Origin of the sequence: Amycolatopsis sp. NBC_01480, assembly GCF_036227205.1 — a bacterium.
GTDB lineage: Bacteria > Actinomycetota > Actinomycetes > Mycobacteriales > Pseudonocardiaceae > Amycolatopsis.
Genome location: NZ_CP109442.1, coordinates 1983343 through 2039399 on the forward strand (window position 1 = coordinate 1983343; position 56057 = coordinate 2039399).

Consider the following 56057-nt stretch of genomic DNA (forward strand, 5'->3'; position numbering starts at 1 on the left):
CCCCAGCGTCAGCGAGCCCAGCCCGGGCCCGACTTCGAGGACGACGTCCCCCGCGCCGACCCCGGCCAGCTCGACGATGCGGCGAACCGTGTTGGGGTCGTGCACGAAGTTCTGCCCGAGCTTCTTCGTCGGGCGGACGTCGAGCTCGGCCGCCATCGCGCGGATCTCGGCAGGCCCCAGCAGTTCAACCACCGGCAGAGCCTACCGAGCCCTCGGTACGGGAGCGGAACTCAGGCCTTGCTGCCGCAGACCGGCCAGGCGCTGTAGCCGCCACGGGCGTCGCGGACCTTCTCCGCGACCGCGATCTGCTGGGCGCGGCTGGCCTGGTACGGGTAGGCCGCGTACTGGTCGCCGCCGTAGGCGTCCCAGGTGCTCTTGTTGAACTGGAGCCCGCCGTAGTAGCCGTTGCCGGTGTTGGCGGCCCAGTTGCCGGTCGCCTCGCACTGCGCGATGCGGTCCCAGGCGGAGCCGTCGCCGATCGCCGGGTCGGCGGGCTTCATGGTGCCCACCTTGATGATCTTCGGCTTGGCCTGCACCAGGACCTGCTCGGAGACCTGCTCGCGCGAGACCTCTTCGCCGTTCTTCTTGGTGACCTTGTAGGTGACCATCTTCTGGCCCGGGGTGCCCGGGTCCACGACAGTGGTCTTGCCCTTCGCCAAGGTCGGGTCGTCGCTCTGCTGCACGTCCGGGTCGATGGTCTCCTGCTGGTTGACCATCGAGACGCCCATGCGGCTGACGTGGACCTCGGCGCCGTCCTTGAGCGAGACGTCCAGACCACCCTCGACGGCGTCGTCCGGGCCGAGGTTCATCTTGAGGTCGGAGACGAACTCCTTGGTGGTCACCGCGTTGCTGGTGACCTTCCTCGGGGCGTTCGTGCCGTCGAAGAGCGTGATGTGCTTGAGGGTCTTGACCTGGACGGTGGAGCCCTCGAGCGGCAGCTGGCCACTGGCCGGCATCGAGGTCCAGGCGCCCTTGGCGACCAGGTCGGCCATGCCCAGCTGGGTCATCGCGTCGCCGAGGCTGCTCGCGCGGACCCAAGAGGGGCGCGAGACGCCGTCCACGACCAGGTTCAGCTGGCGGCCGCGCTCGAGCTTGATGACGCCGCCGTCGCCGACCGCGGCCTGCGGGGAGGGCGAGAGGGAGTCGTGCGCGCCGACCGAAAGGCCGGCGTCCTCGAGGACCTCGCCCACGGTGTCGCCGTAGCTGTGCACGGTGCGCTGCTGGCCGTCGACGTCGACCGTGACGCTCTTGTTCATCGCCAGCGCGGCGGCGCCGCCGCCACCGCCGACGGTGATCAGCACGGCCAGCACGGCGCCCTTGAGGAACCGGCGCTTCCAGGTGCGGGTGGCCTCGATGAGGCCTTCCTCGACGGCGACCTTCTGGGTCTGCGGCGTCGCGGTGCGGTCCTCGGCGACCTCGTCCGGCAGGACGAGCGGCGGCAGCATCGTGGTCTCGGCGTTGATCAGCCGGATCAGCTCGTCGACGTCGACGTCGATCTCGGCCATCAGCGTGTCGGCGTCGGGGCCGAGCGCGGCGAGCACGTCCTGCTGCGTCACGTACAGCTCGTCAGAGAAGTCCAGGTGCCCGTACGCGGTGTCTTCGAGCTCGCGGTCGAGCACGGCCACCGAACCAGCGGAAGTGAAGAAGGTGTCCTCGGCCCTATGGCGCGAGCCACCCTGCCTACTACCAGTCACTTGGGTCGTTCCCTTTCCCAGGACGGGCGCGTTTCCGCAGCCATCCTTCGTCGCGACGCGCCATGCGGCGCGCCTCTCAAGTCCGACACCCCCAGTCAGCGCCATCGTCACGGGTCCGAGTCGTACCAACCTCGGTCCCGCTTCCCCGACGTGCACTGACGTGACTGTGGGCGTATCAGCCGGTTCCGCTTCGACGGCACCGACCGGCACGATCACGGGACAGTAACGGAGGTCGGCGGGTTGCGCAAACACCCCCCGGAGTGTCGTGACCCGCGTCACTCATCAGGTGGACGAACCGGAGAACCCGAACGTCGCAATGTGTTGAACCCGTTGTCACGCTGGGAAACCGCCGGGGAGCCGGAAGACCCGCTCGGCCGTGGTCCGGACCGCTTCGGCGACTTCGTGGACGCCTTCGCCCCTCAGCGCCGCGAGGTGCCGGACGGTGTAAGCCGCGCAGTACGGCTCGTTCGGCCGCCCACGGAACGGGTGGGGCGTCAGGAACGGCGCGTCCGTCTCGGCCAGGTACTGGCCCGCCGGGCAGATCCGCGCCGCCTCGTGCAGACCGCGCGCGTTCTTGAACGTGACCGTGCCGGCGAAGGACAACACGTAGCCGGCGTCGATGCAGCGGCGCGCGATGTGCTCGTCGCCGGAGAAGCAGTGGAAGACGACGTCGTCCGGCGCGCCCTCTTCGTCCAGGATGCGCAGGACGTCCTCGTGCGCGTCGCGGTCGTGGATCATCAGCGGCTTGCCCACGCGCTTGGCGAGGTCGATGTGCCAGCGGAACGCGTCCTGCTGGGCGTCGTGCGGCGAGTAGTCCCAGTAGTAGTCGAGGCCGGTCTCGCCGACCGCGACCACTCGCTCGGCCTTCGCGAGACGCTCCACTTCGGACCGTTCCGCCTCGCCGAAGTCCTTGGTGCGCGTGGGATGCACGGCGACGGCGGCGAACACCCGGGCATCCCAGGTGGACGCGTCGACGGCCCACCGGGCGGACGCGAGGTCGTCGGCGACGGTGACCACGCGCGCGACGCCGGCCCGCTCGGCCCGGTCGACCATGGCCGTCACGTCGGCCGCCGTGACCGCGCCGCACGCGTCGAGGTGGGTGTGGGCGTCCACGACCGAGGCGGGCAGGCGGTCCGGGATCGGCGGCAGTTCACGCTTCTCGTCACCCATGGCGCCGAAGATACTCGTGAGTGTTTATGCCGGTTCTAACCGGCACAAACACTCACGAGCACTACTTGACGATCGGGGCCCACTCCGGGCCGGTCTCGCCGAGTTCCGGGTCCAGCTTGGTGAACAGCGGCGTCGGCTTCGACAGCGGACGGCCGACCTCGATCGGCGTCGACTCCCACTTGGCCTGCTCGCCCGCGTAGTCGCCGGTGAGGATCGGGTTGACGCGGCCCGGGATGTCGAGGTCTTCGACCTCCTGCAGCTCCGGCTGCGCGGCCCAGACGCCGGCGCCGCCGAGCGCCTCGTGCACCTTCTGCGCCGAATGCGGCAGGAACGGCGTCAGCAGCGTGTTCGCGTCGCTGACCACCTGCAACGCGGTGTGCAGCACGCTGTCGCGCCGTGCGGGATCGTCCTTGAGCTTCCACGGCTCCTGGTCCGACAGGTACCGGTTGGCGGCCGTGACCACGCGCATCGCCTCGCTTGACGCGGCCTTGAACCGCGAGCGCTGCAGGTGCGCGCCGGCGGTCTCGAACGCCTTGCGCGACAACGCCTTCAACTCCTCGTCGGCGGCCGTCGGCGCGTCCGGGCGCGGGATGGCGCCGACGTTCTTGTGCGCCATCGAGATCGACCGGTTGACCAGGTTGCCCCACTCGTTGGCCAGCTCGAAGTTGGTACGCCGGACGAACTCGTCCCAGGTGAAGTCGGTGTCCTGGGTCTCCGGGCCGGCCACCGAGATGAAGTAGCGCAGCGCGTCCGGGCCGAACTCGCGCAGGAAGTCGTGCACGTAGATGACCGTGCCGCGCGAGGTGGAGAACTTCGAGCCGCTCATGGTGAGGAACTCGCTGGAGACGATCTCGTCCGGCAGCCGCAGCTTGCCGTACTTGCCGGGATCGCCGCCGTGGTCGCCCTCGCCGTTGTGGCCGAGCAGCAGCGCGGGCCAGATCTGGGCGTGGAAGGTGATGTTGTCCTTGCCCATGAAGTAGTACGCGCGGGCGTCCGGGTTGGTCCACCACTGCTGCCACGCCTCGGGGTCGCCCGAGCGCCGGGCCCACTCGACGCTGGCGGAGAAGTAGCCGATCACCGCGTCGAACCAGACGTAGAACCGCTTCATCGGCTGATCGCTCCAGCCGTCCAGCGGGATCTTGACGCCCCAGTCGAGGTCACGCGTGATCGGGCGCGGGCGCATGTCGTCGATCAGGTTGCGGGTGAAGTTGAGGACGTTCGGGCGCCACTCGGTCTTGGTCGACAGCCAGTCGCCGAGGACCTTGGTGAACGCGGGCAGGTCGAGGAAGTAGTGCTCGGTCTCGACGAACTTCGGCGTCTCGCCGTTGATCCGCGACTTCGGGTTGATCAGCTCCGCGGCGTCCAGCTGGTTGCCGCAGTTGTCGCACTGGTCGCCGCGCGCGCCGTCGTAACCGCAGATCGGGCAGGTGCCCTCGACGTAGCGGTCCGGCAGCGTCCGGCCGGTGGACGGGCTGATCGCGCCGCGCGTGGTCTTCGGGATCACGTAGCCGTTGCGGTTGAGCGCCAGGAAGATCTGCTGGGTCACCTCGGCGTGGTTGCCGGTCGAGGTGCGGGTGAACAGGTCGTAGGACAGCCCGAGCCCGCGCAGGTCCTCGTCGATCTGCCGGGTGTACTTGTCCGCGGTCTGCTGCGGGGTCAGGCCCTCCTTGTCGGCCTGGACGGTGATCGGGGTGCCGTGCTCGTCGGTCCCGGACACCATGAGCACCCGGTTGCCGGCCATTCGCTGGTAGCGGGAGAAGACGTCGGACGGGACGCCGAATCCGGATACGTGGCCGATGTGGCGGGGCCCGTTGGCGTAGGGCCAGGCCACCGCTGTCAACACAGGGGTGCTCATACCTGTTTAGGTTACGGATGTGGTCCACGGCGTTTCGTGGCCGGTCCGTGAAGGGAGAACGAGTGTCGGCGACGCGTCTGCTCGTGCTCGGAGTCGTGCGGATGTACGGCCGGGCGCACGGCTATCAGGTGCGGCGCGAGCTGCTGTCCTGGTCCGCGGACAAGTGGGCGAACGTGCAGCCCGGCTCGATTTACCACGCGCTGAAGAAGATGTCCTCGGAGCACTTGCTGGAGCAGGTCGAGGTGGAGCCGGGCGACGGCGGCCCGGACCGGGTGGCCTACCGGCTCACCGCGGACGGCGACCACGAGTTCCGGGTGCTGCTGGCGCGGGCGCTGGCCGACGCGCCGATGAGCCGCCCGGAGATGGGCGCCGCGGTCAGCCTGATGCCGGCGTTGTCCCGCAAGCACGCCCTCAGCCTGCTCCGGAAACGGCTGGTGGACTTCGATGCCGAGGCCCGCCAGGCCCGGCTGCTCATCGACAACGGGCAGGACTGGGGCAAGGCGGCGCACGTGAGCGAGCTGTTCCGGCTGTGGTCCGGGATCGCCGAGACCAGCCACGAGTGGCTCATCGGCCTGATCGCCCGGCTGGAAGCGGGCGAGTACGTGATGGCCGACGACCCGGGCTCCGCGTTCGGCGACCCGCCGGAAACCGAGTAATCAAATTTGACTAGTGCGGCCTTCCTCGGGCACAGTGTGGTCCTCGGTTAGTCAAACTTGACTAGTTGATCACTGGGTGGAGAGGGGTTCACATGATCACGGCACGCGGTCTGGAGCGGCGGTTCCGCCGCAAGGGCCGCAGCGGTGGTGAGGTGCATGCGGTCAAGGGGGTCGACCTCGACGTCGAGGCCGGCGAGCTGGTCGGGTTCCTCGGCCCGAACGGGGCCGGCAAGACCACCACGCTGCGCATGCTCACCACGCTGCTGAAGCCGTCCGCGGGGACGGCGACCGTCGGCGGGCACGATCTGCTGACCGACCCGCTGGGGGTCCGGCGCAACATCGGCTACGTGGCGCAGGGCGGCGGCTCGGCGCCGGAGAGCCGGGTCGACGAGGAAATCGAGCTGCAGGGCCGGTTGTACGGCATGAGCAAGGCCGACGTGCACGCGCGCGGCGCCCTGCTGTCCGAGCAGCTCGACCTGGCCGGCCTCGGCGGGCGGCTGACCAAAACGCTGTCCGGGGGCCAGCGCCGGCGGCTCGACATCGCGCTCGGGCTGGTGCACAGCCCCGGGCTGGTCTTCCTCGACGAGCCGTCCACCGGGCTCGACCCGCAGAGCCGGGCGAACCTGTGGGACCACATCCGGCGGCTGCGCGCGGAGCACGGGGTGACGATCTTCCTGACCACGCACTACCTCGACGAGGCCGACGCGCTGGCCGACCGGCTGATCGTGATCGACGACGGCCGCATCGTCGCCGAGGGCACGCCGGACTCGCTCAAGGCGCGCGTTTCCGGTGACGGCGTGGTGGTCGGCGTCGAGCCCGAGGTGACGTCCGCGGCCGCGGACACCGCCCGGCAGCTGACCGGCGCGCACGACTTCGACGTCGAGGACGGGCTGGTCCGGTTCCGCGTGCCGCGCGGCGACACGGCCATGCCGGAGCTGCTGCGCGCGCTCGACGCGAAGGGCATCGTGATGTCGTCGATCCAGGTCACCCGCCCGACGCTCGACGACGTGTTCCTCACGCTCACCGGGCGCTCGCTGCGTGACGCCGAGCAGGGCGCGGCCCAGCCGGAGGTGACCCATGTTGCGTGACACCTGGCTGATCTTCCGGCGGGACATGGTCGGCGCGTTGCGCAACCCGGCCTGGCTGCTGATCGGCATCATGCAGCCGCTGCTGTACCTGTTCTTCTTCGGGCCGCTGCTGGTGAAGACGCTCAACGCGCAGGGACTGTCCGACGTGGACGGCTGGATGGTGCTGACCCCGGCGCTGATCGCGCAGCTGGCGCTGTTCGGCAGCTCGTTCGTCGGGTTCTCGCTGCTGGCCGACTACCGCTCCGGCGTGGTCGAGCGGCTGCGCGTGACGCCGGTCAGCCGCGCGGCCCTGCTGCTGGGGAAGGTGCTGGCCAACGCGTTGCAGGCGGTGGTGCAGTCGATCCTCATCATCGTGCTCGCCTACCTGGTGTTCGACCTGAACGCCCCGGTCGGCGGCGTGCTGCTGAGCCTGCTCATCGTGTTCCTGCTGGCGGTGACACTGGCTTCGTGCTCGTACGCGCTGGCGCTCACGTTGAAGAGCGAGCAGTCGTTCCCCGCGTTGCTGAACGCGGTGCTGATGCCGCTGCTCCTGCTGTCCGGGATCCTCATCCCGATCACGGCCGGGCTGGCGCCGAAGTGGCTGTACACGATCTCGCAGATCAACCCGTTCCGGCACGTGGTCGACGTGGAGCGCAACAGCTTCCGCGGCGACTTCTCCATGGACGCGTTGTTCACCGGGAGCGTGGTCGTGCTCGTGATGGCCGTGCTGGCGATCTGGTGGGGCACCCGCACGTTCCAGCGCGAGAACGCCTGACCAGCCGGGACACGCCGGGGTGGAGGTCACCGTGCGCTCTTGACAGGGACGTAGGGTGGCCTTTCACCCGACGTGGGGCTGGTAGGGGCGCAGCGTGACCGAACCGGAGATCGAGCGAGGGCTCACCCTCTCCCATCGTGAGCAGGTACTCGACTGGGCAGTCGTCCGCGACGCCGAGATCCGGTTCGCCTCGGTGACCGTCAGCGAGAACGTGAACTGGAGCGACGCGGGCGCCGAGCGCACGCTGGCCGGCGCGCAGCGGGCCGGGCTCCACACCGGCGCGCGGCACTACGCGCGACCCGGCGCCGTGCACGACCAGGCCGAGCACTTCGTCCGGACGGCCAGCAAGCTGGGCGCGTTCGCCCCCGGCTCGCTGGCCCCCGCGCTGGAGGTGGACGCGCAGAGCGTCGACGACCGGTTCGTGAAGGCGTGGATCAAGCACGTGCGGCACGCGGCGCGGATCGAGCGGGTGCTCGTCTACGCCGGCCACGACTGCTGGGCGCACCGGCTCAACCCGGACCGCTGGGCCGACCCCGAGGTGGTGCTCTGGCTGGTGCGGCACAACGGCATCGCGGGTCGGGCCGGCTGGTTCCACTCCCGGCTGGGGCTGCATCAGTACGCCTGCGCCGACGACGTGCCCGGCATCAGCGGGCCGGTCGCGCAGGACGCGGTGGTGTACCCGTTCAAGCTGTCCGACGTGCTGCTCTGATCACGTTTCCGCTGGCCAGCCGGTTTTCCGGGCACAATGTCCGGATGCGGTTCCAGCGGCAGCGCCTGTCCACGCCCGTGACCCCGTCACGGGCTGTCGAGCTGCTGTCCGCGTACGCGCTCGCGCACGGCCTGCCGCAGCCCGCGGCGCTGTGCGGCTCGTGGTTCGGCTCGACGGCGATCGTCGCGCCGTTCCCCGAGATCACCGCCGCGCCCTTTCCCACGGTGCTGCCGGAGGTCGAGGACGGCGTGCCCGGCTGCGTCGGCGGCGGCTGGTTCGGCTATCTGTCCTACGACGGGACGGACCCGTCCGGGCGCCGCGGCACGCTGCCCGCCGCGGCGTGGGGGTGGGCGGATCACGTGCTGCGCTGGGATTCCGACGGGGTGTGCTGGTTCGAATCGCTCGCCTCCGATCCCGGGCCACGTCTGTCCACTGTGGAGCGTGCACTGGCCACTCCCGCGAAGCTGTCCTGGTCGGCTTCACAGTTGCGCCGCCCCTTGGCCGCTACGCACCAGCAGGCCGTGAAGGCGTGTGTGCACGAGATCGAGGCCGGCGAGCTGTTCCAGGCCAACGTCTGCTGCCGGTTCACCGGTGACTTCGCCGGGGAGCCGGCCGCGCTGTTCGCCGAAGGGGTGCGGCGGCTGGCGCCGCAGCGGGCCGCGTACCTGTCCGGCCCGTGGGGTTCGGTCGTGTCGCTGTCACCGGAGCTGTTCCTGGAACGCCACGGCCGGCGCGTGCGGTCGAGGCCGATCAAGGGCACGCTCCCCCGCCGCGGTCCCGAGGACGACGGGAACGCGGCGCGGCTGCGGGATTCCGCCAAGGACGTCGCCGAGAACGTGATGATCACCGACCTGGTGCGCAACGATCTCGGCCGGGTCTGCGCGGTCGGCAGCGTGGTGGTGCCGGAACTGCTCACGGTCCACCCGGCGCCGGGCGTCTGGCATCTGGCGTCCACTGTGGAGGGCCGGCTCGCGGACGGCGTGGACGACGCGGCGCTGCTGGCCGCGACGTTCCCGCCGGGCTCGGTGACCGGCGCGCCCAAGATCCGCGCGCTCGACCTGATCGCCGCGCTGGAGCCGGCCGCCCGCGGGGTCTACACCGGGGCCGTCGGGCTGGTTTCGCCGCTGGCCGGGCTGGAGCTGAACGTCGCGATCCGGACGTTCGAGATCCACGACGGCACCATCGAGCTGGGCGTGGGCGGCGGCATCACGGCCGATTCGGACAGCGCGGCGGAATGGCAGGAGTGCCTGCACAAGGCCGCTCCGCTGGAACGGCTGCTGGCCACCCCGGGCTCGTGAGTGTTTATGCCGGTTAGAACCGGCATAAACACTCACGAGTCAGATGGTGGGGTCGAGCAGGAGCTTGCCGATGGTGCCGCGCGAGCGGAGGGCTTCGTGCGCGCCGCGGGCGTCGGCCAGCGCGTACTCGCCGCCGGGGATCGCGCGGATGGCGCCACTGCCGGCCAGGTCGAACAGCTCGGTGAGCGCGGTGCCGAAGACGTTGCCGGGCAGGCGGAAGACGTGCGGCAGCCACATGCCGGCGACCGTGGTGCTGTGGCCCAGCAGGTTGCGCAGCTCGACCGGCTTGGGCTGCTTGCGCCCGGCCATGCCGTAGAAGGCGAGGCGGCCGAACGGCGCGAGGGCCGCCAGGCTCTGGTCTGTGCTGGTCCCGCCGACCATGTCGAGCACCACGTCGACCCGCTTGCCGCCGTTGGCCTCCAGCAGGGTCTCGGTCATGTTCTCCGCGCGGGAGTCGACGGCCACGTCGGCGCCGAGTTCGAGGGCCAGCGCGCGCTTCTCGTCGCTGCTGGCGGTCGCGATCACGCGGCCCGCACCCCACGCCTTGGCCAGCTGCACCGCGATCGTGCCGACCCCACCGGCCGCGGCGTGCACGACCACGGACTCACCGGGGTCGAGGTGGGCGTTCTTGCGCAGCAGGATCCACGCGGTGGCGCCCTGGACCAGCATGGACAACGCGGTGAGGTCGTCGATGCCCTCGGGCAGCGGGAAGGCCATGGCTTCGGCGGACACCGCGCGCTCCGCGTACCCGCCGCCGCCGTTCAGCAGCGCGACGACGCGGCGGCCGTCCGCCGTGCGCCCGACCACCTCGCCGCCGGGGACCAGCGGCAGCCGGCTGGGCGCGAGGTAGGAGTTCTCCGCCTGGTGCGTGTCGGCGTAGTTCACGCCGATCCGCTCGACGTCGATGAGTACCTCACCGGGCCCGGCGACGGGGTCCGGCAGCTCGACGAGCTTGAGGACCTCGGGACCACCGAACTCGGTCACCTGGACTGCGCGCATCTTCGTCTTCCTCCTCGGCCACGGCTGATGAGACACTCTGACAGATGTCTCACTGATGCGACAGTACGTGATAACGTCTCAGGCCATCGACACCCCACTCTCACGCTCGCTCGCCGCCCCGCGGCCCGACGCCGTGGCCGCCTTCCGCCTGGCGCGGACCTGGTTTCTGGCCGGGCGCCGGGTGGACATGCGCGAGCTGGCCGCTTCGCTGGGCGTCAGCCGCGCGACGCTGCACCGCTGGGTCGGCGGCCGCGATCAGCTGCTGGCGGAGATCCTCTGGGCGGAAACGGCTTCGGTGCTGGACAACGTCTCGTTCACCGGCCGCGGCGCGGCGGGCATCGCGGACGCCATCGGCGCGTTCGTGCGCACGGTGAACGCCTCCGTGCCGTTCCGCTCGTTCCTCCAGCGGGAGCCGGAGCGGGCCCTGCGCCTGCTGACCACGAAGGCGAGCCTGGTGCAGTCGCGGACCATCGGGAAACTCGCGGACCTGCTGGCCACTGAGGTCTCGGCGGGCCGCCTGACGACGCCGCTGCCGGTCGCGGACCTGGCCTACCTGCTGGTCCGCATCGGCGAGTCGTTCATCTACACCGACGTGATCACCGGCGAGGAGCCGGACGCGTCGAAGGCCCACGCCGCTGTGACCGCGCTGCTCTCGTAAGCCGGCTTACCTGCGCGAGGCGAGCACCGCGTCGTAAAGCTCCTTTTTGGACACTCCCGCCGCCTCGGCGACCTCGGCCGCCGCGGACTTCAGGCGTTCGCCGGCGGAGACGCGGGACGAGACTTCGCCGACGAGGTCGGCAACGCTCACCGCGCGGGGCGGCGCGCCCTCCAGCACCACGGTGATCTCGCCGCGAACGCCGTCGGCGGCCCATTCGGCCAGCGAAGCCAGCGTGCCCCGCTTGACCTCTTCGTACGTCTTGGTCAGCTCGCGGCAGACGGCGGCCCGGCGCGTGCCGCCGAGCGCGGCGGCGGCGTCGGCCAGCGTCGAAGCCACGCGGTGGGGCGACTCGAAGAACACGGCCGTGCGCGGCTCGGAAGCCAGCGAGGCCAGCCACTTCCCGCGTTCACCCGGCTTGCGCGGCGCGAACCCCTCGAAGCAGAACCGGTCGCACGGCAGGCCGGAAAGCGCCAGCGCCGTGGTCACCGCCGACGGGCCGGGCAGGCAGGTCACCGGCAAGTCCTCGGCGACGCAGGCGGCCACCAGCCGGAAGCCCGGGTCGGACACGCTGGGCATTCCGGCATCGGTCACCAAAAGCACCGTTTCGCCCGCCCGCAAGGATTCCAGCAACTTCGGCAGGCGCGCGGTCTCGACGTCCTCGTAGAAGCTCACCACGCGGCCGGACGGCGTCACGTTCAGCGCCGAGGCCAGCGTCCGCAGCCGGCGCGTGTCCTCGGCCGCGATGACATCCGCGGTGGCCAGCGCCGTGACCAGGCGCGGCGACGCGTCGCCGGTGTCGCCCAGCGGGGTCGCGGCGAGGACGAGCCGTCCGGGCGAAGTGGTCATGGCGGCCAGCGTAACGACAACAGCGCCACGCCCGTCACAAGCGAGCCACTAGTATCGGGCCCCGTGACCGCACTGCTGACCCGTCCCGACGACGAGAGCGTGCGGCCGGACCCGGTCGACGCGCTCCGGCCGCCGACCGATCGCGAGGCCACCCTGCTCGGCCGCGGCATGCCGGCCGACCGGCTGCGCGGCTGGGTCGTCACGCTGGTGCTGACGCTGATCGGCGGGTTCGTCCGGCTGCAGAACCTCGGCGTCCCCACGGACCACGGCACCCCGGTCTTCGACGAAAAGCACTACGTGCCCCAGGCCGCGCAGATGCTGCGCAACGGCGGCTACGAGGACAACGCCGGCTACGAGCTGATCGTGCACCCGCCGCTGGCGAAGGACTTCATCGCGATCGGCGAATGGCTGTTCGGCTACAACGGCTGGGGCTGGCGGATCATGCCGGCGCTGGCCGGGACGCTGATCATCCTGCTCACCATCCGCATCGCGCGGCGGCTCACCCGCTCGACGCTGCTCGGCGGCATCGCGGGTGTGCTGGTGATCAGCGACGGCGTGCTGCACCTGCAATCGCGCATGGGCATGCTCGACATCTTCATCGCGCTGTTCGTGCTCGCCGCGTTCGCCTGCCTGCTCTGCGACCGCGACCAGGTCCGTCAGCGGCTCGCGGTCGCCGTGCGCGAGGGCTGGGCGACCGAGTCCCAGTGGGGCCCGAAGCTCGGCTTCCGCTGGTGGCGGTTCGCGACCGGCCTGATGATCGGCCTGACCTTCGGCGTCAAGTGGTCGGCGCTCTACTACATCGCCGCGTTCGGCCTGCTGACCGTGTTCTTCGACGTCGCGGCGAGGCGCGCGGCGGGGGTCGAGCGGCCGTGGGTCGGCACGATCCGGCGTGACGTCGCCCCGGCGCTCTGGGCGATCGTGGCCATCCCGGTGCTGATGTACCTGGCCGCGTTCTGGGCCTGGTTCGCCAGCGAGACGGCCACCGACCGGCACTACACCGAGATCAAGGACATCGCGCCCGGCCTGTTCGCCTGGGTGCCGCCCGCGCTGCGCTCGCTCGGCGACTACACGCTGAACGTGCTGCACTTCCACGAAACCCTGCTCACGCCCAAGGACAACCCGCACCCGTGGGAGTCCAAGCCGTGGACGTGGCCGATGGGCCTGCGCCCGATGCTCTACTACTACGACGGCAACGTCACCGGCTGCGGCGAGTCGCGGTGCGTCGGCGCGACCATGCTGATCGGCACCCCGGCGATGTGGTGGGTCTCGCTGCCGATGCTCGGCTGGGGCCTGTGGCGCTCGATCTTCCGCGCCGACTGGCGGTACGCGGCGGTGCTCGTGGGCTACTTCGCCGGACTGCTGCCCTGGTTCACCAACATCGACCGGCAGATGTACTTCTTCTACGCGACGCCGATGGCGCCGTTCCTGGTGCTCGGGCTCGTGCTCGTGCTGGGGCAGATCCTCGGCAGCGCGAAGCTCGGGTTCGAACGGCGGGGCACCGGTCTGCTCGTCGTCGCCCTGTACACCGGGCTGGTGGTGGCCAACTTCGCCTGGCTGTGGCCGATCCTGAACGGCGTGCCGATCACGAACGCCCAGTGGCAGGCCGAAATGTGGCTGCCGTCCTGGCGTTGAGTCAGCTCGCGCCGCCCGGGTCTTGCGTCCTGGCGGCACTTATCGCGCCTGCTGCTGCACCTCGGCGACACGCGGCCATTCAGGACTCGTGAGTGTTTAAGACGGTTCTAACCGTCTTAAACACTCACGAGTCCTTCAGGTCCTGGCTCAGCGATGCGGCTGACGCGGCACGATCTGCGTCACCGGCCCATCCGCCGACTTACCCGCCCGGCTCAGCCAGCCCTCGACCTCACGCCGGACCGCCGCGAGAGTCGGGCGGCGGCGCGGTTCCGGATCCAGGGACGCGCCGAGGATGCGGGCGTGCGCGGAACGGCGCGGCAGGTGCGTGACGGGGTCGGCGCGGGCGGCGGACATCAGGGCCGCCATCGGCGTCTCGCGGGTGCCGCGCGGGGGCTGGCCGGACAGGGCGTAGCTGACCGTGGCGGCGAGCTGCCAGGCGTCCGAGGCCGGGCTGGCCGGGGCGCCCATCGCCTGCTCCGGCGCGACGAAGTCGGGCGTGCCGATCATCATGCCGGTGGCCGTCATCTTGGAATCGCCCTGGCTGCGGGCGATGCCGAAGTCGATCAGGTGGGCCAGGCCGGCCGGGTCGAGGATCACGTTGGACGGCTTGATGTCGCGGTGCAGCACGCCCTTCTCGTGGGCGGCGACGAGCGCGCCGGCCATGGTGGCCCACAGCCGTCCGGCGGCGACGTCGTCGAGCGGGCCCTGGCCGTCGACCACCTCGGCGAGCGGGCGGCCCTCCAGGTACTCCATCACCAGCGCGAGCCCGTCCGGCTCCTCGGCCAGGTCGTACACCTTCACGCAGTTCGGGTGGTTCACCACGGCGAGCGCGCGGGCCTCGCGCTGCATGCGCTCCTCGGTGTCGCGGTCCGGCGCGTGCGCGATCTTCAGCGCGACGGTGCGGTTCAGCTGGGTGTCGACGGCCTCCCAGACGGTGCCGAAACCACCGTGGCCGAGCCGCCGCACCCGCCGGTAACGGCTGCCGCCGGCGCCGCGCGAACCGGGCGGCGGCGGGATCGGGCCCGGCACCGCCGCCAGTCCCATCGGGTCGGGCGCCGAAGCGAGCGCCGTTGCCGGGTACGGCCGGTTCACCGGCGGCGGGGGCTTCGGGGGCAACTGCTGGGGCGGGGGCGGCTGCTGCGCGACGGGCGGGCGCTCGGGCTCGCGCCGCGGCTCCGGCCGGTTGATCACCGACCACGGCGGCGGGCCGACCAAGCCCACCGGGATCAGGCCGAGCACGCTGAACGGCAGGAACCCGAGCCAGAAGTGCACGGCCGTGTTCGCCGACATCCCGACGCTCGCCAGCGCCATCACGACGAACGGGATCCAGAAGAACCGCGAAGGCCACTTCGGCCCGCGCCGGAACGCGGTGCGCGCCTGCAGCATCACGAACAGCAGCGAGCCGACGGGCAGCACGGTGAACGCGAGCACGTACAGGCCGTACGAAAGCTTGAGGCCCTTCGAGTAGAAGAGCGTCTCGAACACGTTGCTGCCCGCGCCGAGGTATTTCCCCTGCGAGCCGCCGATGAAGCAGAACGACTTGCTCATCGTGGAGACCTCGGCGGGCGAAAGGCCGCCGCTGCCGCCCGCGCTGATCGAGCGGAAGGTCTCGGAGATGCCGTTCGACAGCAGCCACGGCAGCAGCAGCACGGTGACAAAGCCGATCAGGCCGAAAACCGTCAGCGTGGTCGCGTCGTAGCGGTTGCCGGTGCCCTTGCGGATGATGGCCACCACCAGCGCGCCGAGCGCGGGGAACAGCGCGACGAGCGCACCGGCTGTAGTCGTCGCCCAGACCCAGTCGCCCGGGCAGAAACCCGGGCCGAACAGGGTGTGCGCGAGCGAGAGCAGCGCGCTCGCGAATCCGTTCACCGCCTGGTTCCCCTCACTGTCGGTGTAACCGTGGTACCGCTGCGCGGTGTGTTCCCCGCCGTCCAGCTTAGGACGCGCACGGGTTCCCCGGGGTTGCCGGGTCGGTTCGCCGGGGCCGCCGGCGAAACCTGCGTCACGCTGCCGGCGGGGCCATGATTGGAGCAGATCCGTCGACGAGGAGACACCGAGCATGGGCGCTTACTCCGAGACTTACCGGCGCAGCCTGGCCGACCCCGAGGGTTTCTGGCTCGACGCGGCGCGGGCGATCGACTGGGCGAAGCCGCCGACGCGGGCGCTGGACGCCTCCGGCGAGCCGTTCTACCGGTGGTTTCCCGACGGCGAGCTGAACACCGCGTACAACGCGCTCGACCGGCACGCGGACGGCGGCCGCGGCGCGCAGCCCGCGCTGATCTGGGATTCGCCGGTCACCGGGCAGAAGCGCCGCTACACCTACAGCGAGTTGCGCGACGAGGTGGCGGTGTTCGCCGGCGCGCTCACCTCGCTCGGCGTGACGCGCGGCGACCGCGTGATCCTCTACCTGCCGATGATCCCGGAGGCGGTGATCGCGATGCTCGCCTGCGCGCGCATCGGCGCCGTGCACTCCGTCGTCTTCGGGGGCTTCGCGCCGAAGGAGCTGGCCGCGCGGATCGAGGACGCGAAGCCGAAGCTCGTGATCGCCGCTTCGTGCGGCATCGAGCCGACGCGCGTCGTCGAGTACAAGCCGATCATCGACGCCGCGCTCGCGATGACCGAGCACCAGCCCGAGCACGTGGTGGTGCTGCAGCGCGAGCAGGCGGGGGCCGAGCTGTCCGGCACCGACCTGGACTGGGACGACCTGGTCGAGAGCGCGCAGCCGGTGGACCCGGTGCCGGTGAAGGCGACGGACCCGCTGTACATCCTCTACACGTCCGGCACCACGGGGAAGCCGAAGGGCGTGGTGCGTGACGCGGGCGGTCACGCCGTCGCGCTGGCCTGGTCGATGGGCGCGATCTACGACGTCCACGCCGGCGACGTGTGGTGGACCGCTTCGGACGTCGGCTGGGTCGTCGGGCACTCGTACATCGTGTACGCGCCGCTGCTGGTCGGCGCTACAACCGTGCTGTACGAAGGAAAACCGGTCGGCACGCCGGACGCGGGCGCGTTCTGGCGGGTGATCTCCGAGCACGGGGTGCAGGCGCTGTTCACCGCGCCCACGGCGTTGCGCGCGGTGAAGAAGGTCGACCCGGACGCGGCGGAGCTGGAGAAGTACGACCTGACGGAGTTCCGCGCGCTGTTCCTCGCCGGCGAGCGGCTGGACCCGGAGACCTACCACTGGGCCAAGGACAAGCTCGGCACGCCGGTGATCGATCACTGGTGGCAGACCGAAACCGGCTGGCCGATCGCCGCGAACCCGCGCGGCCTGGAGCCGATGCCGGTGAAGCCCGGCTCGGCGACGAAGCCCGTGCCCGGCTGGGATGTGCGCGTCCTCGACCAGAACGGCGAGGAGCTGCCCGCCGGCCAAGAAGGCGCCATCACGCTGAAACTGCCGCTGCCGCCGGGTTCCCTGACCACCCTGTGGGGCGCGGACGACCGTTACCGCGAGGCCTACCTGTCCCGCTACCCCGGCCACTACCTGACCGGCGACTCCGGTTACCTGGACGAGGACGGCTACCTCTTTGTCATGGGCCGGACGGACGACGTGATCAACGTGGCCGGCCACCGCCTGTCAACGGGTTCGATGGAGGCGGTGCTGGCTTCGCACCCGGCCGTCGCGGAATGCGCGGTGATCGGTGTCGCCGATCAGCTGAAGGGCCAGGTGCCACGCGGTTTCGTGGTGCTGAAGGCGGGCGCGGACGTCGCGGAGGAACAGCTGCGGGAAGAGCTGGTTGCCTTGGTGCGCCGGGACATCGGCCCGGTGGCGGCGTTCCGCGAGGTGTCGGTGGTGGAGGCGTTGCCGAAGACGCGCTCGGGCAAGATCCTGCGCAAGACGATGCGCGGGATAGCGGACGGCCGGGACGAGCCGGTGCCTTCGACCATCGAGGACGTCGCGGTGCTGGACGCACTGCGGGCGGTGCTGCGCGGCTGATTTTCGGCTCGGGGACGGGAAATCGCCTCGGTCAGCACAGCTCGGTGGCCGCCCGCACCTCGCTGAGGACTTTCCGGGCGACTGCACCGAAATCGTCGCCGCCGACCGCGGCGGTCCAGCGGTCGTAGGCGAGCTCGAAGGCCAGTGCGCCCAGTTCCGCGGCCGCGCGCGCGGTCAGCTCCGGCACGCCACGGTGTTTCAGCGAGTCGCTGATTGCCGCGGTGAGGCGTAGGCCTTTCAGGGCCTCGCGTTCGCGCAGTTCCGGGTTGGCGGCGATGACCGCGCGCCGCCGGGCGGTGAATTCGCGGCGGTCGGGGGTGAAGACCTCGCGGCCGATCGTGTCCATGGCCAAGGCCAGCGCTTCGAGCGGGGTGGCGTCGGCCGGGGCGTCGACGATCTCGTCGATCAGCTGCCCGGACAGGGCGGTCCCGCCGAAGAGCACCTCGCGCTTGTCCGGGAAGTGCCGGAAGAACGTGCTTTTCGTCAGGCCCGCCCGCTCGGCGATCTGGATCACCGTGGTCGCCTCGTAGCCCCGCTCCTCGAACAGGTCGAGGGCGGCGACGGCGAGTCGCCCCGGTGCGTCGGGTTCCCAGCGGGCCATGTCAGCCAGTGTACGGGACTTGGTCCCGTCCTTGGGTGTACGGTGACAGGACCAAGTCTCATCACTGTCCGTGGAGGTCCACACATGAGCCGCGCTGTCATCTACCAGAAGTTCGGTGGCCCTGAAGTGCTTGAGTTGCAAGACGTTCCGGAGCCGCACGCCGGCCCCGGCGAGATCCGGGTCCGGGTGACCGCCGCCGCGTTGAACCCGATGGACTGGATCCTGGTCGCCCAGCCCGAGGCGGCGGCGCGCTTCGGGGTCACCCTGCCGTCCGGTTTCGGCTACGACCTGGCCGGCGTGGTGGACGAGGCCGGCGAAGGCGCCACCGGGTTCGCCGTGGGCGACCGGGTCTTCGGCGGCGCGCTGAGCCGCGCCGTCGCCGATTTCGTGGTGCTCAAGACCCCCGCCGAAGCGCTCTGGCCGACGCCGGAGGGCATCAGCGACGAGGTCGCGGCCACGCTTCCCGTCGCCGGTCTGACCGCCTCGGCCGCGCTGTCGGCGATCGGCCTGAAGTCCGGCGACACCGTCCTGATCGGCGGCGCCGCGGGCGGGGTGGGCGTGTTCGCCGTGCAACTCGCGAAACTGGCCGGCGCCCGGGTGATCGGCACCGCGTCGGCGAGCACGTTCGACTTCCTGCGTCAGCTCGGCGCCGAGCCCGTGACCTACGGCGCCGGGCTGGCGGACCGCGTCCGGGCCCTGGCTTCCGACGGCGTGACCGCGGCGACCGACCTGTTCGGCACCGAAACCGCCGAGGCCGCGCTCGAACTCGGCGTCCCGGCCGACCGGATCTCCACCATCGCCGCCGGCCCCAACCCGCCGGCCGGCGTGCGTGCGACCGGCGGTTTCGACGCGAGCCCGGGCTCGGCGAAACAGCTCGTCGACGCCATCCTCGCCGGCCGCGTCACCGTGCCGATCGCCGCGACCTTCCCGCTCGAGAAATTCCGCGACGCCGTCGAGCTCCAGGCCGATCGCCACGTCCACGGCAAGATCGTGATCACGCTGTGAGCCACCGCGTCGGGAAGCACGTCCCGGTCCCGATGCGGGACGGCGTGCGGCCGGCCACCGACCTGTGGATCCCCGACGGCGGCCCGTCCCGGTTGGTCCTGCCGGTCATCACGCGCTGACCTGCCGCCAGCCGTTCGGCCGTTGCCCCGGGGATCGGGGTGGTCTATACCTCTTGGTGTCTGTCTTCTCCCCAACGGAGGTAGCCGTGAGGAAGACCCTGTCCAGGGCCGTGCTCGGTGTGACCGTTCTGGGCCTGGCGGCGCTCGGGCTGCCCGGGTCCGCGGCCGCGGCGCCCGCTCCGCGGGACGTCGAGCGCACCGTCACCGACATCGTGCCGGTGCCGGTGCAGGCCAAGGCCGACCCGAAGGCGAACTTCACGCTGACGCCACTCACCGTCATCCGCGCCGGCCAGGGCGCGGATGACGTCGCGGCGTACCTGCGGGGGCTGCTGCGGACCGCGACCGGTTACCCGCTGCCCGTGGTGCCGCGCTCGGCCGGGCTGCCCGCCATCTCGCTGGAGGTCGGGCACGCCGACCCGCGCGTCGGCACCGAGGGCTACCAGCTGAACGTCGCCAAGTCCGGCGTCACGCTCAAGGCCAACACCTCCGCCGGGCTGTTCGAAGGCGTGCAGTCGCTGCGGCAGCTGCTGCCCTCGACGATCGACGCGAAGTCCGCGCAGTTCCGTGCGAGCTGGACGGTCGCGGGCGGCAGCGTCCTGGACTACCCGCGCTTCGGCTACCGGGGCGCGATGCTCGACGTCGCGCGGCATTTCTTCACGCCTTCGCAGGTGAAGCTGTACATCGACCAGATCGCGCAGTACAAGATCAACACCCTGCACCTGCACCTGGCCGACGACCAGGGCTGGCGGATCGAGATCAAGAGCTGGCCGCGGCTGGCGACCGAGGGCGGCAAGGGCGCGGTCAACGGCGATCCGGGCGGCTACTACACGCAGGCGGAGTACAAGGACATCGTCGCGTACGCCGCCTCGCGCCACATCACGATCGTCCCGGAGATCGACATGCCGGGGCACACCAACGCGGCGCAGGCCACGTACGCGGAGCTGAACTGCGACGGCATCGCGGTGCCGCCGCGCACTGACACCGAGGTCGGCTACAGCTCGCTGTGCATCAGCTCGCCGACGACCTACAAGTTCGTCGAGGACGTCATCCGCGAGCTGGCCGCCATCACCCCGGGCAAGTACATCGGCATCGGCGGCGACGAAGCGCACTCCACCTCGGACGCCGACTACAAGACCTTCTACCAGAAGGTGAGCCCGCTGGTCGCCAAGTACGGCAAGCTGATCACCGGCTGGCACGAGATCTCGAAGACCCAGCCGCCGGCCTCGGCCATCCCGCAGTACTGGGACCAGGGCGGGGCGAACGCCGACGTCGCGGCCGCCGCCGCACGCGGCAACAAGATCCTGATGTCGCCGTCGAACCACGCGTACCTGGACATGAAGTACAACGCGCAGACCCCGCTCGGCCAGGACTGGGCCGGGCTGGTCGAGGTCAAGGACGCCTACAACTGGGATCCCGCCACGCTGGTGGACGGCGTCGGGGAAAACTCCGTCGCCGGGGTTGAGGCTCCACTGTGGACGGAGACCCTCCGTACCAGCGACAACCTCGAGTACATGGCGTTCCCGCGGCTGCCGGGCATCGCGGAGATCGGCTGGTCGCCGCAGGCCTCCCACAACTGGGACAGCTACCGCGAGCGGCTGGCGAAGCAGGCCCCGCGCTGGCGGGCGCAGGGCATCGACTTCTACGCGTCCCCGCAGGTCGACTGGAAGTGACCAAGGCGAAGGGCCCCTTGCCGCTGAACCGCGGTAAGGGGCCCTTCGCGTTGTCGTGGGTGCAAAACTGACGTCAGCGCTGCCCTGACTCGCCTCATTTATGTCGCACCGCTTGACAATAAGCAGGCGGCCGATGCAGCATCTGCGCACATGACCCGACTGTCCCGGCGCCGATTGCTCCGACTCTCCACAATGGCCGGTGCGGCCGCGCTGGGCGCGACGGCCTGCGGCTCGCCGGTCTCGGGACAGGCGCCGGTCAGCTCGCAGCAGAGCCCGTCGCGGGTGACCGCACCCCCGCCGGACGGTGTTCTGGGCGCGAACTTCAACGGCGACCCGCACGTCATGACCTTCGACGAGCTCACGACCGCGGGCGCGACCTGGCTGCGCGGGTTCCTGCCCACGCCGAAGGCAGACGACGGCGACCCGGCCGCCGACCCGACGATCAGCACCCTCTTGCAGGCGAGCGGCCAAGGCTACGGAACGGTGCTGTCGCTGAAGTTCCCGTACGCCCCGAAGCCGTTGCCGAGGCCGGGCAGCGCGGCGATGAACGCCGAACTCGCCCGGCTGGACAAGGTGCTGCCGCTGGTACTGGACAAGGTCGACATCCTGGTGATCGGCAACGAACCGTTCATCGAGTCCACTCGCGACGATTGGCACAACGGCGCACTCAACGCCTTTTACGAGGCCGTCGCCGACCACGTGATCAAGAACCGCTCCGCCCACAGCAAAACCAGTATCTACATGGGCGCGCTGAACCACCTGGACAATCCCGCGTGGCGCGTCGCGGCCACCGAGCGCTGGCTGACGCACGTGCGCACCACCCCGGAGATCGCCGGCACGGACATCCACCCGCACCTCGCGGACCCCAACGGCGGCTCCGACTACCTCGACTACATCCTGCCCAAACTGGGGCCGGACAAGAAGTTCCTCGCCACCGAGTTCTCGCTGGTCCTGTTCTGGCAGAAGCACCTGACCGCCCGGGTTTCCGCCGAGTACGCGAACACCTACCACGTCGCGCCCGGCACGCAGGTGTGGCAGGTCATCAAGGACGCGCTCGCGAAGCCGTTCCCGCAGCAGCAGTGGGACGACTTCCTGCGCACCAGCCCGTGGTTCGAGCACAACAAGAACTTCCTGACCGAGCAGACGCGGAAGTTCCGCGCGACCGGCAAGCTCGCGTTCGCCGGCTACGGGGTCGGCCAGGACACCGCGATGTCGAGCGGCTTCGGGCCGGACAAAACACCGTGGCTGCTGAACAGCCTGTTCGCCACGCACACCGTGCAGCCGCTCCCGAACGGGACCGCCGCGCCGAACTACGCCTGGCTGCCAGAATTCCAGGCCCTGCAACAGAAGTGAAAGGTCTCTCCATGCGCTCGACGACAAGGCTCCCCTGGTCCCACCGGCTCGCCGTGCCGACGCTGGTCGCGCTGCTGGCCGGCACGGCGGCCTGCACCGGCTCGGCGGCGACGAGCGGAATCGGCGGCAGTCCGGTGCCCGCGCCACCCAGCACCACGCCGTCCGGGACCAGCAGCACCTCGCCCAGCGGGACCGACGCGAAGGGCGCGGCAACGCCCGAAGCCCTGATGACCACCTTCGTCACGGACGTCCTCCAGCAGCACTACCGCAAGGCGTGCCTGCTCAACGCCGCTCCCCCGAACTCGAACCTCGATCCCGCCAAGGTGTGCGCGTCACCGGAGGCCACCAAAACCCTGACCAGCCTGCGCAGCGGGTGGGCCAAGCCGGGCATCGCGTTGCCCCCGAAGGGAAAGGTGACCGTCGACAAGGTCACGCCGACCGGCGACACGGCGACCGTGGCCGACACCGGGATCAGCCTGGACGGTCACACGCTGAACGCCCTGATGCTCATCGGCTCGCACAACGCCGAGGGCTTCGGCGTGAAGTGGACGCTGCAGCGCAAGCAGGAAAGGTGGTTCATCGGCGAGATGAACCTCGGCAACTGAACCGGTCAGGCCGGCCGCCGCGGCTCGGGTGAATGGAGCGATTCGAGGCTCTGCCGGGTGGTCTCGGGCAGCAGCTTCGCGACAAAAACCGCCGCGGCCAAGCCGAACAGGCCGAAGAACACGAAAATGCCGGTGGCGCCGTGCGCGATGAGGTCGGGGAAGAACAGCGTCAGCGCCACCGTGACGAGGATCTGGGCGCTGGTGGCCACCGAGACGCCGGCCGAGCGCGCTCGCAGCGGGAACAGCTCCGGCAGCATGATCCACACGACCGGCCCCCAGGTCAGCGAGTAACCCGCCTTGAAGATCGAGAGCATGGCCAGCGCGGTGCTCTGCCCGGTGAAGGTGCCGAGCAGGTGGAAGCCGAACACCGCGGCCACGCCGAGCATCGCCAGGCCCAGCACGATGCCGCCGGCGATCAGCAGCGGACGACGCCCGGTCCGGTCGACCACATACCCGCACAGGAGCGTCATCACCACCGAGAGCACACCGAAGCCGATGGTGTTGATCAAAGCCGCCTGGGTGCCGAAGCCCACCTGGGCGAGGATCGTCGGGGCGTAGTAGACGATCGAGTTGATGCCGAGAAGTTGTTGTGCCATCGAGAAAATCGTCGCGATGACCACTATTCGACGCAGTGCGCGCGAGCGCAGCAACGAGCGCCAGTTCAGGGACGCGCCGGTGTTGCTGTCGACGTCGGCCCGGCGAGCGGTGTCCAGCTCGATGAACGTTCGCTGGGCCTGTTCGGCGGGCAGGAGCGAGTCGAGGACCCGGCGCGCGTCGTCGACCCGGCCTTTGAGCATCAGCCAGCGGGGCGTCTCGGACTGCCGGAGCAGGGCGAGCCCGATCAGCGCGGCCGGCACCGCGGCGAGGCCGAGCGACCAGCGCCACGAGAGATCGCGGGCGAAGAAGTAGTTGACCACCGCCGAAATCAGGATGCCCGTCGCGATCATCAGCTGGTTGCCGGTGCTCTGCCGGCCGCGGCTGTCCGCGGGGGCGAGCTCCGCCAGGTACGTCGGCACCGTGCTCTGGGTGCTGCCCACGGCCACACCCGCGAGCGCCCGGCCGACGAGCAGCCAGCCGTAGCCGGGGGCAGCGGCCATCAGCACGCTGGACACGACGTACACCAGGCAGGTGATCAGCAGCGTGGTCCGCCGGCCGATCGCCTGGGCCACCGAGCCGGCCACCGCCGCGCCGAGCACCGCCCCGGCCAGCAGCGTCGTGACGACAAAACCGCTCTCCAGCGGCGAAAGCCGGAACTCCGGCTTGATGAACAGCAGCGCGCCGGAGATGACGCCCATGTCGTAGCCGACGAGCACGGCGGCCATCGCGGCCACCGCGACCGCGCCGCGTTGCCGCCGTCGCCGTGCGCCGTCCTCCCGCGAGGTCACCCCGAGTGCGGCGGTCGCTCGCTTCATGACGGGCCTCCGGTGCTCACCGAGCCTGGGCGGGAACGTGCCGGAGAGTGTTCACTCACCCGTCCATTAACGTCAAGTACTACAACAAAAATAAGAAGATTCCGTCCAGGCACCATCTTGTTTCTGTCGGTCATTGGACATAATCTTCCGACGACGGACGGCAGCCGGGGGAAGGGGCGCGAGATCGCCGGGACAACGAGTGGTGACGCGCGGCGGGCGGGCTCGGACGCCTCACGGGCCGCGATCATCGCGGCCCTGCGCCAGTACGGGCCGATGACCCGCCAGCGCCTCGTCGCCGAGACCGGGCTGTCCCGGGCGACGGTGTCCAGCTGCCTCGGGGTGCTGGCCGGCGAGGGCCGGATCCGGGAGTCCGCGCACGGCCCGGACGGCGGCCGGGGCCGGCCGTCCATGCTGGTCAGCATCAACGCGTCCCGGGCCGAGCTGGTGGGCATCGAGATCGGGCGCGCGCACCTGGCCGTCGCCGTCGCGGACGGCGCGGACAACGTCATCGCCGTCGCGGACCAGGACATCGGCGCGGGCACCGAGGCCCGCGCGCGGGTGGCCGCGGCCGTGGCGCTGCTGGCCGGCCTCGCCGCCGAACAGGACCTCGACCTGGCCACTGTGCACGGCGTCGCGGCCGGGACCCCGGGCCCGAAGTTCACCGGCGAGGGCCGTCGCTCCCAGGACCTGGCGCTCGCCCGGTTCACCCGCGACCGGGCCGAAGTGGCCGCCTACCTGGCCGAGCGCTTCGGCGTTCCGGTGCGCGTGGAGAACAACACCCGCTACACCGCGCTCGGCGAGACCGCGGCGGACGGCACCCGGAACGTGGTCTACCTGCGGGTGGACGAAGGCGTCGGCGGTGGCGTGGTGGTCGACGGCTCGCTGGTTTCGGGCAGCTGGGGCACGGCGGGCGAACTGGGCCACGTGTGCGTTGACCCGAATGGGCCGCGGTGTGCCTGCGGCGGGCGTGGCTGCGTTGAGCTGACGGCGAGCCTGCCCGCATTGCTGGCCGCGACGGGCAGTACGGATCTCGCCGCGCTGACCGAACTCTTGCAGGCAGGCGACCCCGATGCGGTGGCGGCGCTCGACCAGGCCGCCGGCGCGGCCGGGCAGGCGCTGGCAGGGGTGCTGGCCGTGCTCGACGTGTCCCTGGTGGTCGTCGGCGGCCGGGTCGCCGGGCTGCCGGGTTTCCTCGACCGGCTGGAGCACGTGGTGCGCGACGTGGCGCCCAGCTGGTGCCTGGCCGAGCTGACGGTCCGGCCGGCCCACGACGACCGGACGGCCGGCGCGCGGGGGGCGCTGGTGGACGCCCGCCTGGCCGCGGACCGGACCGGAATCCCCGCGCGGACAACGGGATGAAGACATGACCCGCAACCTCGTCTTCCTGATGACCGATCAGCATTCGATCTCCACGCTGGGCTGCTACGGCAATCCCGTCGTCCGGACCCCGGCGCTGGACCGGCTGGCCGCGAGCGGGACCCGCTTCACCCACGCGTTCACCCCGACCGCGATCTGCACCCCGGCGCGGGCGAGCCTGCTGACCGGGGTGGCGCCGTTCCGCCACCGGCTGCTGGCCAACTACGAGCGCAACGTCGGCTATCTGGAAGACCTGGCCGACGACCAGTTCACCTTCGCCGAGGCGTTGCGTGACGCGGATTGGCAGCTCGGGCTGGTCGGCAAATGGCACGGGGGCGTGCGCCGGACCGCGGCCGATTACGGCTTCGAGGGGCCGACCCTGCCCGGCTGGCACAACCCCGTCGATCATCCCGACTACCTGGCCTACCTGGACGAGCGCGGCCTGCCGCCGTACCGGATCAGCGACCCCGTGCGGGGCGTCGCGCCCAACGGCGGGCCGGGCAATCTGATGGCGGCGCGGCTGCACCAGCCCGTCGAGGCCACGTTCGAGCACTACCTGGCCGACCGCACCATCGAGATGCTCGAACGGTTCGCCGCCGATCCCGGTGACCGGCGGTTCTTCCTGGCGACCCACTTCTTCGGCCCGCACCTGCCGTACATCCTGCCCAGCGAGTACCTCGATCTCTATGACCCGGATGGGATCGAGCTGCCGCCGTCCGTGCACGAGACCTTCGACGGCAAGCCCCCGGTGCAGCGCAACTACAGCGCGCACTGGGCGTTCGACACCCTGGACGAGGCCGTCAGCCGCAAGCTAGTCGCGGCCTACTGGGGTTACGTCACGCTCGTCGATCACGAGATCGGGCGCATCCTCGACGCGGTCGAGCGCCTCGGCCTGGCCGAGGACACCGCGGTGCTGATGACCGCCGACCACGGCGAGTTCACCGGCGCGCACCGCCTGCACGACAAGGGCCCGGCGATGTACGACGAGATCTACCGGATTCCCGCGCTGGTAAGGATTCCTGGCGAACTGGAGGGTCAGGTCCGCGAAGAGTTCGTGACGCTGACCGACCTCACCGCGACCATTCTGGACCTCGCCGGACTGCCTGCCGAGCCGGCCGCCGACGGCCGGAGCCTGCGGCCGCTGGTCGCCGGCGAGCACCCGGACTGGCGCGAGTCCGTGCTCGCCGAGTTCCACGGGCACCACTTCCCGTACCCGCAGCGGATGCTCCGGACGAAAACGCACAAGCTCGTGGTGAACCCGGAGTCGGTCAACGAGCTGTACGACCTGCGCGAGGACCCGCACGAGCTGGTGAACCGGATCGACGACCCGCTGCTGGCCGACCTCGGCCGCGAGCTGATCACCGAGCTGTACCGGCAGCTGCGCGAGCGCGGCGACAACTTCTACCACTGGATGACGTCGATGTTCGCCGTCGGCGGTGCCGACTACGACGTCACCCTCAGCTCGTTCGAACTCCAGCCCAAGGACTCGTGAGTGTTCCGGACGGTTATAATAGAACCGTCATAAACACTCACGAGTCAGCCGACGTTGGCGTGCCGCAACCGCCACCGGTCGACGGCCGAGCGGATCCCGCCGCCGTAGGAGGGCGCGAGCGCCGGGGTGGCCAGCACCCGCTCGGCGAGCCGGACGCCGGCCTCGGCCTGCGGCCGTTCCAGCTGCGCGAAATTGGCGAACGCGACCAGGTGGACCTCGCCGACCGTCGGGGCGTCCGGGTCGGTCTCCACGACGGTGAGCGCGCCGCCGGTCGGCACCGTGCCGGGCCGCAGCACTCGCAGGTACCAGCCGCAGCGGCCGGAGTCGATCATGCCCGGCACCACGTCCTTGCGCCCGGTCCGCATGGCCAGCTTGAAACACGGCGACCGCGGCTGGGAGACCTGCACCAGCGCGTCGCCCCAGGCCCAGACGTCGCCGATGCGCACGGTCGTCTCGTCCGCGCCGGACACGGTGAGGTTCTCGCCGAAATGACCGACTTCGACGTCGAAACCGTCGGCCTCCCACGCCTCGTAGTGCGCGCTCGGGTAGACGTAAACCGCTTTGTCGACCCCGCCGTGCACGCTCAGGTCGGCCTGCTCGTCGCCGTCGAGGTTGAGCTGCGTGAGCGTGAGCTCCGGCGCGGTCACCGGGTCCTTCACGATGGCGCTGAGGATCGGCTGGTCGCGGCGGTGGCCGAGCACGCTGGGGCGGCCGGCGAAAACGGCGGCGAGTCGGAGGTCGGTCATACGGCCGAAAGTAGCACCGCCGATCGCCATGCTCGACGGGATTTCCGCGCCGGGACGCGAGAATGCGGCGGCGCCTTCGACCACGCTGTCGAAAGCACCGCCGCGCACCGGCGTACTACTTGGGCGGACCGTTCAGCGCCGCGGACTCCTCGTCGCTGAACAACCGCGAGCGGATCAGGAAGCGCACGCCCTCGGGAGCCTCCAGGGAGAACCCGCTGCCGCGCCCGGTGACGACGTCGATCGTCAGGTGCGTGTGCTTCCAGTACTCGAACTGCGGACCGGACATCCACACCGGCACGGCGTCGATACCGTCGACGGCCAGGTCGCCCAGGTGCACGTCCCGCTGGCCGACCTTGAACTCGCCGAGCGGGTAGCACATCGGGGCGCTGCCGTCGCAGCACCCGCCGGACTGGTGGAACATCACCGGGCCGTGCAGGGCCACCAGCTTGCGCAGCAGGTCGCCCGCCGACTCGGTGAGGTCCACCCGTCGCGTCTCCATCAGAAGAACCCGAGCGCCTGGTCCGAATAGGAGACCAGCATGTTCTTCGTCTGCTGGTAGTGGTCCAGCATCATCTTGTGGTTCTCGCGGCCGATGCCCGAGGCCTTGTACCCGCCGAACGCGGCGTGCGCCGGGTACGCGTGGTAGTTGTTCACCCAGACGCGGCCGGCCTGGATGTCGCGGCCGGCGCGGTAGGCGGTGTTGCCGTCCCGCGACCAGACGCCGGCGCCGAGGCCGTACAGGGTGTCGTTGGCGATCTTCATCGCGTCGGCGTAGTCGTCGAACTTCGCCACCGAGACCACCGGGCCGAAGATCTCCTCCTGGAAGATCCGCATCTTGTTGTCGCCCTCGAACACCGTCGGCTGCACGTAGTAGCCGCCGCTGAACTCGCCGCCGACGTCCGCCTTCTCGCCACCGGTGAGGACCTTCGCGCCCTCCTGCTTGCCGATGTCGATGTAGGACATGATCTTTTCGTACTGGTCGTTGGACGCCTGGGCGCCGACCTGCGTGTCGGTGTCGAGCGGGTTGCCCTGCTTGATCTTCTTCACGCGCTCCACGGCGTCGCCGAGGAACGAGTCGTAGATGCCGGTCTGGATCAGCGCGCGCGAAGGGCACGTGCAGACTTCGCCCTGGTTCAGCGCGAAAAGTGTGAAGCCCTCCTGCGCCTTGTCGTAGAAGGCGTCGTTCTTGGCGGCGACGTCGTCGAAGAAGATGTTCGGGCTCTTGCCGCCCAGCTCCACCGTCACCGGGATGATGTTTTCGCTGGCGTACTGGAGGATCAGCCGCCCGGTGGTGGTCTCGCCGGTGAACGCGACCTTGCGCACGCGGTCGCTCGAAGCGAGCGGCTTGCCCGCTTCCACGCCGAAGCCGTTGACGATGTTCAGCACGCCGGGCGGGATCAGGTCGCCGATGAGCGACATCAGCAGGTGGATCGACGCCGGCGTCTGCTCGGCCGGCTTGAGCACGATCGCGTTGCCCGCGGCCAGCGCCGGGGCGAGCTTCCACACCGCCATCAGGATCGGGAAGTTCCACGGGATGATCTGCCCGACCACGCCGAGCGGCTCGTGGAAGTGGTACGCGACGGTGTTCTCGTCGATCTGCGAGATCCCGCCCTCCTGCGCGCGCAGGGCGCCGGCGAAGTAGCGGAAGTGGTCGATCGCGAGCGGGATGTCGGCGGCGAGCGTCTCGCGCACCGGCTTGCCGTTCTCCCACGCCTCGGCGACCGCGATCTTCTCGAGGTTCTGCTCCATCCGGTCCGCGATCTTGAGCAGGATGCCCGAGCGCGCTTCCACGGAGGTGCGGCCCCACGCCGGCGCGGCGCCCTCCGCCGCGTCGAGGGCCCGGTCGATATCGGCCGCGGTGCCGCGGGCGATCTCGGTGAACGTCTTGCCGGTGATCGGGGTGGGGTTTTCGAAGTACTGGCCACTGGCCGGGGCGACGTACTCGCCGCCGATGTAGTGGTCGTAACGGGTTTCGTAGTCGACGACACTGCCGTCGGTGTTCGGTGCGGCGTAAACGGCCATCTTTCCTGCCTCGTTGCCGGGAGTGACGGACAGCCGCGAACGCTAGGCCGGGCTACGTTGCACGGACGTTGCGCGGCTGTGAGCTGGCTCTCTACCCTGGGAAACGTGGCGGAGCTGCCCGAGCCCGAATTGCTGCGCGATCCGGAGTCGTACGCGCGGCTGCTCAAACACGTCCGCGAGGCCGTGCTGTCCGGCGTCCCGGCCCCGCGCTCGCCGCGCTCGGTGGTTTCCGATTCCTGGCAGCGCTCGCTGGCCGCGCACGTCGACCCGGATTCGGGTGAGGCCCCGCTGGTGTACGAGCCGGCCGAAATGACCGATCTGCGCGAGGAGCACCCGCTCGCGCCGGTCCTGCCGCTGCTGCGCCAGACGTTGGTGAGCATCGCCGACGACGCCGAGCACATGATGATCGTGACCGACGCCGAGGGCCTGATCCTCTGGCGCGAAGGCGCGTCCGGCGTCCTGCTGCGCGCGGACCGCGTGGCGCTCACGGAGGGCACGCGCTGGAGCGAGGAGGCCATCGGCACCAACGCGATGGGCACCACGCTGGCGACCGGCGAGCCGGTGCAGATCTACTCGGCCGAGCACCTGGTCGCCCGCTATCACGCGTGGACCTGCGCGGCGGCGCCGGTGCGGGACCCGGAGACCGGGATGCTGCTGGGGTCGATCGACGTCAGCGGGCCGCTGCGCACCGTGCACCCGGCGATGCTCGCGCTGGTCACCGCCACGGCCCAGCTCGCGGAGGGCCAGCTGCGCGCCCACCTGGCGGTGCGCGACGAGAAGGTGCGGCGCACGAACATGCGGCACCTGGACGCGTTGCGCGGCCGTCCCGGCGCCCTGCTTTCGGCGGGCGGACGGGTGCTGGCCGCGGAGTCCTGCACCCTTCCGTCCACTGTGGAGGTACGCCGCGGCGGCGGCACGGTGACGCTGCCGGACGGCCGGATCGCCGTGGTCGACCCGCTGGACGACGGTTTCCTGCTGCGCCTGGCCACCTCCGGCCCGGCCCACCGCCGCCGACTGCGGCTGGAATTCCTCACCGACGGCGCCGGATCGACCACTGTGGACGGTCGCGAGGTCCCGTTCACCTTGCGGCACGCGGAAATCCTCACCCTGCTCGCACTGCACCCGCGCGGGCTGTCCGCGGAACGCCTGGCCTTGCAGCTCTACGGCGAGAACGGCAACCCGGTCACCGTCCGCGCGGAGATCCACCGCCTGCGCACGCAACTCGGCACGGGCGTGGTGCAGACCCGCCCGTACCGGCTGGCCGCCGACGTCGACGCGGACTTCCTGCGCATCCGCACCGCGTTGCGCCGCGGCTCGGCGGCCGACGCCGTCGAGGCGTTCCACGGCCCGCTGCTGTCGGAATCGGAGGCCCCGGCGATCCTGGAGGAACGCGAGGCGCTGACCGCCCAGGTCCGCCAGCTGGCCCTGAACAGCCCGGACCCGGCGGTGCTGTGGTCGTTCTGGGAGACCTCCTGCGGCGCGGACGACCGCGAGATCCTCGAAGCCCTCTGCACCCGGCTGCCCGCCGACGACCCGCGCCTGGCCGCGGCTAGGACACACCGGACCCGGTTGCGTTAGGCCTTCGCGGTCTCGCGGATGGCTTCGTCGACGGAGCGGGGCACCGGCGGCTCGACGAACAGCTCACGCAAGAACAGCCCGTCCAGATGCTCGATGGTGAGCCCGGGATGCTTGCCGGTCACCCGGTTGACAAGACCGCCGAGGCGGAACATCGCCGTGACGACGGCAGCGGGGATCGTGCGCACCGCCCGGGGGCGGCCCGCCGCGCCGGCCATCCGCGTGATCATGTCCTTCCAGTGCAGGTTTTCCTCCACCACCGGGATGTCCGCGCCAGACGCGTCTTCCAGCGCCTCGACGGTCACGATGCCGACGCCGCGCGCGCTCGTCGCCGCGCTGCCGCCCGCGGGCGCGAACAACGGTGACGAAGACCGGACCCACTTCACCAGCGGCACCGACCATTCCGGCACCCGCCCGGGCGCGACCCCGAAGACAAACGGCACCTCGATGATCGCCACCGGCAAGTCCGGGCCCGCCGTTTCGCGTCCGATTCGCGCCTGCTCGTTGCGGCTGCGCACGTACGGGTGCTTCGCGGCCAACCCCCACTCAGGGTGTACGCGGTCGAAGTACGTGTAATACGACGCCAGCACCGCGGCCCGCGTACAACCCGCTGCACGGGCCGCGCGCAGCAGCGCCACCACTGGCGCGACGTTCCCCTCGTACAGCCTCGGCGCGACGGGTCCCTTACCGACCGCGCGGTCGTCCATGCCGCCTGCGAACATCACACCGTCGTGGCCCGCAAGCAGCTCTCGCAGCTCTTCTTCGGAAGCCGTCGTGACGTCGAGGACACGGTCGACGCCTTCGCGCGGCGTACGCGCCACTGTGGTCGCCTCGTGCCCGCGAAGCCGCAGCTGCTCCAGCACGTGGTGCCCCAGCAACCCGCTTCCGCCTACCACCAGGATCTTCATGCCGAAGATCTTTCCGGACTCCCGGCCGGTCCGGTGTTCCGGGACCCGTCCCGCAACCCGGCGTTTACGCTTACCGCCCACCATCTGGAGGCGCGATGACCCGCTGGGGACGACGCCGGCGCCGGCGCCGGATCGAACGGGTGCTCGCGGCCGTCATCGAATTCGGCAGCCGGCCCCCGGCTCAGGGCGAGCAGTCCGCGCGCGAGCTGGGGGCCGACGACGGCAGCCTGACGCCCACGGAGATCGCCGGCCACCTGCGGGAGATCGCCGAGTGGATGCACCAGGCCGCCGAGAAGACAGCTCGCCGGGCCCGGGCCATCGAAGCCAAATACGGCCGGCATTTCCGGACTGCCACGTTGATCTACGGCGAGGCCTACACGCCGTACCTCGACTATCTGGCCGCGCCGAGGAAAATCGCCACCGCCGGTGCGGCGCGCCGGGACGCTCTCGCGCTGGCCGCCGCGTACGACCGCCTGGCCCGCAAGCCGCCGCGGGGACGCAAGCCGGACCTGGCGTTGTGCTACGAGCACCAGGACACGGCACGGTTGCTGGCAGCGCTCGACGACGCCGGCACCCGGGTGCAGGCCGTCCGGTTCCTGGGCCGGTTACAGGCGACCGCCGCCGTGGATCCGTTGCTGGGCTTGCTCGACGATCCCGTCGCCGCCGAGGAGGCCGTCCGCGCGCTGGGCCGAATCGGCGACGCCCGGGCGCTGGACCCGCTGATCGCGTTCGTCCGCCGTGATCCCGATCTGAAGGAAGCCTCCGCCGCGGTGGTCGCACTCGGCGAACTCGGCGACCCGCGCGCGGTCGGCTTCCTGCTGGGACTCCTGCCCCGCAACAGCCTGATCGGCAACCTCGCGGCGTACTCACTGGCGAAGATCGGCGACCCGCGAGCCGTGCCGCCGATGCGCGAGGCGCTGGCCCGCCGCCAGTCCGAACCCGCCGAGTCCGACGTCAGCAAACGCTTGCGCGACCTGGATTGCCGCCGCATCGAGGAAGCGATCGACACCCTCACCGGCAAGCGGGACAGCCAAGCCGGGTGAAGGCCGGCTGTGGCGCGCCCCTACGCGCTCGGGGTCTTCTCCCAGACCGACACGTGTTTGGTGCTTTCGGCGGTGAAGTCCGAGCGGTCCCAGTCCGCCCAGCGGTGCTTCAGGCGCATCCCGGCGATACGCGCCATCAGGTCCAGCTCGGCCGGCCAGGCGTACCGGAAGGGGATGCGGCGGAACCGCCCCGCCCCGTCCGGCGACACGGTGACGTGGTTCGAGGTGAACTCCTGCGTGACGACGTCGTACTGGTCGAACCCGACGTAGCCCGCCCCGGGCGCCACCGTGAACGGGACGGTGTCCTGCCCGGGCGGCAGGCGGCGCAGGTCCGGCACGCCCACCTCGATCAGGAACAGCCCGCCCGGCCGCAGGTGCGCGGCCGCGTTGCGGAAGACGTCGACCTGCCCGTCCTGGGTGGTCACGTTGCTGATCGTGTTGAACACCAAGTAGGCCAACGAGAACTGCCCGGCCACCCGCGTTGCCGTCATGTCGCCGATCGTGACCTCGACCGCGTCGCCGCCCGGCTTGCCCGCGAGCCGGGCGGCCATCGCCCGGCTCAGCTCGATGCCGCGCACCGCCACCCCGCGAGCGGCCAACGGCGCGGCGATCCGCCCGGTGCCGACGGCGAACTCGAGGACCGGGCCGTCGGCCAGTCCTTCGAGGACGTCCACCGCGCGCGTCACCACCTCGGGCGCGTTCGCGCCGCCCGGCTCGTCGTAGCCCGCGGCCACGCTCTCGGGGAACCAGCCGTCCGCCGGGTCGTCCTCACTGATCACGGTCGGCGACGCTACGCCCGCGACCATGCGCGCCTCATCCCATTTTTCGACCCCTGCTGTCCAATGGATTCCGCGTCGCCCCAGGTCACGAAGCGATCGCGAGGCCAACCTCGCCGCGGTGCCGGCGTCTTCTTCAGCAAAGGGGTCACCACATCAACTCTGGGGGAAATCATGAAAACCTGGTCGCTTCGCACCAGACGCACCCTGACCTTCGCCGCCACCGCCACGGTGCTCGGGCTCGCTTCAGCGGCCTGCCAAGGAGGGGCTCAGCCCACGGCCTCCGCGCCCGCTACCCCGAGCCAAACCGTGCCGACCCTCGCGGCGCCCACCGCGAACAGCGTCGCCCCGGCGGTCTCGAGCGGGTCCTCGCCGGCCACCGCGGCCAAACCGGCCGCGCCGGGCACGCGGGCGAAGGCCGCCTCCGCGGAGCTGAAGTTCCCGAACACCACCGCCGACGTGGTGTTCGTCGGATACGACGCGAAGAACAAGCTGGTCGAGTTCCAGAAGGTGGTGCAAGACCCCGCGTCCCCCGGCGCACACCTGGTGCCCGACCCGAGCGACCCGGCCGTGCACGAGCTGCCGATGGCCTCCGGGGCGAAGGTGACGTCCATCGACCCCGGCGGGTTCCCGTTCGAGACCTGCCCGCCGATCTCCTGCACCGCCGACAACATCATGGAAAGCGTGATCGGGCACTACAACGGCGCCTTCTACGCCCACATGCACGTCAACGCCGCGGACCGGATCGACTCCGTGGCCGAGTCGGCCTACTGAGTCGGCCTGCTGAACCGGCCGGACGCGCTCCGGCAAGCAGTTCCGGACCCCGGCATCTCCGCACCCCTGAGCGACCCACCCCACGTAGACAGCGTCTACACAAGTTTGATAGACAGTGTCTACAAGGTGAACCAGGGGTTACGGAGATTCGACATGGGCTTCCAGAGATTCGTCGCCGTCGGCGACAGCTGTGCCGAGGGGCTCGACGACCCGTACCCCGACCACAGCCAGTACCGGGGCTGGGCCGACTTCGTCGCCGGGCGGCTCGCCCGGCACGAGCCCGGTTTCCGGTACGCCAACCTCGCCGTGCGCGGGCGGCGGCTCGACCAGATCACGGCCGAGCAGCTGCCCACCGCCGAGCGGCTGGAGCCGGACCTGATCGCGCTGTTCGGCGGCGGCAACGACGTGATGAGCCGCGGCTGGGACGCGCGCACGGTCGCACGTCGCGTCGACGCCGCCATCCGCCACTGCACCCGGATCGCCCCCACCGTCATCACGTTCACCCTCAGCGACATCTCGCACCGCATGCCGCTCGGCACCCGCATGCGCCCCCGCGTCACCGCGCTGAACGACGCCATCCGCGAGGCCTCGGTCAGCTACGGCGCCCAGCTCGTGGACCTCTGGCCCGACCAGGCCGCGCACGACGCCCGCTACTTCGGCCCGGACCGCCTGCACCTGTCCGAGACCGGCCACCTCCGCGTCGCCGGGCACGTGCTCAACCGCCTCGGCATCGGCCACGACGGCGACTGGCTCCGCCCGCTGCCCGGTCTGCCCGCGCGCTCGAGCGTCCGCGAAGACCTGCTCTGGCTGTGCAAGGAGGTGCTGCCGGTCGGCGTCACGCGGCTGCGCAACCGTCTCATCGGGCGCTCGCCCGGCGACGGCTTCCTGCCCAAGCGCCCGGACCTGCTGCCGGTGGCGTTCAGCGAGGCGCAGCTGTGAGACAACGGCTGATCAGCACCGCCACCGCCCTGCTCACCGACGCCGGCGTGGAAGCGGTGACGTTGCGCGGCATCGCGAAAGCGGCGGGCGTCTCCCACGGCGCGCCGCTGCGTCATTTCGCCGGACGCGCCGAGCTGTTGTCCGTCGTCGCGACGCGGGGCTTCACGCAGCTGCTCGAACGCGGCTCCCAGCTCCCCGACGGCACGCCGCGAGAGCGCCTCACGGCCGCCTGCCACGCGTACGTCGACTTCGCGCTGAGCAACCCGGCGATGTTCGAGCTGATGTTCCGCCGCGATCTGACCGACCCGGAAGAGCCCGGCCTGGCCAGCGCGAGCAGCATCGTCTTCGACTTCTTCGCCACGCTGGTCCACGAAGACCGTGAAGTGGCGAAGGACGAGCGCCTCCGCGAAGGAACGGACTCACGGCTCGTCGCGGCTTCGCTCTGGGCGGCGTTGCACGGGCTGGCGCAGTTGTGGCTGTGGGGCGGGCTGGCCGGGGCGAGCTTCGCGCCTTCGCCGGAATCAGCACTCGCGGTGACGCTCGACGCGTACTTGGGCTGACGCTCGGCGAAGAGCGGCCGGGCTCCTCCCCAGGTCCTGGACGCGCTCTCCGCCAAGCAACGGGAATGGGTGACCATTCGGGGGAGACGTTATCCGGGCCGCGCGCCCGCCGAATCCGCCTGAGGCCGCAGACGCGGGTAAACCTTGGCGGTACGCGGCGCGGTGACCTACCACCACGGTGGTAGCGAATTGGGTTTTCCCGCTACGGGCCGGGTAACTTCGCGGATGTGCTGGGGTTCGGGGAACAAGTGATGCGTGGCGTGCGAGCACGGCCGGTGCTCCTGGACAGCACGCTCGCGGTCGTGGTCGGGGTCTTGCTGGTGGCGGGCGCGGCCGTGCGCGGCGGCGAGCTGGGCGACCGGCCGGGCGCGTTCGGCCTGGCGCTGGCCGCCGCCGGAGCCGTCCCGCTCCTGGTGCGCCGCCGTTGCCCGGTCGGCTCGCTGCTGGCCGTTGTCGTCCTGGTGGGCGCCTTCTACCTGTGCGGTTTCCGCGCCACGCTCGGCGAGCCGGGCATCCTCATCGCCGCGTACACGGTGTGGGCGCGTTACCCGGCCCGTCAGGCTTGGCCGCCGACCATGCTCGCGCTGCTCGGGTACGAGGCCACGATGATCGCCGGCGGTGCCTCCCGCCCGCTGCCCGACACGGTGCTCGCGCTGCTGCAAGCCGCCGCGACTGTCCTCATCGGACACTCCGTGTACATCCGCGCGAACCGCCTGCGCGCCACGGCGGAGCGCGCCGAGCGGGCCGAGCGCGAGGTCGAGCTGGAGGCCCGGCAGGCCGTGGTCGAGGAGCGCATCCGGATCGCGCGCGAGCTGCACGACGTGGTGTCGCACCATCTTTCGGTGATTTCCGTGCAGGCGAACCTCGCGCGGTACGTCTTCGAGTCGGCGCCGGACACCGCACGCGGCGCGCTCGACACCATCACCGGCACCACCACCGAGGCCCTCGACGAGCTTCGCCGCCTGCTCAGCGTGCTGCGGCCGCCGCGGCACGAGCCGGGCGAGTACCGTCCGCAACCCGGGCTCGCCGACCTGCCCGCGCTGGTCGGCCGGCTGCGCGACGCGGGCCTCAGCGCGGACCTGTGCATCACGGGCGCGCCGCGGTCGCTGCCGCCCGGCCAGCAGCTCTGCGCGTACCGGGTGGCGCAGGAGGCGCTGACGAACGTCATCAAGCACGCCGGCGACGCGTCGGCCGAGGTCACGCTGGACTACGGCGCCGACGGCCTGCGCCTGCGGGTCGTCGACTCCGGCGGCGGCGCCCCGCCCCGCGCGAACCACGCCGGGCACGGGCTGGTCGGCATGCGGGAGCGCGCACGTATGTACGGTGGCGTGATCGAGATCGGCCCGCGCGAGCCCGCGGGGTTCGGGATCGAGCTGACCCTGCCGTACCCCAACCCCGGCCGGAGCGCGGGAGAGCCGTAGTGACCAGTGTGCTCGTGGTGGACGACCAGGACCTGGTCCGCGCCGGCTTCGCCGCGCTGCTGGGCGCCGTCCCGGGCATCGACGTCGCCGGCGAGGCGAGGGACGGGCTGGAAGCGGTCGAGAAAGCGCTGCAGCTCAAGCCCGACGTGATCCTGATGGACATCCGCCTCCCCGGCCTCGACGGCGTCACAGCCACCGCGCGGATCCTCGCCGCGGCCGGCGCCGAGAAGCCGCGAGTGCTGATCCTGACCGTCTTCGACCTCGACGAGTACGTGTACACGGCGCTGCGCGCTGGAGCGTCCGGCTTCCTGCTGAAGGACAGCCCGCCGGACACGCTGATCGCGGGCATCCACGCGGTCGCGCGCGGCGACATGCTCTTCGGCCCGACCGTCACCCGTCGCCTGGTGGAGGCGTTCACGCGCACGCCACCGGATGGGCCCGGACCTACGCTGTCCTGCTTGACTGAGCGTGAGGCGGAGGTGCTGCGTTTCGTGGGCACTGGCGCGACGAACACGGACATCGCCGCCCAGCTGCGCGTCAGCGAGGCAACCGTGAAGACACACCTCAACCGGCTGATGACGAAGCTCGGCATCTCCAGCCGCGCGCAGGCCGTGGTCGTGGCTTACGAGACCGGACTCGTCCGGCCCCGCCGTCAGGGGTCGTGAGTGTTCATGCCGGTTCTAACCGTCATGAACACTCACGACCCCACCCAGCCCACCGGCAGCTCGTCGATGCCGAACTCCTTACGCAGCACGGCTTTCGCCGCATGCAGTCCCGCCATCCCGTGCACACCCGGGCCCGGCGGTGTCGCGCCGGAACAGAGGTAAACGCCGCCCAGCGGAGTCCGGTAAGTGTTCCAGCGCAGCACCGGCCGCCCGACCACCTGGCGAAGCGTCACCGCCGCCGCGGAAATGTCACCGCCGACGTAATTCGCGTTGTAGGCCTCGAGTTTACTCGCCGGGATCGCCCGCGACGCGAGAATCGTGTCGCCGAAACCGGGTGCGAACCGCTCGATCCGGCGGCGGACGACGTCGGTGGCGTCTAGCGGATCTCCATGCGGCACATGGGTGTACGCCCAGATCGGCTGCTTGTGCGGCAGGCCGCGCGAAGGGTCGGCGACCATCGGCTGGGCGACGAGCACAAACGGCTCGGCCGCGCGGCGCCCGGACGCCACGGCGTTCTCCGCGGCGTGCACCTCGGCGCGCGTGCCTCCGATGTGGATGGTGCCGGCCTTCGCCAGTTCCCTTTCCCGCCAAGGAATCGGCTCCGAAACGAGGAAGTCGACCTTCGCCGCGCCCGGGCCGTAACGCACCTTCTCCAGCGCGCGCCGGTAGCCCGCCGGCGCGTACGCACCCGCGATGTCGAGCAAGCCGCGCGGGGAAACGTCGAGCAGCACCGCGCGCGCGTGGGCAAGCTGGCGAAGATCGGTGACGCGGCTGGTGGTGTGGATGCGGCCGCCGTGCGCGCGCAGGTCCGCGGCGAGTGCCTCGACGAGCACCTGCGTGCCGCCGCGCGGGACGGGCCAGCCGGTGGCGTGCGCGAGGTGCCCGAGCAGCACCGCGGTCCCGCCGCCGACCAGCGACGGCAGCCGTCCGGTCGTGTGCGCCGCGACGCCCGCGAGCAGCGCGGACGCCTCCGGCCCGCGGAACAGGTCCGCCTGCAGCGCCAGCACCCGCGGTGGCAACAGCGCCGCCGGACCGGGCGACGGCAGGTGGCGCAGGTCGTCCAGGAGCAGGCCGGTTACCTCGCGGCTGTGCTCGACGAGCGGGGCCATCAGCCTGCGCCAGCGCGCGCCGTCCGGGCCGAGGCGTTCGCAGGTGCGGTCGAGGTCCGCGTACGCGAGCCCCGTACGGCGCTCGTCCACGGGATGGCCGTACGCGATTTCGGGCTGGCACATCTCGACGCCGTGCGCCGCCAGGTCGAAGCCGCGGAAGAACGGCGAAGCGACGGCCATCGGGTGCACCGCGGAGCAGACGTCGTGCACCACGTCGGCGTCGAACAGCCGCGCCGACCGCGCGCCCCCGCCCAGCTCCGCCGCCGCCTCGTGCACTTCCACGGACAGCCCGGCCCTGGCCAGCAGCACGGCGGCGGCCAGGCCGTTCGGCCCGGACCCGACCACAACGGCATCGGTCACGGCGTAGATCCTAGGGCGGACAGCGCCGACACGCGGCCGCCCCGGACGACGTCCGAACATCTGATCGAATATTGTCGTACCCCGCGCCTACCTTGTACCCCATGCCGGCCGCCCAGGCCCGGCCCAGCAGGAGAGGGGGATCATGCCCGACCACGACACGCAGCTGGAGCGCATCCGCAAGCTGCTCGCCAAGGCGGAGGACCCGGCCGTCACCGAGGCCGAAGCCGAGCTGTACAACACCAAGGCCGCCGAGCTGATCGCCCGGTACGGGATCGACAACGCGATGCTCGCCGCCGCGGGCCGCAGCGCCGACGACCTCACCGTGCTCAAGATCCCGATCGACAACCCGTACAGCCGCGACAAGGCGAGCCTGCTCACGAACGTCGCGTACCCGTTGCGCTGCCGCACGCTGCTGCACCGGGAAGGCCAAAGCGTCGTCGCCGTCACCGTGTTCGGGTTCCGCTCCGACCTGTCCCGGGTCGAGCTGCTGTTCACCAGCCTGCTGCTGCAGGCGAGCACCCAGCTGACCCGCGTCCGCCCGGACGGCCGCGTGTTCCGCGAATCGCTGGCCGCCTACCGCCGCACCTGGCTGCACGGCTTCGCCCGCGCCGTCCACGAACGCCTGATCCACGCCGAGGAGAACGCAGCCCGCGACCACCAGCCGTCCGACCCCGGCCAACGCTCGGCGGAACTGGTGATCCGCGACCGCACGGCCGTCGTCCAAAGCGCCTTCGACCAGGAATACGGCGGCCTGCGCTCAGCCGCCCCCCGCCGCCTCACCGGCTCCGGCTACCGCGACGGCCACCAGGCCGGCACCCGCGCCAACCTCGACCCCGCCGCCCTCGGCCGGAGGAGGCAGGCATTGCCGGTGCGCTGAGGAGTTCCCTGCCCTCCCACGGATAACGGTCAGGGCCGGGCCGCGGCCGGGGTATCCTGCCGGGGTGTGCTTCCCCCGGCAGGAACTCGTGACGCCGATCTTCGGCGACCACTCCTTCCGGTGTGACTTCTACGGCTGACGGTGGCCGACGCGCCCTCCCGTTCACCCGCCAGCCCGTGGAAAAGGAATCCCGTCATGCCCGACTCCGTCCTGCCCGAAAACCCTGCCCTGCCCGAAAACCCTGCCCTGCCTGGAAACGCTGCCCTGCCCCAACAGCCGGCCCAGCCCCGGAATCCCGCCACCGCCTGGGCGCTGAAGCACATGCCCCTCACCGCCCAGGCGGTCGGCGAGCTGGCCCCGGTGCTCGCCGGGAAGCGGCTGGCCATGTGCCTGCACGTCGAGCCGAAGACCGCCGCGCTGGTGACGCTGCTGGTGCGCGCGGGCGTCGAGGTCAGTCTCACCGGTTCGCCGGGCACGACGCACGACGACGTCGCCGACTCTCTGCGGGAGCTGGGCGTCACCGTCTTCACCCGGCGCGCGGACGGCGAGGCGGACCATCGGCGCAACGTCGAGCGGGTGCTCGAATGCGAGCCGGACCTCACGCTGGACAACGGCGGCGACCTGACGCTGTCGCTGCTCGAATCGGGTGCTCCGGCCGGTTATCTCGGTGGCACCGAGGAGACGACCACCGGCGGAATCCGCCTGCGAGAGGCGGCCGAGCACGCGTCGCCGGTGGTCGTGATCAACGATTCGCGGCTGAAGCTGCTGGTGGAGAACGAGTTCGGCGTCGGTCAGAGTGTGGTGCAGGGATTCCTCAACGCCACCAACCTGATGGTGCCCGGGCTGCGCGCCGCCGTGCTCGGCTACGGCCCGTGTGGCAAGGGCGTCGCCGACACGTTGAGCCGGCTCGGGGCGCGGGTTTCGGTCTGCGACACCGACCCGATGCGCGCGCTGGAGGCGATCCTGAACGGGCACCGCGTCGGCACCGCCGCCGAGATCGTGTCCGACGCGCGGCTCGTCTTCACCGCCACCGGCCACGCGAACGTGCTCGGCGCCGAGGAGCTGGCCACCCTGCCCGACGGCGCCGTGCTGGCCGGCGTCGGCCACTTCGCGTGGGAGATCGACCGCGCGGCGCTTGCCGCCCGCACCGTCCGCACGGTCGAGTACGGCGCCCCGTCCCGCCGCACCGGCTACGTCCTCGACGACGGCCGCGAGCTGGTGCTGCTCGACGAGGGCCGGATGCTCAACCTGACAGCCGCCAACGGCAACTCGATCCAGGCCATGGACCTAGGCCTGACCCTCCAGGCCCGCTGCCTGGCCGCCGTCGCCGCGGGTGGCCTGGCACCCACCGTCCAATCCGTCCCGGCCCCGGTCGAGCACCGCATCGCCACCGACCTGGTGGCGCTGCTGAAATAGCCGGCCTCAGCCCTGTTCCACCCCCGGCGGCAAAAACCCGTGCGCCGACAGGTCGAACCAGTTCCCCTCCGGATCGATCGCCCGGTACTCCGCGAACGGCCGATCCCCGCCCCGCAGCACCGGGCGCGGGAGCCCCTCGCCGCTCAGCCGCTCGGCGATCGGCGCCACTTCCGCGACCTGGAAGCCGAAGTGGTTGAAGCCCGTGGGCACGTCGCCGTCCAGTTGCTGCTGGATCAGGGCCAGGTTCAGGTACCCGTCGGTGACGAAGTGGCTGCCGTCGGGGTCGGTGTGGAACAGGTCCATGCCGAACTGCGCGCAGTAGAACTCGGCCATCTGCTTGGCGTCCTGGACGACAAACGCGAGGTGGCGCAAGCGGGGCCGGGTCATCAGGAGGTTCCCTTCGGGATCATGTTGTGGAAGGCGGTGATCGACGCCGAACCGTTGAGCCGCACCACGGCTTGGGCGTGGGTGGTGGCGCCCATGGGGGCGATGGTGGACGTCGCGTGCACCAGGGAAAGCCCGGCGGCGAGCGGGCGGATCAGGCCGACCGTCGCGCGTAACGTCGTGTCGCGGTAGGCCGTCGCGAAGAGGCGCGAGTGGCCTGCTTCGACGGCGGCTCGGCCGGAAAGCTCTTCGCCTCGCACCGTCACGAAGTCGACGTCTTCGGCGAAGACGGAGGCGAACAGCGAAGCGTCGCCCTCCGCCCAGCCGAGCGTCATCGTCCGCCACAGGTCTCGGATCTGCTCGTCGCTCACGCGATCTCCTTCCCGGCCGGGGTGTGCACGCGCAGCGGCAGCGGCGAGCAATCGCCGTCCCACGCGGCGAGCGTGTAGTAGAAGCCGCCGTGCCGGCGCTCCAGGTAACAGACGACGTTCAGCGGCCAGCCCGTGCTGCGGAAGACGTAGGAGTCCATCGGCGTCGGACGCTCGCTCAGCGGCCGCCCGCGCTCGCACTCCGGGCCGAGCCGGTGCCAGTCCGGGTGCAGGTGGATCGAGCCGAGCACGTCGAGTCCGCGCGCGTCCGCCTCGCGCGTGATGCGCAACAGGTCCGCCGGCGCCAGCCACCAGGCGCGCACCTCGTTCTCGTACGCCGAGCCGAATCGCGGGACGATCGTGTCCGCGAATTCGGCGCGAGCGGCGGGGTCGGTGCCGCGGACGTTGCGGCCGAACGCGATGTCCGTGACCAGCAGCTCGTCTTCGGCGAGGACACCGAGCAGTACCCCGAAACAGGGTCTGGGCTCTTCCGGGGTGATGAACGCGTATTCGACGGCCGCGGCGTCGAGGAACTGCCGCAGGACGTCGTCGGAGAACAGCACCGGAAGTGCGGTCTTCCCGATCAGCGGTACGGGCGCGGTGGACGTCACGCCGGGAACGTATCCGCGCCCCGGCCGGCGATCCATGATCGTCACTCCGAACGGCCCTATTGCATTCGGCGATAATGTGCCGTCATGCGCCTGGAGATCCGGCATCTCGAACTGGTTCTGGCGATCGCCGAAGCGGGCAGCCTCCGCCGGGCCGCCGCACGCCTGCACCTGACCCAGCCGGCGGTGACCACGCAGCTCAAACGCATCGAGCAGCTGCTCGGCGGCCCGCTGTTCGTGCGCTCCGCCGAGGGCGTGCTCCCCACGCACACGGGCACCGAGCTGGTCCGCGACGCGCAGAACCTGTTACGCCATTTCGATTCCCTGCAACGCTCGGCGCGGCTCAACGCGCAGCACGAGGCGGGCGCGCCGGTCAAGGTCGGCGGCATTCCGGCGCAGCAGTTCAGCCTGCTGGTCAACACGCTCACCGCCACGCTGCCGCGGCGCGAGGTGACCAGCCGGACGATCCGCGAGACCGGCTCGTTGACCGCCCTGCTGGGCTCGGGCGAGCTGGACGTGGCCGTGCTGCGGCAGTTCCCGGGTTTCCCGGTGCCGCCCCCACCGGGCGTCGAGCATCGGCTGCTGCTGCGCGAGCCGTTTTTCATCGGCGTTTCCGAGCACCACGATTTGGCGCCACGCGGGGAAATCGCGCTCGCGGAGCTGGCCGGCGAGAAATGGGTGATGCCGGACCCGGACGACAGCGGGATGAACGAGTACTTCGCCCGCACCTGCGCGGCCGCCGGTTTCGACCAGCGCATCACGCACCTGACCAACGAGGCGCACGTGGCGTTCTCGCTCACCGCCGAGGGCCGCGGGATCTGCCTGCTCTATCCGATCGGCACCGCGCGCACCGGCCTCGCGACGCTCTCGCTCACCGGCACGCCGCTGTACCGCGAGCTGCTGCTCGCCTGGCGCGCGGACTCGCCGGTGGCCTCGCTGGTGGACGAGCTGTGTGCCAAGATCGAGGCGGGGTACCTCGCGCTGGTGGAGGACTCGGCGTTCTACCGGAACTGGTGGCACCACGAGGGGTCCTCGTTCGCCCTGCCGTGAAACCGAAGGAGTGCCCGTGCCGATCCGCGGTATGAACCACGCCGTCCTCTGGGTCCGGGACGCGGCCCGCAGCACGGACTTCTACGTCGGCGTGCTCGGTTTCCGGGTGGTGCACAGCTCCCCGAAGTCGGCTTTCCTGCGGGCCCCGGAGTCGGCGAACGACCACGACCTCGGCCTGTTCCAGATCGGCGACGCCGCCGACAGCCGCGCGGGCCACGGCGAGGTCGGCCTGTACCACCTGGCCTGGGAGGTCCCCACCCTCGGCGACCTGCGCGCGTACGCCAAGGCTCTCACCGCCGCCGGCGCCCTGGTCGGCTCCACCGACCACGGCACCACGAAGGCCCTCTACGCCAAGGACCCGGACGGCCTCGAGTTCGAGGTCTGCTGGCTCGTCCCGCACGACCTGATCACCCCCGAGGCCCGGGCCCACAACGGCCCCCTCGACCTGGACGCCGACATCACCGCATACGGCGAGCAGACCCTGGGCGCCTGCGCCCGCTCGGGGCTGCCCGACTGAAGCTCACCCTCCACATCGGACACAAGGCGTCAGACGGCGTGCAGGGCTTCCCGCGGAAACCCGACCCCTGTCAGCTTTTCCGAGACCTCCCACAACCGACGGGCCACCTCGGCGTCCTGCGCCCGCTTCGAGCGGCCGACCAGTTCCGGCGCGCCGCGTCCCTCCAGGAAGCCCCGCGGACCGGCGTAACTGTTGCCCGGGATATCCGCGACGGCCGCGTACAGCGTCGGCAGGGCGCCGGCTTCTTCGCTTTGTGAGACGAGGCTGACCAGCGTCTTCTGCACGAAGTGGCTCACGCGTCCCCGGTCCCCGGGCCGCAGCAGGTTGGTGGCGGCCGCGCCGGGGTGCGCGGCGGTCGCGATCACCGTCGAGCCGGCTTCGGTGAGCCGTCGCTGGAGTTCCGAGGTGAACAGCAGGTTGGCCAGCTTGGACTGGGCGTACGCCGTCATCGCCCGGTAGGACCGCTTGTCCCAGTTCAGGTCGTCGAAGTCGATCGCGCCGAGCTTGTGCCCGTTGGACGAGACCGTGACGACGCGTCCGGTGATCTGCGGCAGGAGCAGGTTCGTCAGCGCGAAGTGCCCGAGGTGGTTGGTCCCGAACTGCAATTCGAAGCCGTCGGCCGTGCGGGAGAACGGCGGGATCATCACCCCCGCGTTGTTGATCAGCAGGTCGATGGGGTCGGTGAAGCGCTCGGCGAACGCGCGGATCGAGGACTGGTCGGCGAGGTCGAGCCGCGCGACCTCGACCTGACCGGTCATCGTCGCGGCGGCCTCGCGGCCCTTGTCGGGATTTCGCACGGCCAGCACCACGCGGGCGCCCTTGGCCGCCAGCTCACGCGCCGCCACGCGGCCGATCCCGCTGTTCGCGCCCGTGACGACGACGGTGCGGCCGGTCATCGAAGGAAGGTCCGAAACACTGAATGTAGTCACAAGCAACAAAGTAGGCGGTGTCAACTATGTTGTCAACGGAAACATGTTCGGCTATCGTGTGACCGTGCCCCCACCGATCGACGACCGGCCCTATCACCACGGCAATCTCCGGACCGCGCTGCTCGACGCGGCCGAGCGCGGCCTGCGGGAGAGCGGCGCGGACCAGCTGTCGCTGCGTGACCTGGCCCGGGAGATCGGCGTCAGCCACGCCGCGCCGCGCCGGCATTTCCCCGACCGTCAGGCGCTGCTCGACGCGCTCGCCGTGGCCGGGTTCGAGCGGCTGGACACCACGCTGCGCACCGCGCTGGCCAGCGCGGGCGAAGACTTCCCCGCGCGCGTGCGAACCACGATGACGGCCTACACCCGCTTCGCCACCGAGAACGCCGCACTCCTCGAGCTGATGTACACCAGCAAGCACCGGCCGGGGGCGACGCAGATCGTCGAAGCGGCCGAAGCACCGTTCAGGTTGATGGGCGAGCTGATCCTTCAGGGGCAGGAGGAGGGCGCGCTCCAGACGTGCGCCCCTGAGCAGATCGGGATCGTGCTGTTCGCGACGCTCCAGGGCATCGCGTCGATCATCAACGGCGGCTTCGTCAATCCGGAACTGCTGGACGGCCTCGTGGAAACCGCGGTCGAGCAATTCCTCCGCGGCGCCCGTCCGCCCGCGACGGAACCGCAGTCCGGCGCCGATTCAGGCTGAGCACCCTTCGGATGCCCGGCCACCGTCACGTCGATGGCGAGTCAGGCGAGGAGCTTCTCCGTCGCTTCCCACAGTTCGCGTCGGACGGTCTCGCTGCGGCCGGGTTCGGGGCAGAGTAAGGGTTTGGCGTCCTTGACCGAGAAGTAGCCACCCGTGCGGGTGGCGAAGGCCGGGTCGGTCGCAAGCCGCACGATGATGGAGGCCCCGCGGGCGGGATCGCCGACGCGCAAGCCACGCAGGGTCTTTTCCAGCAGCCCGGCGAACGGCAGCTCGCGCCCGAGACCGGTCGTGTTGAAGCCGGGGTCGCAGCAGTTCGCCGTCACGCCCGTTCCGGCGAGTCGTCGTGCGAGTTCCTGGCTGAACATGATGTCCATCAGCTTGGTGCGGCCGTAGTGAGTGGCGGATTCGCGACGGGTGTAGTCGCCGGTGAACGTGAGATCGCGCGCCGGGTCGATGCTGCCGGCGTGTCGTGCCGCTTCGGACGCGACTGTGACGACTCGCGCCGGGGCCGAGGCGATGAGCAGGTCGCGTAACGCAGTGGTCAGGCCCCAGGGGGCAAGGTAGTTCACCGCGGTCATCTCAGCGAGACCGTCCTGGGTGATGCGCTGGCTGAAGGCGTGCACGCCGACGTTGTTGATCAACACGCCGATCCGGTCGTAGCGCGTCTCGATGGCCCTGCCTATGCGGCGAACTTCGTCCAATGAGGACAGGTCGGCAACGAAGGCATCGACGATGGTGCCCGGTGCGGTCTGCTCGACCTCGGCGCGCAGACTGTCGATCTTGGCGGAGCTGCGCGCGACGATCCCCAGGCTCAAACCGCGGCGAGCGAGTTCGAGCGCGACGAGCCTGCCGAGGCCGTGTGTCGCGCCGGTGATGACGGCTGTGGTCATGACGCTCCTATATCGTGAGGCACCTCAACTGTACGCCAATGCTGAGGTACTTCACAAAGACAGGGGTGATCATGGGCACGAGCCGCCGCGCCGATGAGGTCGGCTTGCACTACCTGACGACGTCCGCCCAGGTGCGCCGGGCGGTGGACGAACACCTGGCCAGGAGCGGGTTGTCGCTGTCCCGGACGAAGATCCTGCAGGTGCTCGCCCGGCGTGGTCCGGTCAAACAGGCGCAGCTGGCGGCGGAGCTGGGGCTGGCCGCGCGTTCGATCACCCAGGCCGTCGAGGGCATGGAACGGGACGGCCTGGTGCGCCGGTCGCCGGATGCCGGAGACCGGCGCGCCAAGGTGGTGACCGCGACAGAGGAGGGCACTCGTGCGCTGGCCGCCGGCGAGTCCGCCGGCGGCGAGATCCTGCGGCGGATCTTCCACCGCCTGGGTCGGGACCGGTTGGCGGACCTGGCGGAGACCCTCGCCCTGATCGACGTCACCACTGCACAGGCGACGCGGCTCAAGTGAGTCCTGCACGTCGCCGATGCCTGACTCCGGCGGTGCCCTTATCCGGCGCCCATCGCTTCCCGGGGCTCGACGGTGGTGCGCACCGGCCGCACGAGGTCGGTCAGCCCGATCAGGAAAGCCAGTCCCACCAACGCCGCCGGACTGATCAGGCCGACAGCCACCGCGGCGTGATAGTCCCCGTGTGTGCTCGCCAGCGTGCCGAAGAACAGCGCGCCGGCGATCGCGGTGCCCAGCGCCGTGCCGATGCGCACGCCGGTTTCGTAAACGCCCGCGGCGACTCCGGCCGTGCCGCGGGTGATGTCGACGAGGGTGAGCGTCTGGTTCGCGGAGATGACCAGCCCGCAGCCCGCGCCCGCGATCAGCAGCGGAACGGCGAGGGCCAGCGGAGCGCTCGCCACGGTCGAGACGTGCGCGACCAGCGCCGTCACGATCAGTCCGGCCGTGGCGATCCCGGTGCCCAGCACCACCAGCGGACGGCCGAACCGGTGCACCAGGCGCCCGCTGAGCACGGCCGTGCCCGCCGACGAGATCGTGAAGATCAGCGTGGTCAACGCCGCGTGCAGCGGCGAGTACTTCAGGCCCTGCTGCAGGAACAGGGTGAGGATCAGGAAGATGCTGGTGAAACCGGTGTAGAAGGCGGTGGCGATCCCGGTGCCGACCGCGTAGCTGCGGATGCGCAGCACTTTCAGGTGCACCAGCGGCCGGGCCTCCCGCGCGGCGAGGCGGCGTTGCCAGAGCACGAACAGCATGAGGAACACCGCGCCCACGGCGAACAGCCAGAACCGCGGATGTGCGTCCGGCCCGGTCTCCTGCAACAGCGGCAGCATGACCGCGAGCAGGCCCAGCGCCAGCAGCACAACGCCGGTGAAGTCGAGCCGGTGAGCGGGGCCGCGCCGGTCGGCCGGCAGCACCCTGAAGCCGACGGCCAGCGCGACGAGCAGGATGGGAATCGAGAGCCAGAAGATCCACCGCCAGCCCGTCGCCGGGCCGAAGGCCTGCAGGATCACCCCGCCGAGCAGCGGGCCGAGCGCGGTGGACAGCCCGGTCGTCGCGCCGTAGTAGCCGAACGCCCGGCCACGCGTCTGCTTCGGGTACATCTGTTGCAGCAACGCGATTACCTGCGGCGCGAGGATGCCCGCCGAGACGCCGCGCAGCAGCCGTCCGACGATCAGGACCACGGCGTTCGGCGCCACCGCGCAGATCACCCCGGTCACCGCGAACAGCGCGAGCCCGATCAGGAACAGGGTGCGGCGGCCGTGTTCGTCGCCGAGCCGCCCGGCCGGGATCAGGGTGAGGCCGAACGCCAGCGCGTAACCGGCGAGGACCCAGGTGACCTCGGCCGGGCTCAGGCTCAGGGAGCGCTCCATCGAAGGCAGCGCGATGGTGACGACGCTGACGTCGAACAGCGTCATGAAGCTGGCCACCAGGCAGATCACCAGGGCGAGCCGGCGCCGGGCCGGGGATTCGGGACGGTCGTCGGCCGGGTTCTCCTTCATGGGACACCAACGTTTCTCGCGTCGAATGCGGCAGTGGATTCGTGGCGGGAGCTTCAGCCGGCGTCGGCGACCAGACCGGCCTTCTCCACCCCGGCGACGGCGGCGGTCTCGTCGTTCTCCGGGCGATCGCCGCTCACCCCGACCGCGCCCAGCAGGGTGCCCTCGGCGTCGCGGATCAGCAGGCCGCCGCGTGAGGACGCGATGCGGCCTTCCGAAATCGCGGCCAGTGCGGCGAAAAACGCCGGGTCGCGGGTGGCGTGCCGGGCTCCGGCCGCGCCGCCGTGCCCGGTGCCGAGGCAGCCCCACGCCTTCGCGTGCGCGATCTGCGGGCGCAGGATGCCGGCGCCGTCCTCGCGCTTGACCACGATGGGGTGACCGCCGGGGTCGAGCACGGTGACGGTCAACGGGCGCAGGCCGAGCTCACGCGCCTTGTTCAGGGCCGAGTCGACGATCTCCGAGGCTTGGTTCAAGGACAGCATGATTGCCTTTCTTTTTCTTATGGGGCACGGAAATGGTGTTCGACGCGTCGCCCGGCCGCAGCGCGCGGGCGGACAGCAGACCGAGCAGGTTGAACGCGGCGGCCACGAAAAAGGCCAGGTGATAGGCCGAAGCCGCGGTGTGGTCACCGTCCGGCGCACCGGCCAGCACGAGCACGGTGGTGGCCACGGCGACTCCGAGCGCGCCGCCGAGCCGTCGGCCGACGTTGAACAAAGTGGACGCCCGGCCGGAGTCGGCGGCCGAGATGTCGGCGAACGCAACCGCCTGGCCGGCCACGAAAACCTGCCCGACCGCCAGTCCCATCCCGAACAGCACGAGCCGTAGCGCCCAGAGGTTCGTGCCGGTGCCGAGCAGTCCGAGCACCGCGATGAACAGGCTGGTCCCGGCGATCCCGGCCATCAGGTGCCGGCGCGGCCCGAGCCGGCGGTACAGCCAGCGGCTGCCGAGCTGGGAGCCCGCGATCACGCCGAGCGCTTCCGGGAACGTGCTCAGGCCGGACTCGAGCGCGGACATCCCGCGACCGTCCTGAAAGTACAGTGAGATCGTGTAGAGCGTGCCGAGGAACGTCACGGACTCGATCGCCATGATGGCGGTGGCGTTGCCGAACAGCCGGTGCAGCAGCAGCCGGACGTCCACGAGCGGCGCGTTCCGGCGAAGCTCCAGCACGACCAAGACGACCAGCAGTACCGCCCCGGCGGCCACGGAGGCGAGCACTCCGGGCGAGGCCCAGCCGTCGCGAGGTCCGACCGAAACGCCGTACATCACCAGCCCGAGCCCGGCCGCGGCGAGCAGGAACCCGGCGGTGTCGAACTCACCGGGCCGATGCTGATCGTCCCGCCGCAGGAACACCGCCCCGAACACCAGCGCGGCGACGCCGATCGGCACGTTCACCGAGAACACCGCCCGCCAGGACTGCTCGGTGACGAGCAACCCGCCGAGCACCGGCCCCACGGCCGGCGCGACTCCCGTCGCCAGCGTGATGAGGGCGGACACCCGAACCCGTTGCCGCGGCGGGTAAGCCCGCATGAGCATGGCCATCCCGACCGAGGTGAGCAGCCCGCCGCCCACGCCTTGCATCACCCGGAACAGAACGAGTTGCCCGAGGCTGGACGCGGTGCCGCACAATGCGGAGGCGATGGTGAACACCGTGATCGCGGTCAGCAGCGTGCGCTTGCCACCGAACCGATCCCCCAGCCAGCCGGACGCGGGGACGAACACTGCCAGGCTGACCAGGTAGGCGATGGACACCGAGTCAACCGCGGTGGACGGGACTGCGAAGCTCCGGCCGATGGTCGGGAGCGCCACGTTGACGATCGTGGAGTCCATAGTGGACAAGAACATGACGGCGACGTAGACCACGGCCACCGCGGCGGGCGCGCTGACGGTTTCGCGGATCCTTCGGGCGGGTCTGGTCATGGGTCACCTCCGAGCTCGTCGGTGGGCGGCGGGTTTCGGGTCGGACTGTGGACTGCTGGGTGGGCGGTGGGTTTCGAGCCAGGCTGTGGACTGTTCGGTGGGCGGTAGGTGGGCCGCGGGCTGTGGCTTTTCAGGTCAAGCTGTGCTCGGCCCGATCCGAGCCAGTCCACGAACAAACGAGTTCCGGATCAAGCCCCGGCCCGCTCGACCCGGCCCTGCCCGGCCGACGAACGGCAAGTCCCAGGCCAAGCCCTGGCCCGCGCGGCGGGATTCAGGTCAAGCCGCGGCCTGCGCGGCCCGATCCCAAGCTGATCCACGGCTGGTGAGTTCCAGATCAGGCTGCCGCCCGCACCTCCCGATCCGTTCCGCGAACGGCGGGTTCAGGTCGGCAGTCGCCCGCTCGAACCGATCCCAAGCCGATCCACCGACGGCAAGTTCCAGATCGAGCCGCGGCCCGATCCCGAACTACTTGGCGGGCAGCGGGTCCCGGATCAAGCTGTGACCTGATCGGCTCGATCCCGAGCCGATCGGCGGGTTTCGGGTCAAACCGCAACCCGCTCGGCCACATCCCGAACCGATCCACGAACGGCGGGTTCGGGTTCCGGATCACGCCGCGGTCTGCTCGGCGGCCCGATGCCGAGCCAGTCGGCCGGTTTCGGGTCAAGCTGTAGCTCATGCGGCCCGATCCCGAACGGTCCACGGGTGGCGCGGTCCAGGTCAAGCCGTCGCCCGCACCGCCCGATCCCAGACTGGTCCGCGGGTAGCGCGGTCCAGGTCAAGCCGTCGCCCGCACCACCCGATCCCGAACTGGTCCATGGGTAGCGAGTTCAGGTCAACCCGCGGTCGGCTCGCCGGCCTGATTCCGAGCGGGTCCGTGAGTGGCGGGCACCAGATCAAGCCGGGGCTTTCTCCGCGGCATCTCGGGCCGCTCGTTTGCGCGGGGTCTCGAACTCGATGCCGCCGTCGCTGGTGACGATGTCGAACTGGTCGGAGGGGATGGCGGGCATCTGGACCGGCGGGAGGCCCACGACGAAAAGCACCATCTCCTCAGTAGCGTCGACCTCCAACGTCTCGCCCGCCTCGACCTGCAGAGCAGCCAGCTTGCCGATCGACGTTCCGTCCACAGTGGCCGCTCCGGACAGCGCGACCATCAGCCGCCGCCCCTCACTGACGGTCGAGGTCCAGCGGGCGCCGGAACCGACCTTGACGTGCTCGATCCAGAAGGCGCGCTCGGTGAACGAGCCGAAGAACTTCCGCTCGACGCCCGGCGCTCCGGCCACCGGCAGCCAATTGAAGTGGATCGGGTTCATGATGAGCACGCTCTGGTAACGCGGGCGCGGGAACTTCATCTCACGGCGTTCACGACGCGGCGCCTCACCGTCGCGCTGCGCGGCCGGGCCGCGGCCTCGCGCGGCGGCCATGCCCAAGCCGGCCGCTCCGCCGAACTGCAACACCAGCTGCAACTGCTTCGGGTTGCCGAGTGGGTCGTCCTGCGGCCCGTACGTCTGACCCTCCGGGAAATACCCGATCTCCCCTTCGTGCAGGATGCCCTGCTCACCCAGGTTCATGTCACCGACCAACGGCAGCCGGATCTGCTCGAACGTATGCCGGTGCCGCGGCATGCGGAAGTCGCCTTCCTGCCGACCCAGGATGTAGCGGAAGTTCTCCAGCTTCTCCGGCTCGCCGCCCATCAACAGGTAGTTGAAGGACACCGTGCCCCTCGGGTGGTCCATGTGGTAGCCGTCTTCGTCATAAGGCGCGATCTTCATCTCGGTCCTCCTCCGTGGATGTCCTCTTAACCACGCTACCTACTTGGTAGGTTGAGAGCAAGCGCCATAGCTCAAGCAACACTGGCGAGCCGACGCGCAAACTCGACACTGGGTACCAAGTAGGTAGGATCAGCAGGAGAACTGCCGAGGAGAGCAACATGTCGCAGCCGCCAGCACGCCTGTACCGTGGCCGGGTCGCCGATCAGATCGTGGACGACCTGCGGGCCCAGATTCTCAGCGGCGCGCTGCCGGACGGCGCGCGGCTGCCGTCGGAGCGGGAGCTGGCGGCGCAGTACGACGTCAGCGCGCCAACTGTCCGCGAAGCCGTCCGGGTACTGACCGCGATGGGCCTGCTCAGCACCCGCAACGGCAGCCGGACCACCGTCACCGCGAGCGGGGACACCCTGCTGGCAATGTCCATCGCGAGTGTCGTCCAGTTCGAGAAGGCGACCGCGCCCGACGTGTTCGGCCTGCTGGGCGCGCTGAACGCCTACGCCGTCGAGCAAGCCGTCGAACGAGCGTCCGATGAGGACATTGCCGGGTTGCGGGCCGCCGCCGAGGAAGCGGCGAAGGTCGCCGACGCGGAGACCTCCGCCGCCGCATTGCTGAACTTCTTCGTGACCCTCTCCGCGATCTCGCACAACCCGCTGCTCGCCGCGCTGTGCCGGTTCATCACCCAGATGCAGATCGGCCTCGCCCTCGAGCTGTCGAAGGAATCCGCCGAGGAATGGGGCCGCGTCCCCCGCTCGCTGAGCAAGTCCCGGATGGACATCGTGGACGCCCTCGAGCGACGCGACGGCCCGGCCGCCGTCCAGCTCGTCCGCGAGTACCACTACAAGACGGTCAAACGAGTCCAGACCTCCCCGGGCGCGAAACGCCTCCGCGACACCGACCCCGGACTCGCCGGCCTGCTGTCCACCTGGCTCGGCACCCACGTGGGCCTGGGCGGCAACACAGACCTGCGCAACCGGCCATAACCCACGGCAGACGGGCGACCCCACAACCAGAGCCACCCATCCGCCGATCACTAGCAACCGAGAACCATCACTCGTAACCGACGACCTGAAGTCCTTGCGAACGAGACCTCCCCCGGCACGAAACACCCCGGGACACCGATTTCGGACTCGCCGGCCCACTGGCTCGGCACCCACGTTGGCCTGGGCGGCAGCGCGGACTTGCGCAACCGACCCTGACCCACAACGGGCGGGTGACCCCACAGCCAGGGCCACCCGCCCGCCAATCACACGCAACCGAGAACCATCACTCGTAGCCAACGACCTTGAAGTCCTTGCTGACGAACACGTGGTGCGGCCAGTTGATGCTGATGTTGTGGACCTCGTACTCACCGTCACTCAGCTGCACAACCCGGTCCACGATCCCGCCGGGGACCACGGCCTGCGCAGCCGTCGTGGCCTTGTCCGCCACCGTCCCGCTGACGATCGTCCCCTCCCCTTCGGTGTAATCCGGGATCTGGCCGACCGACTGCACCGGCGAGGGCACGCCCTGCTGGAAGGCGATCACCCCGGCCTTCTGGGCGGCCGCGGCACCGCCGTCACCGAAGGGCTGCACGGTGACCTGCGAAGCCGTGATCGTCGCGCTGTTGACGAGCCCCAGCACAAGCACGCTTTCACCCGTCCGCAGGACGTTCGCCGGGGCCGGCAGTGGCCCCAGCCGGTACGTCGTCGCGGAGTCCTCATTGACGGTCACCTCCACCCCCGTCGCCGTCGCGAGCGTGAAGCTCGACGCCGACTTGGAGTCGACAATCCCGGTCGTTCCCCCATCTGACGGCGGAGCCGCCGGCCCACCACCGACCGGCGTGGACGCGGCGGGCTGCGAAAGCTCGGCCGCCGAGGCGGTGCCGGCACCGGCGAGCCCGACCATCGCCACGGTCAGCCCCGCGGCCGCGACCCACGTACCCCGTTTCGCCCACCGCGACCGCCGCGCATGCGGCCCGCGTGCCCGATCAGGGCTGGCCAGCGGCGACGACGGGCGGCCGGCGGGTTCGTAGTCGTTCATCACAGCGTTCCTCTCCTAGGCCTGTTACCTGGTTGCCTACCTACCAAGTAGGTGACCATCCAGAGAGTGCTCACCGTTCATGTGAGCTGCTTATGGCCGACCTGTGCTGAAGCTGTACGCGTGTGCTCATTCCGTCATGCGGTACTTCGAACTGGTGCAGGACGGAATCCTCCTGGACTTCCAGGAGATGGGCCGTGACCTGCCGTCACACCCCACGTTGTTCGCGAAGTTCGGCGACATCTGATCGGGGCGCACGACGACATCGCGCTGGCCCCGGAGTCTGCCGCCGTCGATTGGGAGGCCGAGCTCGCCGTCGTGATCGGTCGGCCGGACCGTATCCGCGCGGGAGGTCTTCTGGATGCGGGCGCGTGAGGTCTGGGTGCACTCGACCGATCTCGGCGTGCCGTTTTCCCGGCTGCCCGCGGACTTCGTCCTCGCTCTGGTGGTGGAGGCGGCCGGGAAACACGCCTCCGGTGGGAAGGCGACGGAACTGGCGGCGTGGCTCACCGGGCGCTCGCCGACACCACCGTCGCTGGGCGCCTGGTTGTGAACGTGCAGGTCAGCGCACGGCGTGCCGCGAGCGGCTCATCACGGCGAGGCCGACGGTGGCGATCACCCCGTAGAGGGCCGGGACCAGGAACACGTGCGGCAGCCCGAGCAGGTTCACGCCGAGGCCGCCGGTCAGCCCGCCCAGCGCGCTGGCGATGGCGGTCGAACTCATGAAGATCGCCGAGGCGGTCGCGACGGCTTGGGGCAGCAACCGTTGGGCGACAATGATTCCCAGCGCGGCGAACACACCCC

Annotated in this window: 56 protein-coding genes and 1 pseudogene (2 of these 57 only partly in view); 31 read left to right on the plus strand and 26 right to left on the minus strand. The window is 70.6% G+C overall.

The window, feature by feature from the left end; all coding sequences use genetic code 11:
- The 4 genes from rsmA to metG form a co-directional block, all read right to left on the minus strand.
- A protein-coding gene (gene rsmA / locus OG371_RS09240) for a 16S rRNA (adenine(1518)-N(6)/adenine(1519)-N(6))-dimethyltransferase RsmA (RefSeq protein ID WP_329067555.1) crosses the window boundary here: on the minus strand, positions 1 to 192 show its start. 651 nt of this gene lie to the left of the window's left edge; 192 of the gene's 843 nt are visible here — the first part of the coding sequence; it begins with the start codon at positions 190 to 192; its stop codon lies off the left edge, out of view.
- A 38-nt stretch (positions 193 to 230) separates the two neighbouring features.
- Positions 231 to 1619 carry a transglycosylase family protein gene (locus tag OG371_RS09245; protein WP_329072974.1) on the minus strand — a complete coding sequence of 463 codons (1389 nt, stop codon included), beginning with the start codon at positions 1617 to 1619 and terminating at the stop codon, positions 231 to 233.
- A gap of 408 nt (positions 1620 to 2027) precedes the next feature.
- Entirely contained in the window at positions 2028 to 2864 is an 837-nt protein-coding gene (locus OG371_RS09250; protein WP_329067557.1) for a TatD family hydrolase, read from the minus strand.
- Positions 2865 to 2925: 61 nt separating this feature from the next.
- On the minus strand, positions 2926 to 4719 hold the full coding sequence (gene metG / locus OG371_RS09255; protein WP_329067559.1) for a methionine--tRNA ligase: 1794 nt from the start codon (positions 4717 to 4719) through the stop codon (positions 2926 to 2928).
- Between the two features lie 62 nt (positions 4720 to 4781).
- Between metG and OG371_RS09260 the strand changes: the two genes are divergently transcribed.
- The 5 genes from OG371_RS09260 to OG371_RS09280 all read left to right on the plus strand — a co-directional run bounded on the left by OG371_RS09260 (position 4782) and on the right by OG371_RS09280 (position 9224).
- Complete coding sequence (locus tag OG371_RS09260; protein ID WP_329067560.1) at positions 4782 to 5375, plus strand: PadR family transcriptional regulator; 594 nt, start codon at positions 4782 to 4784, stop codon at positions 5373 to 5375.
- A gap of 92 nt (positions 5376 to 5467) precedes the next feature.
- The gene (locus OG371_RS09265; RefSeq protein ID WP_329067562.1) at positions 5468 to 6463 is read left to right on the plus strand and encodes an ATP-binding cassette domain-containing protein; all 996 of its coding nucleotides are present in this window, start codon (positions 5468 to 5470) and stop codon (positions 6461 to 6463) included.
- Positions 6453 to 7217, plus strand: a complete 765-nt coding sequence (locus tag OG371_RS09270; protein WP_091612552.1) for an ABC transporter permease — start codon at positions 6453 to 6455, stop codon at positions 7215 to 7217. The genes OG371_RS09265 and OG371_RS09270 overlap by 11 nt, the downstream gene beginning before the upstream one ends.
- Before the next feature lie 94 nt (positions 7218 to 7311).
- Positions 7312 to 7926 (plus strand): glycoside hydrolase family 25 protein, encoded by a 615-nt coding sequence (locus OG371_RS09275; RefSeq protein ID WP_329067564.1) that lies wholly within the window; start codon positions 7312 to 7314, stop codon positions 7924 to 7926.
- Positions 7927 to 7970: 44 nt separating this feature from the next.
- Entirely contained in the window at positions 7971 to 9224 is a 1254-nt protein-coding gene (locus OG371_RS09280; protein ID WP_329067566.1) for an aminodeoxychorismate synthase component I, read from the plus strand.
- Positions 9225 to 9263: 39 nt separating this feature from the next.
- Here the strand turns inward: OG371_RS09280 and OG371_RS09285 are convergent, their stop codons facing one another.
- Positions 9264 to 10223: a quinone oxidoreductase family protein gene (locus tag OG371_RS09285; protein ID WP_329067568.1), complete on the minus strand. Its 960-nt coding sequence runs from the start codon at positions 10221 to 10223 to the stop codon at positions 9264 to 9266.
- Between the two features lie 55 nt (positions 10224 to 10278).
- Here OG371_RS09285 and OG371_RS09290 point away from each other — a divergent pair, with 55 nt between their 5' ends.
- On the plus strand, positions 10279 to 10881 hold the full coding sequence (locus OG371_RS09290; protein ID WP_329067570.1) for a QsdR family transcriptional regulator: 603 nt from the start codon (positions 10279 to 10281) through the stop codon (positions 10879 to 10881).
- A gap of 6 nt (positions 10882 to 10887) precedes the next feature.
- On the opposite strand, the gene rsmI is transcribed toward OG371_RS09290, so the two are convergent.
- Complete coding sequence (gene rsmI / locus OG371_RS09295; protein WP_329067572.1) at positions 10888 to 11727, minus strand: 16S rRNA (cytidine(1402)-2'-O)-methyltransferase; 840 nt, start codon at positions 11725 to 11727, stop codon at positions 10888 to 10890.
- A 63-nt stretch (positions 11728 to 11790) separates the two neighbouring features.
- Between rsmI and OG371_RS09300 the strand changes: the two genes are divergently transcribed.
- Positions 11791 to 13359, plus strand: a complete 1569-nt coding sequence (locus OG371_RS09300; RefSeq protein WP_329067574.1) for a dolichyl-phosphate-mannose--protein mannosyltransferase — start codon at positions 11791 to 11793, stop codon at positions 13357 to 13359.
- 147 nt (positions 13360 to 13506) lie between these two features.
- On the opposite strand, the gene OG371_RS09305 is transcribed toward OG371_RS09300, so the two are convergent.
- On the minus strand, positions 13507 to 15228 hold the full coding sequence (locus OG371_RS09305; protein WP_329067576.1) for a serine/threonine-protein kinase: 1722 nt from the start codon (positions 15226 to 15228) through the stop codon (positions 13507 to 13509).
- Between the two features lie 190 nt (positions 15229 to 15418).
- On the opposite strand from OG371_RS09305, the gene OG371_RS09310 reads away from it, so the two are divergent.
- Entirely contained in the window at positions 15419 to 17293 is a 1875-nt protein-coding gene (locus OG371_RS09310) for a propionyl-CoA synthetase (RefSeq protein WP_329067578.1), read from the plus strand.
- Between the two features lie 31 nt (positions 17294 to 17324).
- Here OG371_RS09310 and OG371_RS09315 read toward each other — a convergent pair whose 3' ends face one another.
- Positions 17325 to 17894: a TetR/AcrR family transcriptional regulator gene (locus OG371_RS09315; protein WP_329067580.1), complete on the minus strand. Its 570-nt coding sequence runs from the start codon at positions 17892 to 17894 to the stop codon at positions 17325 to 17327.
- A gap of 84 nt (positions 17895 to 17978) precedes the next feature.
- Between OG371_RS09315 and OG371_RS09320 the strand changes: the two genes are divergently transcribed.
- The 5 genes from OG371_RS09320 (at position 17979) to OG371_RS09340 (ending at position 22646) form a co-directional block, all read left to right on the plus strand.
- On the plus strand, positions 17979 to 18899 hold the full coding sequence (locus OG371_RS09320) for an NADP-dependent oxidoreductase (RefSeq protein WP_329067582.1): 921 nt from the start codon (positions 17979 to 17981) through the stop codon (positions 18897 to 18899).
- Complete coding sequence (locus OG371_RS09325) at positions 18896 to 19018, plus strand: hypothetical protein (RefSeq protein WP_329067583.1); 123 nt, start codon at positions 18896 to 18898, stop codon at positions 19016 to 19018. Before OG371_RS09320 ends, OG371_RS09325 begins: the two co-directional genes overlap by 4 nt.
- 86 nt (positions 19019 to 19104) lie before the next feature.
- Positions 19105 to 20688, plus strand: coding sequence for a beta-N-acetylhexosaminidase (locus tag OG371_RS09330; protein ID WP_329067585.1), 1584 nt, complete (start codon positions 19105 to 19107; stop codon positions 20686 to 20688).
- 150 nt (positions 20689 to 20838) lie between these two features.
- Entirely contained in the window at positions 20839 to 22041 is a 1203-nt protein-coding gene (locus OG371_RS09335) for a hypothetical protein (protein WP_329067587.1), read from the plus strand.
- A gap of 11 nt (positions 22042 to 22052) precedes the next feature.
- Positions 22053 to 22646, plus strand: a complete 594-nt coding sequence (locus OG371_RS09340; RefSeq protein WP_329067589.1) for a hypothetical protein — start codon at positions 22053 to 22055, stop codon at positions 22644 to 22646.
- A gap of 5 nt (positions 22647 to 22651) precedes the next feature.
- Here the strand turns inward: OG371_RS09340 and OG371_RS09345 are convergent, their stop codons facing one another.
- Positions 22652 to 24058 (minus strand): sugar porter family MFS transporter, encoded by a 1407-nt coding sequence (locus OG371_RS09345; protein ID WP_329067591.1) that lies wholly within the window; start codon positions 24056 to 24058, stop codon positions 22652 to 22654.
- 273 nt (positions 24059 to 24331) lie between these two features.
- On the opposite strand from OG371_RS09345, the gene OG371_RS09350 reads away from it, so the two are divergent.
- Together OG371_RS09350 and OG371_RS09355 are read left to right on the plus strand one after the other, a co-directional pair.
- Positions 24332 to 25417, plus strand: coding sequence for an ROK family protein (locus OG371_RS09350; protein WP_329067593.1), 1086 nt, complete (start codon positions 24332 to 24334; stop codon positions 25415 to 25417).
- Between the two features lie 4 nt (positions 25418 to 25421).
- Positions 25422 to 26906: a sulfatase-like hydrolase/transferase gene (locus tag OG371_RS09355; protein WP_329067595.1), complete on the plus strand. Its 1485-nt coding sequence runs from the start codon at positions 25422 to 25424 to the stop codon at positions 26904 to 26906.
- A gap of 44 nt (positions 26907 to 26950) precedes the next feature.
- Here OG371_RS09355 and OG371_RS09360 read toward each other — a convergent pair whose 3' ends face one another.
- From OG371_RS09360 to exaC, 3 genes are all read right to left on the minus strand, one after another.
- On the minus strand, positions 26951 to 27652 hold the full coding sequence (locus OG371_RS09360; RefSeq protein WP_329067597.1) for an MOSC domain-containing protein: 702 nt from the start codon (positions 27650 to 27652) through the stop codon (positions 26951 to 26953).
- 115 nt (positions 27653 to 27767) lie between these two features.
- Complete coding sequence (locus tag OG371_RS09365) at positions 27768 to 28151, minus strand: DUF779 domain-containing protein (protein ID WP_329067599.1); 384 nt, start codon at positions 28149 to 28151, stop codon at positions 27768 to 27770.
- A complete protein-coding gene (gene exaC, locus OG371_RS09370) occupies positions 28151 to 29674 on the minus strand; it encodes an acetaldehyde dehydrogenase ExaC (RefSeq protein ID WP_329067601.1) in 1524 nt (507 codons plus the stop codon). Before exaC ends, OG371_RS09365 begins: the two co-directional genes overlap by 1 nt.
- Positions 29675 to 29779: 105 nt before the next feature.
- Between exaC and OG371_RS09375 the strand changes: the two genes are divergently transcribed.
- A complete protein-coding gene (locus tag OG371_RS09375; RefSeq protein ID WP_329067603.1) occupies positions 29780 to 31252 on the plus strand; it encodes a helix-turn-helix domain-containing protein in 1473 nt (490 codons plus the stop codon).
- On the opposite strand, the gene OG371_RS09380 is transcribed toward OG371_RS09375, so the two are convergent.
- Positions 31249 to 32157: an NAD(P)H-binding protein gene (locus OG371_RS09380; protein ID WP_329067605.1), complete on the minus strand. Its 909-nt coding sequence runs from the start codon at positions 32155 to 32157 to the stop codon at positions 31249 to 31251. The two genes, OG371_RS09375 and OG371_RS09380, sit on opposite strands and share 4 nt — an antisense overlap.
- A gap of 95 nt (positions 32158 to 32252) precedes the next feature.
- Here OG371_RS09380 and OG371_RS09385 point away from each other — a divergent pair, with 95 nt between their 5' ends.
- Positions 32253 to 33200, plus strand: a complete 948-nt coding sequence (locus OG371_RS09385; protein WP_329067607.1) for a HEAT repeat domain-containing protein — start codon at positions 32253 to 32255, stop codon at positions 33198 to 33200.
- Between the two features lie 20 nt (positions 33201 to 33220).
- On the opposite strand, the gene OG371_RS09390 is transcribed toward OG371_RS09385, so the two are convergent.
- The gene (locus OG371_RS09390) at positions 33221 to 33979 is read right to left on the minus strand and encodes a class I SAM-dependent DNA methyltransferase (RefSeq protein ID WP_329067609.1); all 759 of its coding nucleotides are present in this window, start codon (positions 33977 to 33979) and stop codon (positions 33221 to 33223) included.
- A 306-nt stretch (positions 33980 to 34285) separates the two neighbouring features.
- Between OG371_RS09390 and OG371_RS09395 the strand changes: the two genes are divergently transcribed.
- From OG371_RS09395 to OG371_RS09415, 5 genes are all read left to right on the plus strand, one after another.
- Positions 34286 to 34750 (plus strand): hypothetical protein, encoded by a 465-nt coding sequence (locus OG371_RS09395; protein WP_329067611.1) that lies wholly within the window; start codon positions 34286 to 34288, stop codon positions 34748 to 34750.
- 153 nt (positions 34751 to 34903) lie between these two features.
- Positions 34904 to 35689 carry an SGNH/GDSL hydrolase family protein gene (locus OG371_RS09400; RefSeq protein WP_329067613.1) on the plus strand — a complete coding sequence of 262 codons (786 nt, stop codon included), beginning with the start codon at positions 34904 to 34906 and terminating at the stop codon, positions 35687 to 35689.
- Positions 35686 to 36249, plus strand: a complete 564-nt coding sequence (locus OG371_RS09405; RefSeq protein WP_329067615.1) for a TetR/AcrR family transcriptional regulator — start codon at positions 35686 to 35688, stop codon at positions 36247 to 36249. Before OG371_RS09400 ends, OG371_RS09405 begins: the two co-directional genes overlap by 4 nt.
- Before the next feature lie 251 nt (positions 36250 to 36500).
- Positions 36501 to 37670, plus strand: coding sequence for a sensor histidine kinase (locus OG371_RS09410; RefSeq protein WP_329067618.1), 1170 nt, complete (start codon positions 36501 to 36503; stop codon positions 37668 to 37670).
- Positions 37670 to 38335: a response regulator transcription factor gene (locus OG371_RS09415; protein ID WP_329067620.1), complete on the plus strand. Its 666-nt coding sequence runs from the start codon at positions 37670 to 37672 to the stop codon at positions 38333 to 38335. Before OG371_RS09410 ends, OG371_RS09415 begins: the two co-directional genes overlap by 1 nt.
- 32 nt (positions 38336 to 38367) lie before the next feature.
- Here OG371_RS09415 and OG371_RS09420 read toward each other — a convergent pair whose 3' ends face one another.
- Positions 38368 to 39804: a phytoene desaturase family protein gene (locus tag OG371_RS09420; RefSeq protein WP_329067622.1), complete on the minus strand. Its 1437-nt coding sequence runs from the start codon at positions 39802 to 39804 to the stop codon at positions 38368 to 38370.
- A gap of 142 nt (positions 39805 to 39946) precedes the next feature.
- On the opposite strand from OG371_RS09420, the gene OG371_RS09425 reads away from it, so the two are divergent.
- Both OG371_RS09425 and OG371_RS09430 read left to right on the plus strand, forming a co-directional pair.
- Positions 39947 to 40681, plus strand: a complete 735-nt coding sequence (locus OG371_RS09425) for a DUF2786 domain-containing protein (protein ID WP_329067624.1) — start codon at positions 39947 to 39949, stop codon at positions 40679 to 40681.
- Between the two features lie 195 nt (positions 40682 to 40876).
- A complete protein-coding gene (locus OG371_RS09430) occupies positions 40877 to 42097 on the plus strand; it encodes an adenosylhomocysteinase (protein WP_329067627.1) in 1221 nt (406 codons plus the stop codon).
- 6 nt (positions 42098 to 42103) lie between these two features.
- Here OG371_RS09430 and OG371_RS09435 read toward each other — a convergent pair whose 3' ends face one another.
- From OG371_RS09435 to OG371_RS09445, 3 genes are read right to left on the minus strand one after another with little or no spacing between them, the layout of a single operon-like run.
- Positions 42104 to 42484 carry a VOC family protein gene (locus OG371_RS09435; protein WP_329067629.1) on the minus strand — a complete coding sequence of 127 codons (381 nt, stop codon included), beginning with the start codon at positions 42482 to 42484 and terminating at the stop codon, positions 42104 to 42106.
- Complete coding sequence (locus OG371_RS09440) at positions 42484 to 42852, minus strand: SgcJ/EcaC family oxidoreductase (RefSeq protein WP_329067631.1); 369 nt, start codon at positions 42850 to 42852, stop codon at positions 42484 to 42486. The genes OG371_RS09435 and OG371_RS09440 overlap by 1 nt, the downstream gene beginning before the upstream one ends.
- Positions 42849 to 43460, minus strand: a complete 612-nt coding sequence (locus OG371_RS09445; protein ID WP_329067633.1) for a hypothetical protein — start codon at positions 43458 to 43460, stop codon at positions 42849 to 42851. The genes OG371_RS09440 and OG371_RS09445 overlap by 4 nt, the downstream gene beginning before the upstream one ends.
- Before the next feature lie 84 nt (positions 43461 to 43544).
- On the opposite strand from OG371_RS09445, the gene OG371_RS09450 reads away from it, so the two are divergent.
- Complete coding sequence (locus OG371_RS09450) at positions 43545 to 44507, plus strand: LysR family transcriptional regulator (protein ID WP_329067635.1); 963 nt, start codon at positions 43545 to 43547, stop codon at positions 44505 to 44507.
- A 16-nt stretch (positions 44508 to 44523) separates the two neighbouring features.
- Positions 44524 to 45024, plus strand: a complete 501-nt coding sequence (locus tag OG371_RS09455) for a VOC family protein (protein WP_329067637.1) — start codon at positions 44524 to 44526, stop codon at positions 45022 to 45024.
- Between the two features lie 29 nt (positions 45025 to 45053).
- On the opposite strand, the gene OG371_RS09460 is transcribed toward OG371_RS09455, so the two are convergent.
- Entirely contained in the window at positions 45054 to 45920 is an 867-nt protein-coding gene (locus tag OG371_RS09460; protein ID WP_329067639.1) for an oxidoreductase, read from the minus strand.
- Here OG371_RS09460 and OG371_RS09465 point away from each other — a divergent pair.
- Positions 45895 to 46653 carry a TetR/AcrR family transcriptional regulator gene (locus OG371_RS09465; protein WP_329067641.1) on the plus strand — a complete coding sequence of 253 codons (759 nt, stop codon included), beginning with the start codon at positions 45895 to 45897 and terminating at the stop codon, positions 46651 to 46653. The genes OG371_RS09460 and OG371_RS09465 overlap by 26 nt on opposite strands.
- A 41-nt stretch (positions 46654 to 46694) precedes the next feature.
- On the opposite strand, the gene OG371_RS09470 is transcribed toward OG371_RS09465, so the two are convergent.
- Positions 46695 to 47543, minus strand: a complete 849-nt coding sequence (locus OG371_RS09470; protein ID WP_329067642.1) for an SDR family NAD(P)-dependent oxidoreductase — start codon at positions 47541 to 47543, stop codon at positions 46695 to 46697.
- A gap of 71 nt (positions 47544 to 47614) precedes the next feature.
- Between OG371_RS09470 and OG371_RS09475 the strand changes: the two genes are divergently transcribed.
- Positions 47615 to 48061: a MarR family winged helix-turn-helix transcriptional regulator gene (locus OG371_RS09475; RefSeq protein WP_329067644.1), complete on the plus strand. Its 447-nt coding sequence runs from the start codon at positions 47615 to 47617 to the stop codon at positions 48059 to 48061.
- A gap of 38 nt (positions 48062 to 48099) precedes the next feature.
- Here OG371_RS09475 and OG371_RS09480 read toward each other — a convergent pair whose 3' ends face one another.
- The 4 genes from OG371_RS09480 to OG371_RS09495 form a co-directional block, all read right to left on the minus strand.
- On the minus strand, positions 48100 to 49557 hold the full coding sequence (locus OG371_RS09480) for an MFS transporter (RefSeq protein WP_329067646.1): 1458 nt from the start codon (positions 49555 to 49557) through the stop codon (positions 48100 to 48102).
- Between the two features lie 53 nt (positions 49558 to 49610).
- Complete coding sequence (locus OG371_RS09485; RefSeq protein WP_329067648.1) at positions 49611 to 50036, minus strand: GlcG/HbpS family heme-binding protein; 426 nt, start codon at positions 50034 to 50036, stop codon at positions 49611 to 49613.
- Complete coding sequence (locus OG371_RS09490) at positions 49978 to 51471, minus strand: MDR family MFS transporter (protein WP_329067650.1); 1494 nt, start codon at positions 51469 to 51471, stop codon at positions 49978 to 49980. Before OG371_RS09490 ends, OG371_RS09485 begins: the two co-directional genes overlap by 59 nt.
- A gap of 893 nt (positions 51472 to 52364) precedes the next feature.
- A complete protein-coding gene (locus OG371_RS09495) occupies positions 52365 to 53240 on the minus strand; it encodes a hypothetical protein (protein ID WP_329067652.1) in 876 nt (291 codons plus the stop codon).
- Positions 53241 to 53398: 158 nt separating this feature from the next.
- Here OG371_RS09495 and OG371_RS09500 point away from each other — a divergent pair, with 158 nt between their 5' ends.
- Positions 53399 to 54217 (plus strand): FadR/GntR family transcriptional regulator, encoded by an 819-nt coding sequence (locus tag OG371_RS09500; protein WP_329067654.1) that lies wholly within the window; start codon positions 53399 to 53401, stop codon positions 54215 to 54217.
- A 283-nt stretch (positions 54218 to 54500) separates the two neighbouring features.
- On the opposite strand, the gene OG371_RS09505 is transcribed toward OG371_RS09500, so the two are convergent.
- The gene (locus OG371_RS09505) at positions 54501 to 55256 is read right to left on the minus strand and encodes a hypothetical protein (protein ID WP_329067656.1); all 756 of its coding nucleotides are present in this window, start codon (positions 55254 to 55256) and stop codon (positions 54501 to 54503) included.
- Positions 55257 to 55440: 184 nt separating this feature from the next.
- On the opposite strand from OG371_RS09505, the pseudogene OG371_RS09510 reads away from it, so the two are divergent.
- A pseudogene (locus OG371_RS09510) lies at positions 55441 to 55604 on the plus strand (fumarylacetoacetate hydrolase family protein); the annotation flags it as partial.
- Positions 55605 to 55614: 10 nt separating this feature from the next.
- A complete protein-coding gene (locus OG371_RS09515) occupies positions 55615 to 55806 on the plus strand; it encodes a hypothetical protein (protein WP_329067658.1) in 192 nt (63 codons plus the stop codon).
- Positions 55807 to 55815: 9 nt separating this feature from the next.
- On the opposite strand, the gene OG371_RS09520 is transcribed toward OG371_RS09515, so the two are convergent.
- Positions 55816 to 56057, minus strand: the end of a protein-coding gene (locus OG371_RS09520) for an MFS transporter (protein ID WP_329067660.1). Its footprint extends 988 nt past the window's final position; only the last 242 of its 1230 coding nucleotides appear in the window; the start codon falls outside the window, past its right edge; the stop codon is at positions 55816 to 55818.

Coding starts and splice junctions, on each gene's coding strand:
- OG371_RS09380 (WP_329067605.1), bottom strand. CDS start 32,157: ATGAAGATCCTGGTGGTAGGCGGAAGCGGGTTGCTGGGGCACCACGTG.
- OG371_RS09365 (WP_329067599.1), bottom strand. CDS start 28,151: ATGGAGACGCGACGGGTGGACCTCACCGAGTCGGCGGGCGACCTGCTG.
- OG371_RS09515 (WP_329067658.1), top strand. CDS start 55,615: ATGCGGGCGCGTGAGGTCTGGGTGCACTCGACCGATCTCGGCGTGCCG.
- OG371_RS09470 (WP_329067642.1), bottom strand. CDS start 47,543: ATGACCACAGCCGTCATCACCGGCGCGACACACGGCCTCGGCAGGCTC.
- OG371_RS09320 (WP_329067582.1), top strand. CDS start 17,979: ATGAGCCGCGCTGTCATCTACCAGAAGTTCGGTGGCCCTGAAGTGCTT.
- OG371_RS09345 (WP_329067591.1), bottom strand. CDS start 24,058: ATGAAGCGAGCGACCGCCGCACTCGGGGTGACCTCGCGGGAGGACGGC.
- OG371_RS09285 (WP_329067568.1), bottom strand. CDS start 10,223: ATGCGCGCAGTCCAGGTGACCGAGTTCGGTGGTCCCGAGGTCCTCAAG.
- OG371_RS09265 (WP_329067562.1), top strand. CDS start 5,468: ATGATCACGGCACGCGGTCTGGAGCGGCGGTTCCGCCGCAAGGGCCGC.
- OG371_RS09475 (WP_329067644.1), top strand. CDS start 47,615: ATGGGCACGAGCCGCCGCGCCGATGAGGTCGGCTTGCACTACCTGACG.
- metG (WP_329067559.1), bottom strand. CDS start 4,719: ATGAGCACCCCTGTGTTGACAGCGGTGGCCTGGCCCTACGCCAACGGG.
- OG371_RS09485 (WP_329067648.1), bottom strand. CDS start 50,036: ATGCTGTCCTTGAACCAAGCCTCGGAGATCGTCGACTCGGCCCTGAAC.
- OG371_RS09350 (WP_329067593.1), top strand. CDS start 24,332: ATGACCCGCCAGCGCCTCGTCGCCGAGACCGGGCTGTCCCGGGCGACG.
- OG371_RS09500 (WP_329067654.1), top strand. CDS start 53,399: ATGTCGCAGCCGCCAGCACGCCTGTACCGTGGCCGGGTCGCCGATCAG.
- OG371_RS09410 (WP_329067618.1), top strand. CDS start 36,501: ATGCGTGGCGTGCGAGCACGGCCGGTGCTCCTGGACAGCACGCTCGCG.
- OG371_RS09460 (WP_329067639.1), bottom strand. CDS start 45,920: ATGACCGGCCGCACCGTCGTCGTCACGGGCGCGAACAGCGGGATCGGC.
- OG371_RS09480 (WP_329067646.1), bottom strand. CDS start 49,557: ATGAAGGAGAACCCGGCCGACGACCGTCCCGAATCCCCGGCCCGGCGC.
- OG371_RS09495 (WP_329067652.1), bottom strand. CDS start 53,240: ATGAAGATCGCGCCTTATGACGAAGACGGCTACCACATGGACCACCCG.
- OG371_RS09280 (WP_329067566.1), top strand. CDS start 7,971: ATGCGGTTCCAGCGGCAGCGCCTGTCCACGCCCGTGACCCCGTCACGG.
- OG371_RS09355 (WP_329067595.1), top strand. CDS start 25,422: ATGACCCGCAACCTCGTCTTCCTGATGACCGATCAGCATTCGATCTCC.
- rsmI (WP_329067572.1), bottom strand. CDS start 11,727: ATGACCACTTCGCCCGGACGGCTCGTCCTCGCCGCGACCCCGCTGGGC.
- exaC (WP_329067601.1), bottom strand. CDS start 29,674: ATGGCCGTTTACGCCGCACCGAACACCGACGGCAGTGTCGTCGACTAC.
- OG371_RS09425 (WP_329067624.1), top strand. CDS start 39,947: ATGCCCGACCACGACACGCAGCTGGAGCGCATCCGCAAGCTGCTCGCC.
- OG371_RS09315 (WP_329067580.1), bottom strand. CDS start 17,894: ATGGCCCGCTGGGAACCCGACGCACCGGGGCGACTCGCCGTCGCCGCC.
- OG371_RS09435 (WP_329067629.1), bottom strand. CDS start 42,484: ATGACCCGGCCCCGCTTGCGCCACCTCGCGTTTGTCGTCCAGGACGCC.
- OG371_RS09430 (WP_329067627.1), top strand. CDS start 40,877: ATGCCCGACTCCGTCCTGCCCGAAAACCCTGCCCTGCCCGAAAACCCT.
- OG371_RS09450 (WP_329067635.1), top strand. CDS start 43,545: ATGCGCCTGGAGATCCGGCATCTCGAACTGGTTCTGGCGATCGCCGAA.
- OG371_RS09400 (WP_329067613.1), top strand. CDS start 34,904: ATGGGCTTCCAGAGATTCGTCGCCGTCGGCGACAGCTGTGCCGAGGGG.
- OG371_RS09270 (WP_091612552.1), top strand. CDS start 6,453: ATGTTGCGTGACACCTGGCTGATCTTCCGGCGGGACATGGTCGGCGCG.
- OG371_RS09250 (WP_329067557.1), bottom strand. CDS start 2,864: ATGGGTGACGAGAAGCGTGAACTGCCGCCGATCCCGGACCGCCTGCCC.
- OG371_RS09290 (WP_329067570.1), top strand. CDS start 10,279: ATGCGACAGTACGTGATAACGTCTCAGGCCATCGACACCCCACTCTCA.
- OG371_RS09490 (WP_329067650.1), bottom strand. CDS start 51,471: ATGACCAGACCCGCCCGAAGGATCCGCGAAACCGTCAGCGCGCCCGCC.
- OG371_RS09340 (WP_329067589.1), top strand. CDS start 22,053: ATGCGCTCGACGACAAGGCTCCCCTGGTCCCACCGGCTCGCCGTGCCG.
- OG371_RS09335 (WP_329067587.1), top strand. CDS start 20,839: ATGACCCGACTGTCCCGGCGCCGATTGCTCCGACTCTCCACAATGGCC.
- OG371_RS09505 (WP_329067656.1), bottom strand. CDS start 55,256: ATGAACGACTACGAACCCGCCGGCCGCCCGTCGTCGCCGCTGGCCAGC.
- OG371_RS09360 (WP_329067597.1), bottom strand. CDS start 27,652: ATGACCGACCTCCGACTCGCCGCCGTTTTCGCCGGCCGCCCCAGCGTG.
- OG371_RS09310 (WP_329067578.1), top strand. CDS start 15,419: ATGGGCGCTTACTCCGAGACTTACCGGCGCAGCCTGGCCGACCCCGAG.
- OG371_RS09385 (WP_329067607.1), top strand. CDS start 32,253: ATGACCCGCTGGGGACGACGCCGGCGCCGGCGCCGGATCGAACGGGTG.